The 57,671-nt window shown below is 57.4% G+C and carries 47 protein-coding genes and 1 pseudogene (1 of these 48 running past the window's edge); 16 read left to right on the top strand and 32 right to left on the bottom strand.

The window, feature by feature from the left end:
• Nucleotides 1-414: 414 nt before the first annotated feature.
• The 7 genes from F451_RS0109330 to F451_RS0109360 all read right to left on the bottom strand — a co-directional run bounded on the left by F451_RS0109330 (nt 415) and on the right by F451_RS0109360 (nt 5,477).
• Nucleotides 415-1,218: an ABC transporter ATP-binding protein gene (locus F451_RS0109330; protein ID WP_020681099.1), complete on the bottom strand. Its 804-nt coding sequence runs from the start codon at nt 1,216-1,218 to the stop codon at nt 415-417.
• Nucleotides 1,219-1,237: 19 nt separating this feature from the next.
• A complete protein-coding gene (locus tag F451_RS0109335) occupies nt 1,238-1,966 on the bottom strand; it encodes an ABC transporter permease (protein ID WP_020681100.1) in 729 nt (242 codons plus the stop codon).
• Between the two features lie 2 nt (nt 1,967-1,968).
• A complete protein-coding gene (locus tag F451_RS28085) occupies nt 1,969-2,145 on the bottom strand; it encodes a hypothetical protein (protein WP_020681101.1) in 177 nt (58 codons plus the stop codon).
• Between the two features lies 1 nt (nt 2,146).
• Entirely contained in the window at nt 2,147-2,323 is a 177-nt protein-coding gene (locus F451_RS27700; protein WP_020681102.1) for a hypothetical protein, read from the bottom strand.
• 1 nt (nt 2,324) lies between these two features.
• Nucleotides 2,325-3,038, bottom strand: a complete 714-nt coding sequence (locus tag F451_RS0109350; RefSeq protein WP_020681103.1) for an ABC transporter permease — start codon at nt 3,036-3,038, stop codon at nt 2,325-2,327.
• 151 nt (nt 3,039-3,189) lie between these two features.
• On the bottom strand, nt 3,190-3,975 hold the full coding sequence (locus F451_RS0109355; RefSeq protein ID WP_020681104.1) for an ABC transporter substrate-binding protein: 786 nt from the start codon (nt 3,973-3,975) through the stop codon (nt 3,190-3,192).
• Nucleotides 3,976-4,454: 479 nt separating this feature from the next.
• Entirely contained in the window at nt 4,455-5,477 is a 1,023-nt protein-coding gene (locus F451_RS0109360) for a GlxA family transcriptional regulator (RefSeq protein WP_020681105.1), read from the bottom strand.
• Nucleotides 5,478-5,688: 211 nt separating this feature from the next.
• On the opposite strand from F451_RS0109360, the gene F451_RS0109365 reads away from it, so the two are divergent.
• From F451_RS0109365 to astB, 8 genes are all read left to right on the top strand, one after another.
• A complete protein-coding gene (locus tag F451_RS0109365) occupies nt 5,689-10,497 on the top strand; it encodes an NAD-glutamate dehydrogenase (RefSeq protein ID WP_020681106.1) in 4,809 nt (1,602 codons plus the stop codon).
• Nucleotides 10,498-10,615: 118 nt separating this feature from the next.
• The gene (locus F451_RS0109370; protein ID WP_020681107.1) at nt 10,616-11,842 is read left to right on the top strand and encodes an acetylornithine transaminase; all 1,227 of its coding nucleotides are present in this window, start codon (nt 10,616-10,618) and stop codon (nt 11,840-11,842) included.
• A gap of 183 nt (nt 11,843-12,025) precedes the next feature.
• The gene (locus F451_RS0109375; RefSeq protein WP_040879640.1) at nt 12,026-13,273 is read left to right on the top strand and encodes a hydrolase; all 1,248 of its coding nucleotides are present in this window, start codon (nt 12,026-12,028) and stop codon (nt 13,271-13,273) included.
• Nucleotides 13,273-13,404, top strand: coding sequence for a hypothetical protein (locus F451_RS28600; protein ID WP_020681109.1), 132 nt, complete (start codon nt 13,273-13,275; stop codon nt 13,402-13,404). Before F451_RS0109375 ends, F451_RS28600 begins: the two co-directional genes overlap by 1 nt.
• Entirely contained in the window at nt 13,404-14,447 is a 1,044-nt protein-coding gene (locus F451_RS0109385; protein ID WP_020681110.1) for an arginine N-succinyltransferase, read from the top strand. The genes F451_RS28600 and F451_RS0109385 overlap by 1 nt, the downstream gene beginning before the upstream one ends.
• 103 nt (nt 14,448-14,550) lie before the next feature.
• Entirely contained in the window at nt 14,551-15,579 is a 1,029-nt protein-coding gene (astA, locus tag F451_RS0109390) for an arginine N-succinyltransferase (protein ID WP_020681111.1), read from the top strand.
• A 2-nt stretch (nt 15,580-15,581) separates the two neighbouring features.
• Entirely contained in the window at nt 15,582-17,057 is a 1,476-nt protein-coding gene (gene astD, locus F451_RS0109395) for a succinylglutamate-semialdehyde dehydrogenase (protein ID WP_020681112.1), read from the top strand.
• Nucleotides 17,058-17,336: 279 nt separating this feature from the next.
• Nucleotides 17,337-18,674, top strand: coding sequence for an N-succinylarginine dihydrolase (astB, locus tag F451_RS0109400; protein ID WP_020681113.1), 1,338 nt, complete (start codon nt 17,337-17,339; stop codon nt 18,672-18,674).
• Between the two features lie 93 nt (nt 18,675-18,767).
• On the opposite strand, the gene F451_RS25210 is transcribed toward astB, so the two are convergent.
• From F451_RS25210 to gpmI, 4 genes are all read right to left on the bottom strand, one after another.
• Complete coding sequence (locus F451_RS25210) at nt 18,768-19,628, bottom strand: divergent polysaccharide deacetylase family protein (protein WP_020681114.1); 861 nt, start codon at nt 19,626-19,628, stop codon at nt 18,768-18,770.
• Nucleotides 19,628-20,953: a S41 family peptidase gene (locus F451_RS0109410; RefSeq protein ID WP_026291634.1), complete on the bottom strand. Its 1,326-nt coding sequence runs from the start codon at nt 20,951-20,953 to the stop codon at nt 19,628-19,630. Before F451_RS0109410 ends, F451_RS25210 begins: the two co-directional genes overlap by 1 nt.
• 71 nt (nt 20,954-21,024) lie before the next feature.
• On the bottom strand, nt 21,025-22,155 hold the full coding sequence (locus F451_RS0109415; protein ID WP_020681116.1) for a murein hydrolase activator EnvC family protein: 1,131 nt from the start codon (nt 22,153-22,155) through the stop codon (nt 21,025-21,027).
• A gap of 44 nt (nt 22,156-22,199) precedes the next feature.
• Nucleotides 22,200-23,750 (bottom strand): 2,3-bisphosphoglycerate-independent phosphoglycerate mutase, encoded by a 1,551-nt coding sequence (gene gpmI, locus F451_RS0109420; protein WP_020681117.1) that lies wholly within the window; start codon nt 23,748-23,750, stop codon nt 22,200-22,202.
• A 224-nt stretch (nt 23,751-23,974) separates the two neighbouring features.
• Here gpmI and F451_RS0109425 point away from each other — a divergent pair, with 224 nt between their 5' ends.
• The 3 genes from F451_RS0109425 (at nt 23,975) to secB (ending at nt 25,237) form a co-directional block, all read left to right on the top strand.
• Nucleotides 23,975-24,388: a rhodanese-like domain-containing protein gene (locus F451_RS0109425; protein ID WP_020681118.1), complete on the top strand. Its 414-nt coding sequence runs from the start codon at nt 23,975-23,977 to the stop codon at nt 24,386-24,388.
• A gap of 5 nt (nt 24,389-24,393) precedes the next feature.
• Nucleotides 24,394-24,645, top strand: coding sequence for a glutaredoxin 3 (gene grxC, locus F451_RS0109430; RefSeq protein ID WP_020681119.1), 252 nt, complete (start codon nt 24,394-24,396; stop codon nt 24,643-24,645).
• A gap of 100 nt (nt 24,646-24,745) precedes the next feature.
• The gene (gene secB, locus F451_RS0109435; protein WP_020681120.1) at nt 24,746-25,237 is read left to right on the top strand and encodes a protein-export chaperone SecB; all 492 of its coding nucleotides are present in this window, start codon (nt 24,746-24,748) and stop codon (nt 25,235-25,237) included.
• Nucleotides 25,238-25,460: 223 nt separating this feature from the next.
• Here the strand turns inward: secB and F451_RS0109440 are convergent, their stop codons facing one another.
• The 10 genes from F451_RS0109440 to F451_RS0109485 form a co-directional block, all read right to left on the bottom strand.
• A complete protein-coding gene (locus tag F451_RS0109440) occupies nt 25,461-27,023 on the bottom strand; it encodes a glycogen synthase (protein ID WP_020681121.1) in 1,563 nt (520 codons plus the stop codon).
• A 15-nt stretch (nt 27,024-27,038) separates the two neighbouring features.
• Nucleotides 27,039-28,673, bottom strand: coding sequence for an alpha-D-glucose phosphate-specific phosphoglucomutase (locus tag F451_RS0109445; protein WP_026291635.1), 1,635 nt, complete (start codon nt 28,671-28,673; stop codon nt 27,039-27,041).
• Nucleotides 28,674-28,697: 24 nt separating this feature from the next.
• Nucleotides 28,698-29,966 carry a glucose-1-phosphate adenylyltransferase gene (glgC, locus tag F451_RS0109450; protein WP_020681123.1) on the bottom strand — a complete coding sequence of 423 codons (1,269 nt, stop codon included), beginning with the start codon at nt 29,964-29,966 and terminating at the stop codon, nt 28,698-28,700.
• Between the two features lie 60 nt (nt 29,967-30,026).
• A complete protein-coding gene (locus F451_RS0109455) occupies nt 30,027-32,516 on the bottom strand; it encodes a glycogen/starch/alpha-glucan phosphorylase (protein WP_026291636.1) in 2,490 nt (829 codons plus the stop codon).
• A 13-nt stretch (nt 32,517-32,529) separates the two neighbouring features.
• Entirely contained in the window at nt 32,530-34,641 is a 2,112-nt protein-coding gene (glgX, locus tag F451_RS0109460) for a glycogen debranching protein GlgX (protein ID WP_240476462.1), read from the bottom strand.
• Between the two features lie 20 nt (nt 34,642-34,661).
• Nucleotides 34,662-36,893, bottom strand: coding sequence for a 1,4-alpha-glucan branching protein GlgB (glgB, locus tag F451_RS0109465; protein WP_020681126.1), 2,232 nt, complete (start codon nt 36,891-36,893; stop codon nt 34,662-34,664).
• 661 nt (nt 36,894-37,554) lie between these two features.
• Complete coding sequence (gene malQ, locus F451_RS25215; protein WP_083928394.1) at nt 37,555-39,768, bottom strand: 4-alpha-glucanotransferase; 2,214 nt, start codon at nt 39,766-39,768, stop codon at nt 37,555-37,557.
• Nucleotides 39,769-39,891: 123 nt separating this feature from the next.
• The gene (locus tag F451_RS0109475) at nt 39,892-40,191 is read right to left on the bottom strand and encodes a YkgJ family cysteine cluster protein (RefSeq protein ID WP_020681129.1); all 300 of its coding nucleotides are present in this window, start codon (nt 40,189-40,191) and stop codon (nt 39,892-39,894) included.
• A gap of 65 nt (nt 40,192-40,256) precedes the next feature.
• Entirely contained in the window at nt 40,257-40,457 is a 201-nt protein-coding gene (locus F451_RS0109480; protein WP_020681130.1) for an MbcA/ParS/Xre antitoxin family protein, read from the bottom strand.
• Between the two features lie 302 nt (nt 40,458-40,759).
• Entirely contained in the window at nt 40,760-41,074 is a 315-nt protein-coding gene (locus F451_RS0109485; RefSeq protein ID WP_020681131.1) for a hypothetical protein, read from the bottom strand.
• Nucleotides 41,075-41,228: 154 nt separating this feature from the next.
• Here F451_RS0109485 and F451_RS0109490 point away from each other — a divergent pair, with 154 nt between their 5' ends.
• The 3 genes and pseudogenes from F451_RS0109490 (at nt 41,229) to corA (ending at nt 43,043) form a co-directional block, all read left to right on the top strand.
• Nucleotides 41,229-41,672, top strand: coding sequence for a YtoQ family protein (locus F451_RS0109490; protein ID WP_020681132.1), 444 nt, complete (start codon nt 41,229-41,231; stop codon nt 41,670-41,672).
• 90 nt (nt 41,673-41,762) lie between these two features.
• Nucleotides 41,763-41,882 (top strand): annotated as a pseudogene (locus F451_RS27170) (YtoQ family protein); the annotation flags it as partial.
• Nucleotides 41,883-42,095: 213 nt separating this feature from the next.
• Complete coding sequence (gene corA / locus F451_RS0109495; protein ID WP_020681133.1) at nt 42,096-43,043, top strand: magnesium/cobalt transporter CorA; 948 nt, start codon at nt 42,096-42,098, stop codon at nt 43,041-43,043.
• Nucleotides 43,044-43,257: 214 nt separating this feature from the next.
• Here the strand turns inward: corA and F451_RS0109500 are convergent, their stop codons facing one another.
• From F451_RS0109500 to F451_RS0109520, 5 genes are all read right to left on the bottom strand, one after another.
• A complete protein-coding gene (locus tag F451_RS0109500) occupies nt 43,258-44,520 on the bottom strand; it encodes a hypothetical protein (RefSeq protein ID WP_020681134.1) in 1,263 nt (420 codons plus the stop codon).
• A gap of 415 nt (nt 44,521-44,935) precedes the next feature.
• Entirely contained in the window at nt 44,936-45,382 is a 447-nt protein-coding gene (locus F451_RS25220) for an amidohydrolase family protein (protein WP_156826428.1), read from the bottom strand.
• Nucleotides 45,383-45,488: 106 nt separating this feature from the next.
• Nucleotides 45,489-45,932 carry a hypothetical protein gene (locus F451_RS0109510; protein ID WP_020681136.1) on the bottom strand — a complete coding sequence of 148 codons (444 nt, stop codon included), beginning with the start codon at nt 45,930-45,932 and terminating at the stop codon, nt 45,489-45,491.
• Nucleotides 45,933-46,086: 154 nt separating this feature from the next.
• Entirely contained in the window at nt 46,087-46,584 is a 498-nt protein-coding gene (locus tag F451_RS0109515) for a TspO/MBR family protein (protein WP_020681137.1), read from the bottom strand.
• A 160-nt stretch (nt 46,585-46,744) separates the two neighbouring features.
• On the bottom strand, nt 46,745-47,236 hold the full coding sequence (locus tag F451_RS0109520) for a hypothetical protein (RefSeq protein WP_020681138.1): 492 nt from the start codon (nt 47,234-47,236) through the stop codon (nt 46,745-46,747).
• A 137-nt stretch (nt 47,237-47,373) separates the two neighbouring features.
• On the opposite strand from F451_RS0109520, the gene F451_RS0109525 reads away from it, so the two are divergent.
• Complete coding sequence (locus F451_RS0109525) at nt 47,374-49,203, top strand: transglycosylase SLT domain-containing protein (protein ID WP_020681139.1); 1,830 nt, start codon at nt 47,374-47,376, stop codon at nt 49,201-49,203.
• A gap of 42 nt (nt 49,204-49,245) precedes the next feature.
• On the opposite strand, the gene F451_RS0109530 is transcribed toward F451_RS0109525, so the two are convergent.
• Both F451_RS0109530 and F451_RS0109535 read right to left on the bottom strand, forming a co-directional pair.
• The gene (locus tag F451_RS0109530) at nt 49,246-49,479 is read right to left on the bottom strand and encodes a hypothetical protein (protein WP_020681140.1); all 234 of its coding nucleotides are present in this window, start codon (nt 49,477-49,479) and stop codon (nt 49,246-49,248) included.
• A 123-nt stretch (nt 49,480-49,602) separates the two neighbouring features.
• Nucleotides 49,603-50,811 carry an NHL repeat-containing protein gene (locus tag F451_RS0109535; RefSeq protein ID WP_020681141.1) on the bottom strand — a complete coding sequence of 403 codons (1,209 nt, stop codon included), beginning with the start codon at nt 50,809-50,811 and terminating at the stop codon, nt 49,603-49,605.
• Nucleotides 50,812-51,190: 379 nt separating this feature from the next.
• Between F451_RS0109535 and F451_RS25225 the strand changes: the two genes are divergently transcribed.
• On the top strand, nt 51,191-51,583 hold the full coding sequence (locus tag F451_RS25225) for an acyltransferase (RefSeq protein ID WP_020681142.1): 393 nt from the start codon (nt 51,191-51,193) through the stop codon (nt 51,581-51,583).
• Nucleotides 51,584-51,819: 236 nt separating this feature from the next.
• Here F451_RS25225 and F451_RS0109545 read toward each other — a convergent pair whose 3' ends face one another.
• The 4 genes from F451_RS0109545 to F451_RS0109560 form a co-directional block, all read right to left on the bottom strand.
• Entirely contained in the window at nt 51,820-54,003 is a 2,184-nt protein-coding gene (locus F451_RS0109545; RefSeq protein WP_020681143.1) for an OsmC domain/YcaO domain-containing protein, read from the bottom strand.
• Nucleotides 54,004-54,326: 323 nt separating this feature from the next.
• Nucleotides 54,327-54,803 carry a LabA-like NYN domain-containing protein gene (locus tag F451_RS0109550; protein ID WP_020681144.1) on the bottom strand — a complete coding sequence of 159 codons (477 nt, stop codon included), beginning with the start codon at nt 54,801-54,803 and terminating at the stop codon, nt 54,327-54,329.
• 936 nt (nt 54,804-55,739) lie between these two features.
• Nucleotides 55,740-57,050, bottom strand: a complete 1,311-nt coding sequence (locus F451_RS0109555; protein WP_020681145.1) for an amidohydrolase — start codon at nt 57,048-57,050, stop codon at nt 55,740-55,742.
• Nucleotides 57,051-57,543: 493 nt separating this feature from the next.
• Nucleotides 57,544-57,671, bottom strand: partial view of a sodium-dependent transporter gene (locus F451_RS0109560; protein ID WP_020681146.1) — the final stretch only. 1,294 nt of this gene lie beyond the right edge of the window; 128 of the gene's 1,422 nt are visible here — the last part of the coding sequence; the start codon falls outside the window, past its right edge; its stop codon occupies nt 57,544-57,546.

Here is a 57,671-nt window from a genome sequence, read left to right on the forward strand (position 1 = left end):
CATGGCAGCTCCCGACTATTCCCTTCTGACCAGGACCTGCCCGAAGCCGACATCCAGCTGATCTACAATCCGCAGTCACGCTTCAGCGATGGCGAGCGGGCCCAGATCGAGGCGCTGGCAACACTCTGATCACCAACCGATGCCCAAAACACCCGCCAGGATTGCCATGGCAGCTCCCGACTATTCCTATCTGACCAGGACCTGCCCGAAGCCGACATCCAGCTGGTCTATAATCCGCAGTCACGCTTCAGCGATGGCGAGCGGGCCCTAATCGAGGCGCTGGCCACACTCTGAGCAGTGATGGAGTGAACACGGGGGACGCTTCGCAGTGCTCCATGGCACCACAACAATGGCCGGGCGATCGCAGACTGGGCTTCAGTTCAATAACACCCCAACGACAGCCCGGCAACGCCCTCAGAAGTTGCTGCTGAGGAACTGCCGAAAGCGCTCGGACTGCTGCTCTTTGAACAGCACCTGGGGCGCGCCCTCTTCCTCGACCCGTCCCTGGTGCAGGAACATCACATGGGATGAAACCTCGCGGGCAAAGGCCATTTCATGGGTTACCACGATCATGGTGCGGCCCTCTTCGGCCAGCTTGCGCATGACCAGCAGCACTTCGCCCACCAGTTCCGGATCCAGCGCCGAGGTCGGCTCGTCGAACAGCATCACATCGGGCTCCATGGTCAGCGCGCGGGCGATGGCCGCGCGCTGCTGCTGGCCGCCGGACAGGTGCGCCGGGTAGTGCTGCATGCGCTCGTCGAGCCCGACCTTGTTGAGGTAGTAGCGGGCCCGTTCCTCGACCTCGGCCCTGGGCTGCTTCAGCACCCGCAACGGGCCAATCATGCAGTTCTCCAGCACCGTCATATGGGACCAGAGGTTGAACTGCTGAAACACCATGCCCAGATGGGCACGGATCCGCTCCACCAGCTTCTCGTCCACCGGAACCGACTCGCCCTGGCGGTTTTTCTCGATATGCACCTGCTGGCCATGCACCAGCAGGTCGCCCGAGTCCGGCACTTCCAGCAGGTTGAGGCAGCGCAGAAAAGTACTCTTGCCCGAACCGCTGGAGCCGAGAATCGCGGTCACATCCTGCTGCCGGGCCGTCAGGGAAACGCCTTTGAGAACCTCGAACTGGCCGAAGGACTTGTGGATATCGCGGGCCACCAGGGGTATCTGATCCGTCTGAGGCCGGCCATTGTGCAAAACCTGAGTAGTCATAATTGTTGTTCCGAATCGGTTAGGTCGTCTGGCCCTTGGCCACGGATGCAGGTGCTGGCGCCACCCTCACCTGTCGGTACAGGTGCGGATTAATGCGTTTTTCCAGGTAGCGCCACAGGCGCACAATCAACATCGTGATCAGCAGATACAGCAGGGCTGCCCAGAGGTAGATAGAGAAATCGAATGTCTTGGCGAAAATAGCCCGGGTCTGGCCCATCAGATCAAACAGTGTCACCACGCTGGCAATGGCGCTGCCCTTGAGCAGCAGGATGACCTCGTTACCCAGCGCCGGAAAAGCAATGCGATAGGCATGGGGCAGAATGATCAGCCGATAGCGCAACAGGGCCGACATGCCATAGGCCTTGGCGGCTTCCACTTCACCACGGGGAACGCCAAGGATACCGCCGCGCAGCAGTTCCGCCTGATAGGCCACCGTATTGAGAATGAAAGTCAGCAAAGCACAGTAGAACGGGTCCCGGAACAGCCCCCAAAGGCCCAGCGCCTGCAACTCGTGCCGATACTGGCCGGCACCGAAATAGACCAGGAACAACTGCGCCAGCATCGGCGTACCGCGAAAAAATGAGATGTAGATGCGTACCGGAACGGCCAGCCAGCGCCGCTGTGAACTGCGTGCGATTGCCATGGGCATGGCGATAATAGCGCCGAACAGTAGCGCCAGGCCGGACAGTTTCAGCGTCAGCCAGGCACCCGACAGTAGTGCCAGTCCGTATTCAGTGATGAGAGACATGCTCAGGCCCTCCTGATGCCGCGATTGGCGCGGGTTTCCAGTTTGGAGAGCACAATCTCGGACAGAATGCTCAGTATCACGGCGTTGCTGGAGATACGCACAAGAGTTTGCGAACATGCAGGCAGAGCACCCGGCAGCCACCGTTGTCCATAGTGGGACAATGTTGCAAATGCAGGCATGTCAGGCCCTCCTGATGCCGCGATTGGCACGGGTTTCCAGTTTGGAGAGCACAATCTCGGACAGAATGCTCAGTATCACGGCGTTGCTGGAGATACGCACAAGAGTTTGTGGCGCTGCAGGCAGAGCACCCGGCAGCCACCGTTGTCCATAGTGGGACAATGTTGCAAATGCAGGCATGTCAGGCCCTCCTGATGCCGCGATTGGCACGGGTTTCCAGTTTGGAGAGCACAATCTCGGACAGAATGCTCAGTATCCAGTAGGCCGCACAGGCCAGCAGAAAGAACGTAAAGGGCTTCTTGGTCGCCCCGACCGCAATGTTGGTCATGCGCAGCAGGTCGTTCAGGGCAATGATCGACACCAGCGCCGTATCCTTGATCAGGTTGACCCAGAGATTGCCAAGACCGGGCAAGGCAAAGCGCCAGATCTGCGGCAACGTGATAAAGCGGAACAGATCCAGACGGTTCAGGCCAACGGCCATACCGGCTTCGATTTGCCCGGGATGCAGTGCCTGAAAAGCGCCCCGCAGCACCTCGCCGGAAAAGGCACCGAACACAACGCTCAGGGCCACCACACCGGCGACGAAAGGACTCAGCTCAACAAAACCGGCATCCGGATCAAGCCAGCGCCAGGCCGCATTGAGCAGGATGGCAACGCCGTTGTAGACCAGGAACAGCGTCAGCAGCTCCGGGATACCCCGTGCCGCCGTGGTATAGGCGCGTCCAAAACGGCGCAGCCACGGATTCTTTGACAGGGAAGCACCGGCCACGGCAAAGCCGATGAGAAGGCCCAGTGGCAGGGTCATCACGGCCAGCTTCACGGTTACCCACAGGCCGGACAACAATTCGTCGCCCCAGCCATCGGCACCGAAGCCAAATAAAGCGAGATCAATCATAGGGACTCTCCGGGCGAGTTCGCCACGAGGGCTCAGACCAGCGCAGGGATCGGGCACCAGACCGGTGGTGCCGATACTCGGCAGTGATCCGTGGTATGCGTTGCCAGGCGTCTGAGCAGGTTCGATGCTCAGACCGCCTGGCGTACAGGGGCTACTTCATGTCGTAGATATTGATCGGAAAGTACTTGGCATTGATCGCCTGGTAGGTGCCATCGGCAACGATGGCCGCCAGGGCTTCATTGAGTTTCTGGCGCAGCTCCTGGTCTTCCTGGCGTAGCGCCATACCGGTGCCTTCACCGGCATATTTGGGATCCATGATGGGTTCACCCACCAGTTTGCAGCACTTGCCATCTTCACTGTTGGTCACCCAGTCCAGCATTGGCAGCAGGTCGCTGACCTGAAGATCCAGCCGGCCACTGACCAGGTCGAGATTCACTTCATCCTGGCTGCGGTACAGGCGTACGTCGGACTCGGGAAAGTTGGCCTGCAGGTATTCGGCCTGAGTCGAGGCACTCAGGGCACCAATGCTCAGGTCTTCCAGCGCTTCGGGGCTCAGATCAGTGATGGTACTGTCGGCGGGGCCGGCGAAGGTCAGCGCCGCCCTGTAGTACGGCTCGGTGAAAGCGACCTGCTGCTTGCGTTCTTCGGTAATGGACATCGAGGCCAGGATGACATCGTATTTACCGGACAGCAGCGCGGGAATCATGCCGTCCCAATCCTGGGCGACGAAGGTACAGTCAGCTTCCATCTTGGCGCACAAAGCCTGGCCGATCTCGATATCGAAGCCCACCAGCTCACCGCTGGCATTGAAAAAGTTAAACGGAGGATAGGCACCTTCGCTACCGATGCGCACCGACGTCCAGTCTTTGGCCCACACCGGGCTTGCCATCAGGCCGACAAGCGCCAAGGCGCCACAGAGCAATTTGGAAAACTTCATCGAATGATCCTATGTTTATTCTAATGGGAGCCGTCAGGCCGGCAGTGATCTTCACCAGGCAGCGGTACGCCGCTGATACCCGAGTAAAAACACGTTATCAGAATATCCCCCAGCACTTTTTCACCCAGTGGACATCGTTTTTAGCTGTTGCGACTGCCCTATTAAAAAGCGTGGTTTTAGTGCACAAACGCCCTAAAATGTGGCGCCAACTGCGCCTATTTTGCAGCCATTATGTAGCACCAGGAATGCCAGCCACCCCGTTTTGGGGCGCTGCTGCGACAAGCGCCACGCACCCATTTTCACAATGCACATGAAGCTAAGCTTCAGGCGAAGCTGTTGTAGATGAGGGATATGCCGACGCAGGGGTGACGGGGAAAATGAAGCGCCCGCCAGATACGGCCAGACAGCAGGCATGACGCAAGCGAATACTTGCACGAGCCGACACCCAATAAGACCAGGGGTCGCAGAATCCGGAAGCCTCAGCGCTCGAACGAGCGGCCAAAACTGGACTGCAGCTCGGGCGATCCGGCCGCGGGGCGGGCATTGCGTCTTTCCTGACGCGGCGTCAGGCCAAAATGGTTGCGGTAGGCCGTGCTGAAATAGGATGCACTGGAAAAGCCGCACATCAGGCCGACCTGCAGGATGGGCTTGTCATCCGTACGCAACAGCACTCGGGCACGGTCCAGGCGCAGCTCAAGATAGTACTGCGATGGTACCTGCTGCAGATTTTGCTTAAACAGGCGCTCCAGATGGCGCCGCGATACACCCACGTGATGGGCCAGATCATCGGTACTCAGCGGCTCTTCGATGTTGGCCTCCATCAGCGTGACCGCCTCGATAAGATTCGGCTGCTGGGTTCCCAGGCGCACTTTAAGCGGCACCCGCTGAACTTCATCGCTGAGTCGAATGCGTTCGCAGACGAACTGCTCCGAGATCGAGGAGGCCAGGTCTATGCCGTGTTCGCGCCCGATGAGGAACAGCAGCATATCCATGGAAGCGGTACCGCCGCTGCAGGTATAGCGGTCGCGATCGGTCTCGAACAGGTTGCCGGTCGCCTCGACCCGGGGAAAGGCTTCGCGCAGCGTGGCAATATCCAGCCAGTGAATGGTGGCGCGGTATCCGTCCAGCAAACCGGCGCGGGCCAGCAGATAGCTACCGGTGCCAATGCCACCGAGACTCGAGACCGAGCGGGACTGGCGTCTGAGCCAGGCGATCAGTTTTTCGTGGCCACTGTGCAGCACCGGCGTCGGACCACAGACAAAGAGTGCATCCAGCTGCTGCACCTGATCCGGCTGGCAATCCACCCGGACCTCAACCCCGCAGCTGCTGCGCACCAAATCAGTACCGCTGCCGACGAGCACAACCTCATACAGCATGTCGCCCGCCAGACTGTTGGCCGTACGCAATGCCTCCACGGCACAGGAAAACGCGGTCAGCGAGAACTCCGGCACCAGGACAAAGCCGTAACGTTGCGTGCGATTTTTGTGTTCTGCGTTCTTCAATGTCTGTGACCGGCGCCACAAGGCGGCTGCTGTAAGAATAGTTGGCGCATCTTAACCCTCAACCCGGCGAAAAGCGTCGCTATCCCGCCGGGATGGCAGCTGGGTGAAAATCAGCGTCGCCTGAGCAAAACTCCACACCTGTCAGCCCGGGAAGCGTTCCATGATAATGATTTCACTCCCCTTCCGCTGATAATAAGAAGCCGATATCACGATGGAAACGTTGCCGCTCGTCAAACCCAGCCAGCCAGCCCTGAACGTGCTCGACCTGATTGCCAGCCGGCATGACGCTCAGCAGGCCCAGCAGTTACAGACCCTGCAAAGGCTCTTTTTTCAATCGCAGCGCCGGGACACCGCGCTGGCGCCACAGGCGTTGTACGGCGCCCTGATGTCCGTATGGCAACGCCTGCAGCAACATGACCGCGGCACGATAGACGTCGCCGTCTATCACCCGGATCCCGCCCGGGACGGCTGGCACAGCGAACACAGCATTATCGAAATCCTGATGGACGACATGCCCTTTATCGTTGCCAGCAGCATCACCGAGCTGGCGCGTCTGGGTATCGGCATTCACCAGCAAGCCTATCCCGTGCTGCACCTGCGCCGCGATAGCACCGGCCACCTGGTTGAATTCTGCAGCGACGCCAGTGAGGGTGCAGGCACCGAAACCCTGGTGCGTTTCGAGATCGATCATCAGCCCGACAACAGCGCCCTCGATTCGATCCGCCACGCACTGCTGCGAGTCCTCGAGGACGTGCGCTGCACGGTAGCCGACTGGCAGCCCATGCTGGCCCGGCTCGAAGCCGCCGCCAGCGCGTGCGAACAGGCGGCGCAGCCGGATCTGGAAACAGTCGAGTTTCTGCGCTGGCTCGCCGACGAGAATTTTCTGCTGGTCGGCTTTCGCTACTACGACGTCGAGCAGGGCGAGAACGAATGCTACCAGTTGCGTTACCGCGACGGCTCGGGCCTGGGCAGCTTCCGCGATCCGGTTTCAGAATCGCAGCACCTGATCCGGCTCGACCGCTACCTGAGCGAGCTGCTGGAGTCGCCACAGCGTCTGGTGCTGACCAAGTCGACCACCCGCTCCACCGTGCAGCAGGGTGCGCATCTGGATTATGTCGGCGTCAAGAACACCGACGCCAGCGGCAAGGTCATTGGCGAGTGGCGCTTCTTTGGCCTTTATGCCAGCAAAGCCTATGACACGCCGGTGACCCAGATTCCGCTGATCCGCCAGCATGTCAGCCGCCTGCTGCAGTCCTGTGGACTGCCCACCGACACCCACAGCTACAAGGCGTTGCGCCATATCGTATTCAACTATCCGCGCGACGAGATGCTGCAGGCCAGCTATGCCCAGTTGCAGGAGACGGTCACCGGCATGCTGGATTGTGTCGAACGCCGCCGTCTCGGGCTTTTTCTGCGCCCCGACACCCATGGCCGTTTCATTACTGTGCTGCTGCTCGTGCCCCGCGACCAGTACCATACCGGCCTGCGCAAGCGGGTGCAGGACATCCTGCTGCGCGCATTCAACGGAAACAGTGCCGAATTCAGCGTGCGCCTGAGTGAACAGCCGCTGGCCCTGATCGAATTCAGTATTCATTGCGACCACGCCCGGCAGGTCGTCTGCGATGCGCAGCAACTGGAGCAGCAGATCCGCGATGCGATGGAAACCTGGTACGACAAGCTGCATCGGGCGCTGTCAGACCAGTTTAACGATTCTGAAGCCCGCCGCCTGTTCGAGCGCTTCGCGCATCGCTTTCCGGCGGCTTACCGTGACGATACCCAGCCCAAGTCCGCGGTGACCGACATACGTCAGCTGGACCGTCTGGACAGAACACTGGCCACCCAGCTGTACCAGCCCAAGCCTGGCAGCCTGCGTTTCAAGGTGCTGGGCCGGGGCCGCGATATCACCCTGTCCGACGTGCTGCCCATCCTCGAACATCTCGGCGTGCGCGTCTGCAGTGCGACCCCCTACCAGCTGGCCGCCGGCATCACCCAGGCCGACGACGAGGCCTGCTGGATCATCGACTTCCACCTCGCCTGCGACAGCGGGCTGGACCTGACACCGCAGGCCCTGCGCACCCAGTTCGAGCAGACGTTCAGCCGCACCTACTACGGCGAGCTGGAGGACGACCGCTTCCATCAACTGATCCTGGGCGCCGGTCTCGACTATCGTCAGGTCATGCTGCTGCGGGCGATCGGCAAGTACCTGCAGCAGCTCGGCGTCCCCTTCAGTCAGCACTACATCGAGCAGGCGCTGTTCCGCAATCCTCAGCTCTGCCGGCTGCTGGGCGACCTCTTTGCCGCACGCTTTTCCCCCGACGCCAGCGCCGGGCGCGAGACACGCCAGCAGAGCCTGATCGAGCACATCAACAGCGCCCTGGAAGCGGTGGAGAACCTCGACGAAGACCGCATTCTGCGCCACTACCTGGGCGTGATCAGTGCCATGCTGCGCACCAATTACTACCAGAACGACGCGATACGCCACGTCGGCGGCGCGAAAGGCTATCTGTCATTCAAGCTCAATACCCGCGCCTTACCCTTCGCCCCCGAGCCTCGGCCGGCGTTTGAGATTTTTGTCTATGCGCCCTGGGTCGAGGGCGTACACCTGCGAGCAGGCGCCATCGCCCGCGGCGGTCTGCGCTGGTCCGACCGGCGCGAGGACTTTCGCACCGAGGTGCTGGGCCTGGTGAAAGCCCAGATGGTGAAGAACTCGGTGATCGTGCCGGTCGGCGCCAAGGGCGGCTTCGTGCCCAAGCAGCTGCCCGACGGCGGCGATCGCAATGCGGTTCAGGCGGAGGTGATCCGCTGCTACGAAACCTTTATTCGCGGCCTGCTCGACATCACCGATAACCGCGTCGACGATGACATCGTCTCGCCGGCCAACGTGGTTTGCCACGATGGTCCCGATCCCTACCTGGTGGTCGCGGCCGACAAGGGTACCGCCACCTTCTCGGACATCGCCAACCGCATCAGCGCCGAATACGGTTTCTGGCTCGGCGATGCGTTCGCCTCCGGCGGCAGCAACGGCTACGACCACAAGAAGATGGGCATCACCGCCCGGGGTGCCTGGGAGTCGGTCAAACGGCTGTTCCGCGAACAGAACCGCAACTGCCAGTCGGACGATTTCAGCGTCGTGGGTATCGGCGACATGGCCGGCGATGTGTTCGGCAACGGCATGCTGCTGTCCCGCCATATCCGCCTGGTCGCGGCCTTCAACCACCAGCACATCTTCATCGACCCGACCCCCGACGCGGCCTCAAGCTGGCAGGAACGCAAGCGCCTGTTTGAGCTGCCGCGTTCAAACTGGGAAGACTATGACCTCAGTCTGGTCTCTGCCGGTGGCGGACTCTACAAGCGCAGCGCCAAGCATATCGACCTCAGCCCCGAGGCACAGGCCGCACTGGGTACCGACCAGAGCCGCTTCACCCCCAACGAGCTGATCCGGGTGATTCTCAAGGCCCCGGTGGATCTGCTCTGGAATGGCGGTATCGGCACCTATATCAAGGCCAGCGGCGAGAGCCACACCGAGGTCGGGGACCGCAGCAATGACAATCTGCGCGTCGATGCCAGCGAACTGCGGGTGAAGGTCATCGGTGAAGGCGGCAACCTGGGACTGACCCAGCGCGCGCGCATCGAGTTCGCCCGCCACGGCGGCCTGGTCAATACCGATGCCATCGACAACGCCGGCGGCGTCGATTCGTCCGATCACGAGGTCAACCTGAAGATTCTGCTAAGCCGGGAACTGGCCTGCGGCGCGCTCGACGCCGACCGCCGTAACCGTCTGCTCGAAAGCATGACGGATGAGGTCGCCGCCCTGGTGCTGCAGCACAACAGGCAGCAGAGCCAGATCCTCAGCCTGTGTGCATACCAGGCGCCGAGCCGGATCAACGATCACCGCCGCCTGATGCAACAGCTGGAAAAGGCCGGCCGACTGAACCGGGCGCTGGAGTACCTGCCGGCAGATGCGCAGCTGGAGGACCTGGCACGCAACGGCCAGGGGCTGACACGCCCCGAAATTGCGGTACTGCTGGCCTACAGCAAGCTCTGGCTGTGCGATCAGCTGATCGAGCATGGCATCGGACAGGACCCCGACCTGGCCCTCGAGCTGCCGGCCTACTTTCCGCATCACATACGTCAGCAGTATGCGCCGGAATTACAGCAACACCCCCTGCGCAACGAGCTGCTGGCCACCCACATGACCAATCAAACCTGCAACCGCATGGGCGATACCTTTGTCAGCTACCTGCAGGCCGAAACCCACTGCAGCGCCCTTGATGCGGTGCGTGCCTTCGTATCCGCCCGCCGCATCCTCGATATCGACAGCCTCTGGCAGGCGCTCGAAACGCTGGAAAACAACCTGGACGACGGCCTGTTCCGGGACGAGCTGACGCAAATCCAGGACCTGCTGGAGCGCACCACACTCTGGCTGCTCAGGCGCAATACTGGCCAGATCAACATCGCCGACTGCACCCGCGCCTACGACAGCGAGGTCACCAACCTGATAGCACACCTGCCTGAGCTGCTGACCGAAGACGCCCTCGACCAGCTGCAGCAGGCACGCGCCCGCCTGACCGAGGCCGGCGTACCGGCTGCCCTGGCAGAGCGCCTTGCCAGCCTGCCCTATCTGTATCAGGGGCTGGAAATTGTCCAGCTGGCGTATCAAAGCGGTCAGGACAGCCTGGTCACCGCCGGTATCTACTTCTCACTCGAGCAGATGCTGACCCTGCATCCCCTGCGCCGCTGCATCGCGGCATTGCCGGAGCGGGACCTGTGGCAGCGCAAGGCACGGGCCGCTCTGGCGCATGAAGTGGATGCCACCCAGATCCAGGCCTGCAGCCTGATACTGGAGACCACCGATGCCGACACGCCGGTCAACGCACGCCTGACCCAATGGCGTACGCAGGCCGCACAGCTGCTCGACAACCTGCAGCAGATCTTTAGCGAAGTCCGCTTCAACGAAACGCCCAACCTCGCCATGCTGTCCGTCGCCGTGCGCGAACTGGGCCGCCTGAAGCTGCTTTAAAACAGGAAGGAACCCCGGCCCCGGCGCACTGCGGCGCCGGGGTATAAATTTCGCCACACTGCCCTGCTGCCAATGCCAGGTGGGCAGACTGAAACCGCTTTAACACAGGAGCAACATAATGACTCAGCCTACTGTCAGCCGCGCCACCTTCGATGACGTCATGGTCCCCAACTACAACCCGCCGGCCATTATTCCGGTGCGCGGCGAAGGTTCCCGCCTGTGGGACCAGGACGGCCGGGAATATATCGATTTCGCCGGCGGTATCGCGGTCAACGTGCTGGGGCACCGCCACCCCGCACTGATGCAGGCACTGACCGATCAGGCCGGCAAGGTCTGGCACCTGAGCAACGTGTTTACCAACGAGCCGGTACTGCAGCTGGCGCAGAAGCTCACCGACAGCACCTTTGCCGACCAGGTATTCTTCTGCAACTCCGGCGCCGAAGCCAACGAAGCCGCCTTCAAGCTGGCGCGCAAGTACGCCCATGACCGTCACGGGGCCGGCAAGCACGAGATCATTGCGTTCACCCAGGCGTTTCACGGCCGCACCCTGTTCACAGTCTCGGTCGGCGGCCAGGCCAAGTACCGCGAAGGGTTTGAGCCGGTGCCGGCGGGAATCAGTCACGTACCCTTTAACGATATCGATGCGCTGCAGGCAGCCATATCCGATCGTACCTGCGCCGTAGTGATGGAGCCGATCCAGGGCGAAGGCGGCGTGATTCCCGCCGACCCTGAATTTGCCCGCGCGGTGCGCGAGCTGTGTGATGCACATGGCGCCCTGCTGATCTTCGACGAGGTGCAAACCGGCGTCGGCCGCACCGGCAACCTCTTTGCCTATGAAGAACTCGGCGTCACACCGGATATCCTCACCAGTGCCAAGGGCCTGGGGGGCGGCTTTCCGATCGGCGCCATGCTGACCCGCCGCGATATCGCCGCCAGCCTGAACGTCGGCAGCCACGGCACCACCTACGGCGGCAATCCGCTGGGCTGCGCAGTCGCCAAGGCGGTGCTGGACACGGTGGACGACCCGGCATTGCTGGCCGGCGTGCGTCACAAGCAGCAGCTGTTCGTCGAGCAGCTTGAAGCCATCAATGACCGTCACCACTGCTTCAAGGATATTCGCAGTACCGGCCTGCTGATCGGTGCCGAGCTGATCGACAGCCTGCACGGCCAGGCGCCCAAGGTACTGGCGGCGGCCCGCGAACTTGGCCTGATGCTGCTGGTCGCGGGCCCCAACGTACTGCGCATGACACCGTCGCTGATCATTCCGGACGAGGATATCGTCCAGGGGATGAGCCGGCTGGAGCAGGCCGTCGCTGCGGCCCTCAAGGTCGAACAGGCCAGCTGATGGCATTCGCCCGGCCCGGCTTCTGCCGGATCGGGCGTCTAGCGTACGCTTTGACCCCAATAGGTACTTACAGGGCCCCTCAACTAAAAAACCAGGTCGCCTGAGCAACAGTTCGCCCCTGTCAGTCAGGGCCACAATCAACAATAATGATTCTGACGCCAATACATGAAGGACAAGGTCGCCATGACATTTGAACCCCGCTACGCTCCCTGGCTTGAGTGGCTCGACAGCCAGCACGACTGCATGCTGGCCCGAACCCTTGAACTGGCCGGGATCAACTCAGGCAGCCTCAATGCCGCCGGAGTGAATCGCGTACGGGAAACGCTGCAGCAGTATTGCGGCGCTCTTGGGGGAGAAATGGAAGTCGTGCCGGTACCGCCCTATACAGAAATGACCGAGCAGGGCGAACAGCGGCAGTTTGCCCTGGGCGACGCACTGCGTATCCGCAAGCGCCCCGACGCGCCACTGCAGGTTTTCTTCTGCGGGCACATGGATACGGTGTTCGCGGCGGACCATGCGTTCCAGTCCATCCGCTGGCTCGATGAGAATACCCTGAACGGCCCCGGCGTTGCCGATCTCAAGGGTGGCCTGATGGTCATGCTCAAGGCCATCGAAGCACTGGAACGCAGCCCCTTCAGTGACCGGATTGGCTGGGAAATCCTGTTCAACCCGGACGAGGAAATCGGCTCCCTGAGCTCTGCACCACTCATTGCTGAAGCCGCCGGTCGATGCGACCTGGGCCTGATCTACGAACCCTGCATGCCGGACGGCAATCTGGCCGGCGAGCGCAAGGGCAGCGGCAACTTCAGTGTCGTGGTCAAAGGCCGTGCCGCCCATGCCGGGCGTGAACACCAGCTGGGGCGCAACGCCGTCCGCGCCCTGTGTGATTTTGTCAGCGCGCTGGACGACCTCAACGGTCAGCGCGAAGGTGTCACGATCAACCCGGGCTTCATTCATGGCGGCGGTGCCGTCAACGTGGTGCCCGACCATGCCATGTTCCGTTTCAACATCCGCCTCGAGAAAGCCGCAGACGAGGCATGGTGTCTCGAACAGCTGGACCGCCTCAGCGCCGGGATCAACAGCCGTGACGGTATCAGCCTGCAGCTGCATGGCGCCTTCGGTCGCAAGCCAAAGCAGCTGACAACCGCCAATCTCGCGCTGTTCCAGCTGGCGCGTGACTGCGGCGAACAGCTGGGCATGGCACTGGAATGGAAACCGACCGGGGGCTGCTGCGATGGAAACAACCTGGCCGCCGCCGGTGTACCCAATATCGATACCCTGGGCGTACAGGGTGGCAAGATTCACAGCAGCGACGAGTTCATGTACGTCAGCAGCTTCACCGAACGCGCAAAACTCAGCGCCATGATACTCATGAAACTGGCCGACGGCGCACTCGACGACGTCCTGCGCATAAAAGGGAAGAAACGCTGATGAGCATGGATAACGTCTATACGCTACGAGGCTGCTTCACCGAACGGGCTAAACTCAGCGCCATGATACTCATGACGCTGGCCGACGGTGCGCTCGACGACGTCCTGCGCATAAAAGGGAAGAAATACTGATGCTGATTATCCGACCTGTCGATTTCCCGGACCTTCCGGCGCTGGAACAGCTGGCACTGCTGTCCCGTGGCGGCATCACCACGCTGCCTGCGAACCGCGAACATCTCGGCCAGCTCATCGGCCAGACCCAAAGTTCGCTGCGCAAGAAAGTCAGCCTGCCGGGCAACGAATCCTATCACTTCGTACTGGAAGAGACCGACACCGGCCAAATACTGGGCATCAGCGGTATAGAAGCCTGTATCGGGCTGGACTCACCCTTTTACAGTTACCGTATCGACGAGATCGTCCACGCATCGCGCGAGCTGCAGATTCACAACCGAATTCCGTCGCTGCACCTGTGCCAGGACTACAACGGCACCAGCCGGCTCTGTACCCGTTTTCTGGTGCCTGAGGCCGATACCCCGGCCAATGCACACCTGCTGTCACGCTCACGCATGCTGTTCATGGCGGAACACCCCAAGCGCTTCGCCCGCAGAACCGTGGTCGAACTGCAGGGCATGGTCGACGAAAACGGCAAATCCCCCTTCTGGGAGTCACTGGGTCGGCATTTCTTCAGCATGGACCTGACCAAGGCCGACTACCTGACCGGTATCAAGCGCAAGACCTTTATTGCCGAGCTGATGCCGCACTATCCGGTGTATGTACCGCTGCTAAACGAAGCCGCGCGCAATGCCATAGGCCAGCCACGACCGGATATCGAACCGGTGATGGACCTGCTGGAGGACGAAGGTTTCAGCTACCAGGGCTATCTGGACATCTTTGATGCCGGCCCCACGCTGGAGGCACGTACCGACAATATTCGCTCGGTTTGGCAGAGCCAGAATCGGACCCTGCGCGTCGGCCAGGAGGCCGCGCCAACGGATGCCAGCCTGAGCTGGCTGATGCTGAGTAATAACGACACCGGCAATTTTCGCGTCCTGCTGACCCGGGGAAACCCCGAACAACCGCGCATCGACGCAGCCGCAGCCGAACAGCTGCAGCTGCGTGATGGCGATAGCGTACGCGTATTGCAACTGGACGCAGATGATCTGGCGCTGAACTAGCCCGCCTTAACTTTCAATACAGATGATGGATGCAGCCCGGACCTTCAGCCCGGACTGCACGGCAGGCTGCGGCCTGCAGAAAACATGAGAGGTGCGTAAACCTATGATGATAGTGAGACCCGTGCACCGGGACGACCGGGCCGCACTGCGCGAACTTGCGCGCAAAACAGGGCCGGGCTTCACCTCGATGCAGGATGACGACCAGCATGTGCAGGGCATGATCGATGCAGGCTGCGCAGCCTTTGCCAGCGACACCCCGGCGCCGGATGCCTACTTCCTGTTTGTCATGGAAGATACCGAAACCTCACAGGTGGTGGGTACCTGTGCCATTCAGGCTGCCGTTGGGCTGAACGACGTCTGGTACAGTTACCGCGTCGGCACCCTGGTACACGCCTCGCGCGAACTGGGCGTGTACAGCCAGCTCAATACGCTGACCATCAGCAACGACCAGACCGGCTGCAGCGAACTCTGCACGCTGTTTCTGGACCCGGAATACCGCCGCAGCCTGAATGGGCACCTGCTGTCCAAGTCCCGTTTCCTCTTCATGGCGGAATTTTCCAGCCTGTTCAGCGCGACTCTGGTAGCGGAAATGCGCGGTTACTCGGACGAAAATGGCGTCTCACCCTTTTGGGAAGGCCTGGGCCGGCAATTCTTTTCGATCGACTTCACCCAGGCCGACCAGCTGTCGACCCGCAACAAGGTGTTTATCGCCGAACTGATGCCCAAACACACCATCTACACCAACCTGCTGCCCAAAACCGCACGCGACGTTATCGGCAAAACCCATGATGCCACCGTACCGGCGCGGCGGCTGCTTGAAAGCGAAGGCATGCGCTATACCCACTTCGTGGACATCTTCGATGCCGGCCCCATGCTCGAAGCGCCGGTGCAGGACATTCGCGCGGTACGCGACAGCCGCTACTACAAGGCACGCATCGCGGATGTGCCCGAACAGGACGAGCCTTACCTGATCAGCAATACCCGGCTCGGCGATTTCCGTTGCGGCGCCAGCCGCACGGTTTCGCTGAACAACAGCATTGTGAGTCTGGACGCCCGGACCGCCGCCGCCCTGAACATCAGCAACGGTGACACCCTACGGGTCGTACCGCTGTTTTCCCAACGGAGAACCTGAACATGACCGCCAGCCTTTTTATCAATCAGCAGTGGATCACCGGTGCCGGCCAGGCCTTCAGCTCACACAACCCCGCCACCGGTGAAAGCCTCTGGCAGGGTCGCGCGGCCGGTGCCGGCCAGGTCGATGACGCCGTGCGGGCCGCCCGCGCCGCCTTTGAAGCCTGGGCCGACCTGACACTCGCCGAACGGGCCGATCTGTGCCGCCGCTTCGCCGCCCAGCTCGAAAGCAACAAGGACATGCTGGCCCATGCCATCGGCCGCGAGACCGGCAAACCCCTCTGGGAAGCCCGCACCGAAGTGGCCGCCATGATCGGCAAGATCGAGATATCGATTCGCGCCTATGACGAGCGCACCGGCAGTCGCGAAAGCGAACTGGCCGGTGCCCGGGCCGTACTGCGCCACCGTCCCCACGGTGTGGTGGCGGTGTTCGGACCCTACAACTTCCCGGGGCACCTGCCCAACGGTCATATCGTTCCGGCCCTGCTGGCCGGCAACACGGTGCTGTTCAAGCCCAGCGAGCTGACGCCGCTGGTCGCCGAACAGGTGGTGCATTGCTGGGAGGCCGCCGGCCTGCCCGCCGGCGTGCTCAACCTGCTGCAGGGCGAGAAAGATACCGGCATCGCCCTGGCCCGCCACCCCGGGCTTGATGGCCTGTTCTTTACCGGCAGCTCCCAGACCGGCGAACTGCTGCACCGTCAGTTCGCCGGCCATCCGGGCAAGATCCTGGCGCTCGAGATGGGCGGCAACAACCCGCTGCTGATCGGCGATGTCACCGATATGGCCGCCGCCGTGCATGAAACCATCCAGTCGGCCTATATCAGCGCCGGCCAGCGCTGCACCTGCGCCCGCCGCCTGCTGGTCCCCACGGGTGAAACCGGTGACCGTTTCATCAGCGCGCTGCTCAGCGCCATTCGCGGCATCCGCGTCGGCGCCTACGACGCCGAACCGCAGCCCTTCATGGGCAGCCTGATCTCGGAAGCCGCCGCTGACGGCCTGCTGGCCGCACGCCAGCGCCTGCTGGAACTGGGCGCGACGGAACTGGCCCCGCTGACTAAACTGCAACCCGGTACCGGATTGCTGTCACCGGGGCTGATCGATGTCACCGCGGTGGCACAACTGCCGGATGAAGAGTACTTCGGCCCGCTGTTGCAGCTGATTCGCTACCGCGACTTCGACCAGGCGATCGAGGTGGCCAACAACACCCGTTTTGGTCTGTCGGCCGGCCTGCTCAGCGACAGCCCCGAACAGTACCAGCGCTTCACGCGACGCATCCGTGCCGGCATCGTCAACTGGAACAAGCAGCTGACCGGCGCCAGCAGCGCGGCTCCCTTTGGCGGCATTGGCGCCAGCGGCAACCACCGCGCCAGCGCCTACTACGCGGCGGATTATTGCGCTTACCCGGTGGCCGGACTTGAGCTCGACAAGGTCCAGCTGCCGGCAACCCTCTCCCCTGGATTAGATCTGGGAAGTGAGTAGCAAACTGAACGCAGATTCGCTAAAGCATCGCTGCAGCCCCTACACCGCCGGCTACTGCGGCCCTATTCCGGTGGCCGAACTCGAACTGGACAGAGTCCAGCTGCCGGCAATGCTATCCCCGGGGTTAGATCTGGGTAGCGAATAACAGACTGACCGCAGGTTGGGTGCAGCGAAGCGCAACCCAACGCCCTTTTGCCGGCGGCACCCGACCTGCGAAGACCATGCGCCCCGCGCACAACCTGACAAATATCGGCCTGACCGAACAGGAGAAATAACAAGATGAAAGCCTACGAAGCAAACTTTGATGGTCTGGTCGGGCCGACCCACAATTACAGCGGCCTGTCGTTCGGCAATATCGCCTCGGGCGAGCACAAGGCCCAGGCCTCCAATCCGCGGCTCGCGGCCAAGCAGGGCCTGGTCAAGATGAAGACCCTGCACGACCTGGGCCTGGTACAGGGCGTGCTCGCGCCCCAGGAAAGGCCGGATATCCACACCCTGCGCCGTCTGGGCTTTTCCGGTTCCGATTCCGCGGTACTCTTTCAGGCTGCCCAGTATTCACCCCGCATTCTGGCAGCCTGCTGCTCGGCCTCCAGCATGTGGACGGCCAATGCCGCCACCGTGTCGCCCAGTGCCGACACCCATGATCACCGCGTCCATTTTACGCCGGCCAACCTCACCAACAAGTTTCACCGCTCCATTGAGCACGAAACCACCGGGCGTATTCTGGCCGCCACCTTTGCCAACGAGAAACACTTCAAACATCATTGCGCCCTGCCAGGCACGGAGCATTTCGGCGACGAGGGTGCCGCCAACCATACCCGTTTCTGCCATGAGTACGGTGAACGTGGCATCGAGTTTTTCGTGTTCGGGCGCTATGCCTTCGACGACCAAAAGCCTGCACCGCAAAAGTTTCCGGCACGCCACACCTTCGAAGCCTCCCAGGCAATCGCGCGCAAGCACCAGCTCAATAGTCAGCATGTTGTCTATGCCCAGCAAAACCCGGACGTGATCGATCAGGGTGTATTCCATAACGACGTCATCGCCGTCGGCAACCGTAACCTGCTGTTCTGCCATGAGCAGGCCTTCCTCGACCAGGCGGGCGTCAAGCAGCAACTGACCCGGGCCATGCAGGGCGATTTTCGCGTCATAGAAGTGCCCACCAGCGCGGTGTCCGTCAAGCAGGCAGTGCAATCCTACCTGTTCAACAGCCAGCTGTTGTCATTGCCCGATGGCCGCACCCTGCTGGTGATTCCGCAGGAAAGCCAGAATATTGCGCCGGTCTGGCAGTACCTGCAGGACCTGATCGCCACGGATGACAGCGGTATTGATGAGCTGAAGATATTCGACCTGAAGCAGAGCATGAGCAACGGTGGTGGCCCAGCCTGCCTGCGTCTGCGCGTGGTACTGAACGAAGCCGAACGGGCCGCGGTAAACCCCCACACTTTGATGAACGACACGCTGTTCACGAAGCTGAATACCTGGGTGGATAAGCATTATCGCGACCGGCTGGAAGAAAAGGACCTGGCCGATCCACAGCTGCTGCTGGAATCACGTACTGCACTGGACGAGCTGACCCGGATTCTCAACCTGGGCCCGGTCTACCCGTTCCAGCGCTAGCCGCTGGGTCGCAAGACTGGCTGCACACTGACAGCTTCGCGGGGGCATCCCCATGCCCCCGCTATCCCTTGCCCCCTTTATCCGATGCCCCTTTTATCCCATGCCCCAATGGCGCCGATGCATGTTCATCAGGCGCCTGTCAGCAGGATCTAGACGCGCAAAATCCGCCTGCTGATGCAAAAACGCCGATACCGTCAGGCGCTGAAAGCCGAGCTCGTCCATCAGTGGCAGAGCCTCGTGCAGGTAGTCCAGAGTCACGTCGTGGGGATGCCCGATCATCAGCGCAGAACCGTATTCACGCGCAATGCTCAGCCCACGCAGAAACTGGCGATGCACGAACGCCGGCGTCTGTTCATGATCCAGAAAGACATCACGCATCAGTGCTGGAATACCCTGCTCCTGCGCCACCTGCCACGCCAGCGTACTGGCGGTGGTACGGCTGTCGACGAACCACAATTTGCGCTCGCGCAGCACCTCCATCACCCACTCCATGGGCTGACGCCTTGAAGTCAGCAGACTCCCCATATGGTTGTTCACGCCCGCGACATGGGGGATGGCATCAAGGTCCTCGCGCAGAATACGCTGCAGTTCGGCCTTGCTCAGATCGGGAGTCAAGGCGCCGGGGCCCAGCGCCAGATGCTGGCTGTTGGCCATGGGCGCATGCAGCATGATGCCCTTGCCCAGCGCCCGCGCTTCCAGCGCCAGGTCACGGCCATGGGCGGAATGGGGCAGGAAGGCACAATTGATGGGGCCCGGCAGTGCCAGGGTACGCCGGCCGGCCACAAGGCTGTGGCCGACATCGTCGATGACCAGCAGCAGACGCGGCTGCTCTGTACTATCTATCCCCGCCCCGCGCGCCAGCCCGGGCCAGGCCAGCCCGGGCCAGGCCAGCCCGGGCCAGATAGCCGTACCGGACAGTGCCGCGAGACTGACGAGCAAGGCGCGCCGGCGCATCAGCCCTGCTTGAGCGGGGGCTGCAGAATCACCAGCGCCTTGAGTAGATTCAGCGCTTCAAACAGCTGGAAATCCCGCTCCACCAGCTTGGCATCGCCATTGTTCTTGGCGACTGCGGCGCCATTGCCGTTTTCCAGATGGCCGCTCAGGTCACTTTCCTTGACCCGGTCGCCATTCTCCAGATTGCGTATCTCTGCTTCATCAACCCGAATGTCCGGCACAATGCCCTGGGCCTGAATAGAGCGCCCATTGGGAGTGAAGTAACGCGCCGTGGTCAGCTTGACCGCGCGTTCTGACGTCAACGGCAGGATGGTCTGCACCGACCCCTTGCCGAAACTGTCGGTGCCCAGCACCAAACCCCGCTTGTGATCCTGCAAGGCACCGGCGACGATCTCCGAGGCAGAGGCAGAGCCTGCGTTAATAATCACCACCAGCGGGACTTTCGGGGCCAGCGTTCTGGCACTCGCGTTAAAACGCAGTGCGGCATTGGCCAGGCGGCCTTCGGTATACACGACTAGCCCCTCGTCAATAAAGGCGTCAGCGACTTCCACTGCCGCCTGCAATACCCCGCCAGGGTTGTTGCGCAAATCCAGCACCATGCCGCGCAGCGGTCCCTGGCTTTCTAGCGACTTGATCGCCTTGCCCAGCTCAGTGCCGGTATTAACCTGGAATTGTGATACCCGCAGGTAACCGAAGCCCGGTTCCAGCAGGCGGTGCTTGACGCTCGCCACCTTGATTCGATCACGTATCAGTTTGATCTCGAAAGGCTTTTCAACGCCTTCGCGGACAATGGTCAGGACGATGGGCTCATTCGGCTTGCCACGCATCAGCGCCACCGCTTCGTTCAGCGACAGCCCCTGCACCGGCGTTTCGTCGAGCTTGACGATCAGGTCGCCCGCTTTGACGCCGCCCCGCTGGGCCGGCGTATCATCGATGGGCGCGATGACGCGAATAAAGCCATCCTGCAGGCCCACTTCAAGTCCGAGGCCGCCGAACTCGCCGCTGGTGTACTCCTGCAGGTCCTGGTAGGCATCGGGCTCAAGATAGGCCGAATGCGGATCGAGCCCGGCAATCATGCCGCGAATGGCATCTTCCAGCAGCTTTGCATCATCCACCGGCTCGACATAGGCGGTCTTGATACGCTCAAAAACCTCGGCAAACAGGCGCAGTTCTTCCAGCGGCAAGGCTTGCACCTCGGCCAGCATGTGTTCGCTGTCCTGCTCCGGCGCCTCATCCGCGAAGACCGGCGCTGCAAGAACGACAGAAAGCATCAGCGCGCCGAACATCCTGTTCAGCCTCTCTGGTGCACGAGTCAACAACTTCATAACAGCATCCTTTATTCAGTCACACCGGAATTGGAACACCTGGCTCGCACCGACAAGCGGCCCCCTAAAGGCTAGCGTCCCGCCAGCCAGCGGGCGGGGTCCGTTGGTTTGCCGTTAAAGCGTACCGCAAAATAGAGACTTGGCTCAGTATAGCCGCCACTGTTACCCACGGTCGCCACCGCATCGCCGGCATCGACCCAGGCGCCCGGCTCCTTCAGGAGCCGCTGGTTGTGGCCATAGAGGCTCATGTAACCGCCGCCATGATCGATAATCAGTAACAACCCATAGCCCCGCAGCCAGTCCGAGAATACCACCCGGCCGCGATGTACGGCACGTACTTCACGCCCGGTCTGGGCCGCGATCAGCATTCCATCATAGCTGACGCCACTGTCGGTATTGCCAAAGGCCCGCACCAGGCGCCCGTCCACCGGCCAGGACAGTTTGCCCTTGAGCTGCGGCAGGGAGCGGGCCTCACGCGCCATCTTGGCTTCCTTGAGCGCTTTTTCAATCTTCACCAATACCGACTCGAGCTGCCGGCGATCGGCATCCAGACTTTTGAGCCGGCCCTGTTTGGAGTCGATCGATTTGGCCAGCATCGCCAGTGTCGCCTTGCGCTCTGCACGTGCTGCATCCAGACGTTGCTGCCGGGCTTTAAGCTCGTTGCGACGCACCAGCAGCTCCGACTGGGTCTCATCCAGCGCCAGTTCGGTGCTTTCGAGCCCTGCCAGCTGCTGCTGATAGAGCGTCAGCTGCGCCACCAGTTCGCCGTTGATCAGATCAAAGTAATGCAGCATGCGGTCAATTTGCGCAGGATCGCGCTGGTTGAACAGCACCTGCAACCGGGGCTGATTGCCCAGGCGGTATTGTTTGCGCAGCTGGCGCTGCAGCTGATCGGTGCTTGCCGCCAGCGAGGCCCGAAGGGCATCGCGGCGCTGTTCAAGATCGCCGGCACGGCTGCCCAGTTGCGCCAGTTTCTGTTCCAGGTCGGCCAGTTGATTGCCAAGCTGACCGATCTCGGCTTCGCTGTCGCGCAGCGCCTGCTGCAGTGACTTGCGCTCGCCCTGCTGGGTCCGAATGGAACTTTGCAGGGCACCGATGTCTTTCTGCAGGCGCTGGATCTGCGCCTCGGTGGCCTGCTTGTCCGCTGCCATCAGCAGGTTGCCCTGCAGGATCAGCAACAACACCATTAGTATGCGCATCATGGGATGGGATTCCTGGGACCGCCGTCTCGGTGGCCCCGAGAGGATCAGCCCCCTGTCACCAGGGACTTGCCGGTCATTTCCTGCGGCTGTTCCAGACCCATCAGGGCCAGCAGCGTAGGCGCCAGGTCACAGAGCGCGCCATTATCCAGCCGTACCTGGTCGGCGCGGGGGCCGTCGTATACCAGCGCCACCGGCCAGTTGGTGTGTGCCGTATGAGGCTGGCCGGTCTTGGGGTTGACCATGAGTTCGACATTGCCGTGATCGGCGGTAATCAGGGTTTCGCCACCGACTTCACGCATGGCCGCCAGGATCTGTCGAATGCTCTCATCGATCACTTCGCAGGCCTTGATGGCGGCATCGAACTTGCCGGTATGGCCCACCATGTCGCCATTGGCCAGGTTGCAGACGATCAAGTCGTACTTGCCACTGCGAACGGCTGCGCACAGTTTCTCGGTGACCTCAGGCGCACTCATTTCCGGTTTCAGATCGTAGGTGGCCACATCGGGGGACGGCACCAGGATACGGTCTTCGCCCGGGTAAACCTCTTCGCGGCCGCCGTTAAAGAAGAAGGTGACGTGGGCATATTTCTCGGTTTCGGAAATACGCAGCTGTGTTTTGCCAAGACCCGACAGGTATTCGCCCAGGTCATTGCTGATGGTGGCCGGCGGGTAGGCACAGGCACAATCGATGGACGCAGCGTATTCAGTCATCATCACGTACTCGGCCAAGGCCGGGTGTGCGCTACGCTCAAAGCCATCGAAGTCCTGATCCACGAAGGCACGGGTGATTTCACGCGAACGGTCCGGGCGGAAGTTGGCGCAGATCAGGGCATCACCTTCACCGACAACCCCAAGCGCTTCGCCAGCGGCATCGGTCAGCACCGTTGCCTGGACAAATTCATCATTCTCGCCACGCTCGTAGGCAGCCGCGAGGGCAGCCTGGGCGGAATCAAAGCGCTGCGGTGCCTGGCCGAGCGTCATCGCATCATAGGCAACCTGTACGCGATCCCAGCGGTTATCCCGGTCCATCGCATAGTAACGTCCAACCAGTGTTGCAATCGCACCCACACCGATCTCGGCCAGCTTTGCTTCGACCCGGGCAATCGACGGCTCTGCCGAGCGCGGCGGCATATCGCGGCCATCCAGCACGGCATGCAGATACACCGACTTGGCGCCGCGCGCAGCGGCCATTTCCATCAGTGCGATCATGTGTTCTTCATGACTGTGCACACCACCGGGTGACAACAACCCCAGCACATGCACCGCCTTGCCCGCCGCAATCGCCTTGTCCATAGCGGCGCAGAGCACCGGATTTTCAAAGAAATCACCGTCGCTGATAGCTTTCGAGATGCGGGTGAAATTCTGGTACACGGTACGGCCGGCGCCAATATTCATGTGACCCACTTCGGAATTGCCCATCTGACCATCGGGCAGACCCACCGCCAGACCCGAGGTTTCAATGCGGGAATTGGGATTGTTCGCCAGCAGCTGATCCCAGGTTGGGGTCTGTGCGGCTTCGATCGCGGAAGATGCTGTGTGCTCGATGCCGAAGCCGTCGAGAATGATCAGTGCTTTGGGGGTACGAGTGGCAGTCATGGCAATTCTGATGTCCGAATCGGGTTTGCGAAGCCGCCATTTTACTGCGTATCAACCCCTATTGCGACTGCACAGGAAACAGCAAACGACCATTCGCAGCGAACATCACCCTTCCCCTTATGCCGCCGCAGCCAGCATTGTATACTTAGCCGCTAATTTTCAACGCAATTGCACATATCAGGCTCACGCATTTGCGAAACCAGGCGTAGTTAACGGAATTCACGATGGAAAACCTGTTCGAATTTGTTGCCAATCATCCCTACCTGATCGCTGCCTGGGTACTGTCCCTGGCCATGCTGCTCTGGAACGAAAGCCGCAAGTCCGGCACCTCTGTGACGCCTACCCAGGCGGTCACGCTGATCAACAAGCAGGACGCTGTTGTCATCGACATCCGTGCCAAGAAAGAATGGGCCACAGGGCACATCACTGATGCGATCAACCTGCCCATCGCCGACCTGGACACCCGTATGGCGGAGCTGAACAAGTACAAGTCGCGGCCGATCATCGTCGTGTGTAACCTGGGCCAGACCGCAAGCAGTGCTACCAAGAAGCTGACCGCGGCTGGCTTTGAGCATGTGACCCGCCTCAGCGGCGGCATGACCGAATGGAAAGGCCAGAACCTGCCGGTAATCAAGTGAGCACCATGAACGATATTTTGATCTACACAACCGCCTGGTGCCCATTCTGCATTCGCGCCAAGATGTTGCTGGATAGAAAGGGCGCGACGTACACTGAAATCAAGGTTGACGAGGAGCCGGCCAAACGCGTCGAGATGATGCAACGCAGCAATCGGCGCACGGTGCCGCAGATTTTCTTTGGCGACAGCCATATTGGCGGCTGCGACGAACTCTATTCCCTGGAGCGCCAGAGCAAGCTCGACGCGCTGCTGGCCTGAACAGCCCGGGCGGCGCACAGCCCTTCGCCGCTCAAGCATTACAATACACTGACTCTGTTTTGATGGCAGTGAACTCACTTAGACCCAAGGAGCACACAGCATGGCTGAAGAAAACGCACAGAACGGCGCACAGCAAGCAACAGGACCGCAGTTTTCGGTACAGCGGATCTACCTGAAAGACGTATCGCTGGAAGCCCCTGGCACACCGGCTGTCTTCACCTCCGCCTGGAAGCCTGAAATCAATCTGGATCTGAACACCCGGACACGTACCCTGGGTGAGAACCACTACGAAGTGATCCTGACCCTGACCGTGACGGCTAAAAACGATGGCAACAACGCCTTCCTGATCGAGATCCAGCAGGCCGGCATTTTCCAGATTGCAGGTCTGGCCGAGGCCGAACTCAATCACACCCTGGGTGCCTTCTGCCCCAACATCCTGTTTCCGTATGCTCGCGAATCTGTCGACAGCCTGGCCACTAAAGCCAGCTTCCCGGCCCTGATGCTGGCACCGGTTAACTTCGATGCATTGTACGCACAGCAGCTGCAGCAGAAAGCCGCCCAGGCTGCCGAAGGTGAAACCCAGGCCCATTAACATGGCCTGATGACTCGCAGGCTGCGCTGACGGTAACGCGGGGGCATCGCCCTAAGCAGCGACCGTACATGTGTCCTGGCACAGCAATGTGGCGTATCAAAACGAAGAGGGGGCTGTTCACGAACAGCCCCCTCTTGCGTTCTATCACCTCTTCCCCTCGAAAGCGCCTGCTCTGGTTGGTCTGGTGGCCGTTACGCTTCCTTACCAGGCACCAGGCAGAGCCTCAGGGGCGGTACAGCTGGTGCTCATAGGCTTGAGCCGCATCCGACCATAAAAACCGGGCTTGCGCGGCAGCGCTGCGAACTTCCTTCCATTTGGCCGGCTGGTTTTTCTCCAGTTCGATAACCTCCTCCAGTCGAGTAATCAGGTTTTCGGCCTGCTGCTGCAGGCTATCGCCATTGAACGAAAAGCCGTCGATACCATTCTGTACCGTATCGCGCAGCCCCCCTACCTCGTGAACAATGCACGGCTGCCCGGCACGCATCGCCAGCATCTGACTGATACCGCAGGGCTCGAATGAGCTGGGCATCAGAAAGAGGTCACCGCTACTGTAGAGATATTGGCCCAGCGATTCGGAGTAACCTTTTAAAAACAAAAAGTTACTTTTCCTGGACGCCACTCTGGTGAGAAAGTTTTCCAGCTCGGCATCGCCACTACCCAGCAGAATTAGGCGTCCCCGGTCAGCCAGCCGATCCAGCAGCACGTCCAAAACGGACTGGCCCGAGGGCAGGATTTGTCGCAGCAACAAGACCTTTTGATCGGTAATGCGCCCCACGGACGTCAGCAACAAGCCGGACTGGCGCTTGCGACTGCTGAGCCACTGCGTCAGGCGATGATAGGCGATCAGATGAGTACTTTCTGCCTGAGGCTTGGCGCCAATCCAGACTAGCAGCTCGTTCAGACACAGCTCCAGCAACCCGGGACTCGCCAAAGGCGCGGGCACTGGCACATCGTACTCGGCGCCATTGAGTATGCCTGCCAGGCGCTGCTCGGCCTCGGCCCGCTGCAGATCGCCCTCCAGGCCCTCACCCCCGAAAAAACCGCGCTCAGGGTCACTGGGCCGGACAATTTCCTTCACATAGGTGGGTGATACGGCATGTACCTTGTCGCAGAGGTTGATGCCCAGGCGCATCGGATTGACACAGTCACGGTAGCGGGGATCACAAATCTCCTCGGCGTGAAAATGTATTCCCGGATACCAGGCAGTCAGAGAAGAGCTGTCATTGGCAAACGGGCGGATGCCCTGAAGCGCAATGTTGTGAATACTGAAGACCGTGCGTATCCCGGCCAGCACACCGTATTCAGGATGAAAACGCCGCAGGAATGCCACCATCGCGGCATGCCAGTCATGCAGATGGATCACATCGAGCGTGCCAAAAATGCCATCCTTGATCGCCTGGGCCGCGGCCAGTGAGAACAATGCAAATTTAGTGGCGTCCGTTGCGAAGGGCCGATTGGACGGATCATCACAGTAAATTTTCCCGGCACCGCCGGCCCCGAAGAGCGGGTGTTCCAGTACCCACTGGGTCACGCCCGCAACCGGCGATTTGGCCGCAACCTGGAAAACGCCCACCATTTCCTCCTGGCCGGCAAAGTGGACTTTCACCGCACCGATAACACGCGCACCGGGCTGCCGAGAAAAAAACTGATAGCCGGGGATAAGCACGTTAACCTGATGATCAAACTCGGCCAGGGCAGCGGGAATGTCTCGAACCACATCCCCGATGCCACCCACCTTGCCTTTGTCCAGGGCATCGTTTTCCGCTGCCACCATCAATATGTTCATACCGATATCCGCCTGTCAGGTAATGACATCTGGAGCCTTGCGACCCGTACTCGCTTGAATACCCGCAATCTGATCCGCGGCCTCTATCAGACCCGCCAGGGCCTTTTGCGGATCCTGCCCGATCAAGGCCGGATCTTGCTGGTAACAGTCAAAATACACCCGCAGTGTTGCACCCGAGGTACCCGTACCTGACAAACGCATCACAACCCGGCCACCATTCTCGAAAAACAGCCGAACCCCCTGACCTGCGCTTTCACTGCCATCGACGGGATCCCGGTAATGGAAATTGTCCGCGGACTCGACTTTCAGACCCGCAAACGCCTGCCCGGGCAGATCGGCCAGGCTATCTCCAAGGCGCTGCATCATCTGTTGTGCAGAGACGCTGTCGACACCTTCATAATCATGACGGGAGAAATAGTCCCGGCCATATTGCTGCCAGTGTTCGAGCACAATTGCACGTGCCGGCTGTGAACGTTCAGCGATGACATTCAGCCAGAACAGTACCGCCCAGAGCCCGTCCTTTTCGCGGACGTGGTCTGAACCGGTACCAAAGCTCTCCTCGCCACAGAGGGTTATTTTCCCCGCATCCATCAGGTTGCCGAAAAACTTCCACCCCGTCGGAGTTTCGAAACAGGGAATATCCAGCGCTTTGGCGACACGATCAACGGCCCGGCTGGTCGGCATCGACCTGGCGACCCCAGCGAGCCCCTGCCTGTACCCGGGCACCCGCTGAGCGTTAGCCGCCAGTACCGCCAGACTGTCGCAGGGGTTGATATAAAAACCGCTGCCCAGGACCATGTTCCGGTCTCCGTCACCGTCCGATGCCGCACCAAAGTCCATGTCATCGTCGCCGTTCATCCTGGCCACAAGTTCATGTGCATGAACCATGTTGGGATCCGGATGACCTCCGCCAAAATCCTCCAGCGGCTCGGCGTTAATCACGGTACCGGGCTTCGCCCCCAACCTGTTTTCAAGGATTTCCCTGGCGTACGGGCCCGTAATGGCATGCATTGCGTCAAAGCACATGTTGAAACGCGGATTGGACACCAGCTCAGACATTTTCGGGAAATCAAATATCGACTCCATCAATTGCGCGTAGTCGCTGACCGGATCGATAACCTGCACCCGTGTACCGGCCACCTGGGTCTCCGCGATCGTGTCCAGATCGACAGCCTCAGACTCAGTGGTCAAATAATGGTCTATTACCTTGCTCGCCTGATAAATAGCCTCGGTAACCGTTTCGGTCGCCGGGCCACCATTTTCCCCGTTGAACTTCAGACCGAAGTCTTCATCTGGTCCACCGGGGTTGTGGCTGGCCGACAGGATAATACCGCCACATGTCTTGTATTTTCGAATAACGCAGGACGCCGCCGGCGTGGACAGCAGCCCGCCCTGACCAATAACAAGCCGGCCAAAACCGCTGGCAACCGCCATGCGAACAATCACCTGAATCGCCTGACGGTTGTAATACCGACCATCCCCACCGATGACCAGCGCCTTGCCCCTGCAGTCTCCGATGGTATTGAAAATTGCCTGAACAAAATTCTCCAGGTAGCCCGGTTGCTGGAACTCCCGCACTTTCTTTCGCAGCCCCGAAGTACCAGGCTTCTGCCCGTCTATGGGCCTTGTCTCAACTCTAACTACACTCATGGCTGTTGGCTCCTGAGCCTGAATTTAGGCAAAACCTTCCACTTGACCCAACATCCCGCGGGTCACTAAAACAACACCCTTGTCTGTTACCCTGAATCCTTTTTCACGATCCTGGTCGTGATCATATCCGATGACCATGCCGTCAGGAATTTTACAGCCCCTGTCGATGATTGCCTTACGTATTTTACAGTGATTGCCAACTTCAACGCCTGGCAGCACCACCGACTCGTCAATCTCGGAATAGGAATGTATATGGACCTGGTTGAAAAGGACTGATTTTCGAATAACCGAACCCGATATTATACTTCCGCCTGCAACCATCGAATCCAGTGCCATCCCACGGCGGTCCTCAAAGTCAAACACAAACTTCGCCGGAGGCATCTGCTCCTGGTAGGTCCAGAGGGGCCAGTCGCGATCATAGATATTGAGCGGCGGCACCGTCTCAATGATTTCCATGTTCGATTGCCAAAAGGCATCCAGTGTACCGACATCACGCCAGTATGCGCGACCACCGGTCAATAGATCACGGAATGGGAATGCAATAACTTTGTGATCGTTGATAATTTTCGGGATTATGTCATTGCCAAAATCATGCGACGAATCAGGATCCGCTGCGTCCTTCATCAACTGATCAAACAGAAAGTCAGTATTGAAAACATAGTTCCCCATTGACGCCAATGTCAGCTCGTCTTGCCCAGGAATCGGAGAAGGATGGGCAGGTTTTTCTTCAAAACCGATAACCCGGTTATTTTCATCCACTTTCATTACACCAAACGCATTAGCCGCCTCTTCGACCGGCACTTCCAGGCAGGAGACGGTCATTTTTGCGCCACTTTCAACATGTTCGGCCAGCATGAGACCGTAATCCATTTTATAGATATGGTCGCCTGACAGCACCAGTACATACTTGGGCTTTACGGATCGGATAATATCCAGGTTCTGATAAATGGCATCCGCCGTACCCTGGTACCAATCTTGCGAGAAACGTTGCGAGGCTGGCAGAATCTCGACAAATTCGCCAAGCTCATTCTTGAAGTGGCTCCAGCCCCGCACCAGATGCCTGACCAGGGAATGCGCCTTGTACTGGGTCAGTACACCCACACGGCGTATGCCTGAATTCACACAGTTTGACAATGGGAAGTCAATGATTCTGTATTTTCCACCAAAATAGAGTGCCGGTTTGGCCCGCCAGTCAGTGAGTTCATAGAGCCTTGAACCACGACCACCTGCCAAAACCAGCGCAAGTGTGTCGCGGGTTATACGGCTAACATAACGCGGATTATCTTCAGCCATTCTTAATTCCTCTGTATTTCTATTGTTCTTATTCAACAGACATGTCTCTGTAACACTCGCTTACGTCTCGCTCCTATTCCATATTTGCTGGTTATATTCTCTGATCGTCCTATCGCTAGAAAAACGACCACTGGAGGCAGTGTTGAGAATACTCTGCACCGTCCAGCTGTCTCTATCCTGGTAAGCCAACGCAACTTTCTTCTGTGCTTCAACGTAACTGCGGAAATCTGCTGCAGTCATCCATGCATCATCCCGGCTGCGAATCGACGCACTCACCGCATTAAATACACCAGGCTCAAACTGATTGAAATGCCCGGATTCGACGAGATGCATGACGCGTGAAAAGTCCTTGTCAGCATTAATTATCGCGTCTGGATCGTAGCCATTTCGCGTTTCCTGTACCTGCTCTGCACTGAGGCCAAAGAGAAAGAAATTATCCTCGCCCACCGCTTCCAGAATTTCGATATTCGCACCATCCAGCGTGCCAATAGTCAGGGCTCCGTTCATCATGAATTTCATGTTCCCGGTGCCAGAGGCCTCTTTACCTGCAGTGGATACCTGCTCGGAAAGCTCCGTCGCCGGACAAATAACCTCCATGAAAGTCACTTTATAGTCGGGCAAAAATGCCATCTTCAACCAGTTTTTGCAGCGCGGATCTTTATTTACAATAGCGGCTACATTGTTGATCAGTTTGATAATGGTTTTCGCCATTGCGTACCCCGGCGCGGCCTTGCCGCCAATCAGCACGCAGCGCGGCTGCATCCCTTCAGTATCGCCTCGAGTAATGCGGTCATAAAGATGGATAACGTGAAGTACATTCAGCAGCTGACGCTTGTACTCATGAATACGTTTGACCTGCACGTCAAACAGCATCTCGGGATTAAACTGGATGCCACATTGACTCTCAACCAATTCTGAAAGTTTCACCTTGCACTGATGTTTAACATCCATCCAGCGGGAACGAAACTCCGGATCCTGCGCAAAGGGCTTAAGCTTTTCCAGATGATCAAGATCTGCTGTCCACTCATTACCGATAGCGTCAGTAATCAATGCCTTCAGACTCGGATTGCAATGGGCTAACCAGCGCCTTGGCGTCACACCGTTGGTCTTGTTGTTGAATTTTTCCGGCCACAGCTCATAAAAATCATGAAACAGACCCGCCTTCAACAGCTTCGTATGCAGCGCAGCGACACCGTTTACCGAGAAACAGCCTACAATTGCCAAGTAAGCCATCCTCACTTTAGGATTATCACCTTCCTCAATAATCGACATTCTGCGTTGCCGATCAACATCACCGGGATAAAGTTGCGCTACCTGAACCAAAAACCGAGCATTGATTTCATAAATGATATCGAGAATCCGCGGCAACAATTCCTTAAACAGAGACACCGGCCACATTTCGAGCGCTTCCGGCAGCAACGTATGGTTGGTATATGCCATTGTTTTTTGCGTGATATTCCAGGCATCATCCCACTCAAGAAGATAGTCATCCATAAGCAGACGCATTAATTCCGCGACAGCGACAGTCGGGTGAGTATCATTGAGCTGAAAACAGTTTTTCTCAGCAAAATGAGTAAAATCTTTCCCGTTACCGTTACGCTTTACCCAGCGGTGCAAGACATCCTGCAAACTGGCAGAAGAAAGGAAATACTGCTGGCGCAAACGCAATTCCTTGCCGTTCTCGCTTGCATCGTTAGGGTACAAAACCATGGTGATCTGTTCAGCAAGGTTTTTGGCAGCAACCGCATCGGTATAGCTGCCTGCATTGAACTCGTCCAGGTTAAACTCATCCGTCGCTTCCGATTTCCAAAGGCGTAACGTGTTAACCGTGCCATTCTGGTAACCCGGTACGGGAACATCGTAGGGAACGGCCAATACATCACTGGAAGAAACCCACCGCGCCCGCTGATGCCCATCCTGATCCTGGTAGTATTCAGTATGGCCAAAGAATTTTACGCAGCACGCATTTTCCGGGCTTTCAATTTCCCACGGGTTACCATTGCGCAGCCAATGATCCGGATATTCAACCTGATACCCATTCTTGATCTTCTGGTGAAACATCCCATACTCATAGCGAATACCGTAGCCAGTAACCGGAAGCTGCAAACTTGCGCAACTGTCCAGGAAGCACGCAGCGAGCCGGCCCAGGCCACCATTCCCAAGACCCGCGTCCAGTTCTTCTTCATTGATGTCTTCAAGCTCACAGGCATACTGCTGCAAGACTGTGCGCATCTGAGTTTCAAGATCCAGGTTCAGTACGGCGTTGTTTAACGCACGTCCCATCAAAAATTCCAGTGAAAGATAAGCGACACGCTTGGGGTTATCTTCCAGGTAGCGATCGCGCGTGGCTCGCCAACGCTCGACCAGCCGGTCCCGGACTGTCTGAGCGACGGCATTGTACAGGTAGTGATGCGACTCGCCGGGCTCATCTCGGCCAAGGGTCAGCCCGAAATACCTGTTCAGATCATCGCTGACACTGGATTCATCCATTCCCAAATTAATTGGCTTTGGAGTAGTCATTAATACTTTCTTGCTAGGGCGTTTGCTCATTTTAAAACACCTATTAATCATCACTAACTTGTTCAGATAAATATATACAAACGGATTGTCCTGGCCGGGAAATCAGACCACCAGCCCTAACACTATTCGAAAGATCACTTACCGCCGTCCCCGCACTGCAAGCGGTATCGATTAGCAGCTTCCAATTGTTGGAATCCGGCATGACCGGCAAGGTAAAATCGCCCAACAGTTTACCATTGTTGAATATGACCAGTATTTTCTCAGAACACTCTTCACCTTCATTTATAAAACCGGACAGGAAATAGCCAAGCAGATGATTCTCATGATCGTGCCATTTCTCATCAGGCATATTTTCGCCTTCAGAGCTAACCCAGGATATTTCCGGCATTTTTGGATTATTAGAAACGTGAACATAATTTTTGAATTGAAAAACCGAGTATTCCTTACACAGAGCGACCACTTTTCGAGTGAAGTCAAGAAGCTCGGCAGACGACTGCTCTAGCAGCGACCAGTCAATCCAGTTAATTTCATTATCCTGACAATAGGCGTTATTATTTCCGCCTTGAGTACGCCCAAGTTCATCGCCGCCCAGTAACATAGGTACTCCCTGCGACACCATCAGGGTAACGAGAAAGTTTTTCTGCTGTCTCAGACGTAAAGCATTAATTTTTTCATTATCTGTTGGGCCTTCCGTACCAAGATTATCACTGTAATTCTCGCCGTGACCATCGTTATTGTTTTCACCATTAACAAGATTGTGACGCTGGCGGTAGCTGACAAGGTCTTTAAGGGTAAAACCATCGTGACTGGTGATAAAGTTTATACTTGCACCTGGACGCCGGCCGGCGCCTTCAAAAATATCACTGGAGCCGTGCAGGCGTCGTGCGAATTCCGGCATGACCCCTGCATCGCCGCGCCAGAAGCGGCGTACGGTATCCCGGTAGCGGTCATTCCATTCGCTCCAACCCGCGGGAAATCCACCCAGCTGATATCCGCCAGGGCCGATATCCCAAGGTTCCGCAATGAGCTTAACGGTCGAGAGCAGCGGATCCTGGGCAATCGCCTGGAAAAAATTGTTATCCCGGCTAAAGCCATTCGCTGTACGCCCAAGAATGGGGGCCAGATCGAATCTGAAGCCATCAACATGCATTTCACCGGCCCAGTAACGCAGGCTATCCATTACCAGCTGCAGAACCCTGGGGTGGTTAATATTCAATACATTGCCACAGCCGGTATCGTTTATGTAATAGCGCTTATCCGCAGGCTGCAGCCTATAGTACGAAGCATTGTCGATCCCCCTGAAACTTAAGGTTGGTCCCAGATGGTCCCCTTCGCCCGTGTGGTTATAGACAACATCGATAATCACCTCGAGTCCGGCATCGTGAAAGCGGTCGACCATCTGGCGAAATTCTGCGGCAGCGTTACCCGAAAGGTAGCCGCTGTGTGGCGCGAAAAAATTCAGGGTGTTGTAGCCCCAGTAATTATGCAGTCCACGAGCCAGAAGAAAATGTTCATCAACAAAGCTCTGTACCGGCATCAGTTCGATGCTTGTGATACCCAGCGCCTTTAGATACTCAATAATCCGAGGCTGTGACATGCCCGCAAATGAACCGCGTAGCGATTCCGGCACATCCGGGTGCAGCATCGTAAAGCCACGCACATGGGCTTCATAGACAACCGTACGCTCCATCGGCACCTGCCAGGCACCCTCGGAGGGCGCTTCAAGTACCGCTGTACGCTCGGTCACGACAGACTTGGGCATCCACCTGGCGTTGTCCGTACTGTCGAATGAATAATCCTGCGATGGGTCATCCCGCACATAGGCGAAATGAGCATCGTTCCAGACAAACTGACCCTGCAGCTGCCGGGCGTAGGGGTCCACTAACAGCTTGTGGTGGTTGAAACGATGCCCAACGTGAGGATCATAAGGACCATATACCCGGTAGCCATAACAGCAACCTGGCACGACCTCTGGCAAGTATCCGTGCCAGACATCAAAGGTTTTCTCCGGCAGTGCATAGCGCGCCAGCTCACGGGTTCCGGACGGATCATACAGACACAGCTCGACCCGTTCGGCATGGGCAGAAAACAACGCGAAGTTGGTGCCGCGGCCATCGAACACCGCGCCCAGCGGATGGGCCTTACCTGGCAGCATACCCCGCGAATACCTGCTCATTAACGGTCGCCGTCCCACGTAAAGATCACCGTCGCAAGGGGCGGAACCGTGATAGACAGCGAGTAAGGCCGACCGTTACAGGGTTCCGGTTGAGCATCAACACCCCCACCGTTACCAACGTTACTGCCACCATACAGCTGGCTATCTGTATTCAGACACTCAGAATAATGACCCGCATGAGGCACGCCGACACAATACCCCGAGTGCACTTCAGGTGTGAGGTTGGTCACCACCAGCGCGACAGACTCGCCCCGAGTCCCCTTGCGTATCCATGCGTAAACGGATTGCAGATAGTTATCGGACTGTATCCACTCAAAACCTGCGCCATCGCAATCCAGCTCATGCAGCGCCGGAATGTCTTTGTAGACACGGTTAAGGTCCTGTACCAGCGTTTTTACGCCGTTGTGGCTACTTTGTTCCAGCAGATCCCAATCGAGGCTCTGGTCATGATTCCACTCCTTGCGCTGGGCAAACTCTCCCCCCATAAACAGCAATTTCTTGCCCGGATGCGCCCACATGAAACCAAAGTAGGCGCGAAGATTGGCGAACTTTTGCCAATCATCGCCGGGCATTTGTTCAATAAGGGACCCTTTGCCATGAACCACTTCATCGTGACTGAGCGGCAGTACAAATTTTTCACTGAACGCATAAACAAGACCAAAGGTCATCTGGTCATGGTGGTGCTGCCGGTAAACGGGATCCCGCCCCATATAGGACAGCGTATCGTTCATCCAGCCCATGTTCCATTTATAGTCAAAGCCCAGCCCCCCCTGCTCCACAGGCTGCGAGACCCCGGGCCAGGCCGTTGATTCTTCGGCGATCATTACCGCGCCGGGATAGTTACTCTTGACCCGGCTGTTAACGGATTTCAGGAAATCGATGGCTTCCAGGTTTTCCCGGCCACCATGAATATTGGGTATCCACTCACCATCCTTGCGGCTGTAATCCAGATAAAGCATGGATGCCACCGCATCCACTCGCAGGCCGTCAATATGAAACTCATCAAGCCAATACAGGGCGTTACTCAGCAGATAGCTGATAACTTCGGCGCGGCCATAGTTGTAAATCAGGGTGTTCCAGTCCGGATGAAAGCCTTTGCGCACGTCTTCGTGCTCGTAAAGACAGCTGCCATCAAACTTGCCCAGACCATGGGCATCAGTGGGAAAATGTCCGGGGACCCAGTCCACCAGCACGGCTATATTGTTCTGATGACAGCGATCAATCAGGTAACGCAGCTCATCGGGCGTGCCGAAACGGATGCTCGGCGCAAACATCCCGACCGGCTGATATCCCCATGAACCATCAAAGGGATACTCACTGATGGGCATCAGCTGAATGTGCGTAAAGCCCATTTCCACAACATAGGGAATCAGCTCGTCCGCCAGTTCCCGGTAGCTGAGATAGCGATTGCCTTCCTCTGGCTTGCGCCGCCAGGATGCTGCGTGCACTTCATAAACGGCGATGGGCTTGTCAGGCTTTTGCAGCAACTCACGCTTGGCCAGCCACTGCTGATCCTCCCAGGCATAGCTGGACTCATACACCACTCGGGAGGCGGTCTCCGGCGGGTGCTGCATGGACCTGGCATAAGGATCCGACTTCAGCGGCAACAGATTGCCTTCCCCATCAACAATTTCGTACTTGTAGTGGGCAAAGTTCGCCACCGACGGCACAAAAATTTCCCAGATACCCGATGCCGGATGTTTGCGCATCACATGGCGACGACCATCCCAGTGATTGAACTCACCGACCACAGACACGCGCTGTGCCGACGGCGCCCAAAGCACAAATAAGATCCCGTCGACACCATCAATGGTGCGCTGATGCGCCCCCATCCACTTGTAGGTACGTTCCTGGGTTCCCTCTCCATACAGGTACACATCATCATCGCTGAGCGCCGACGAGAACCGATAGGGATCTTCCACTTCCAGCTCGGCATTTGCAAAGCGCGTTTTCAACCGATAATCAAAGCGATTTTTACGTCTGGGCATAACGGACTCGAACAACCCGTCCTCGCTTATCTGCACCATCTTTGCAATGACGCGGCCGTTCTTGCAGTCGATGACCGATACATCCAGCGCACCGGGCAGAAAGGCGCGAAGCACCAGGCCTTTGCCCGACGCATTCCGATGAAGTCCAAGCACGGAAAAAATATCCGTAAATTTACCACCTATAATGGCACTAATTTGCGACTCATCAAGAGTCGACTGGTCAGCCAGAACAGTCTTACTCACTGAAAAACTCCTGATTTAGCAGTTCCGGATGCATAGAAACACTCATCGCAAATCCGCATTATATAAAGACGCGAGTCTGAATCGCTTCAGGCTGCGGATGCACCTATCAGCATGAATAGCGTCACTCTCGACACTGCGCTGAGCATCAACACCGCCAAATCGCGACCTGCAGACCTAAAAACGTCCGATAACCATAGCCCAAGAAAAATACTTAGGCATCCATTCCTGGCCGGTCAGTGGTCAAACATAGACAGCAAGTATTCGCATATCCTGCGCTGCCGGCCCCAGCAGTCGGCCACCACCGCCCCCCTCAGCACGTCGTCGGCCGACATGCCAGAATCGCAATATCTAGCATTACCGGAGCACCGACGTGCCCGCAACAAACCTGCGAGTCAATATGTAGTAAATTAACCTAAATAAAGGCATTTGTACAAAAAAACATCACCTTAAATGTAACTAAAATCACGGTCAGATGGGCCGGCACTTTCCGGCATCGACAGAGCCGTCGCGACGGGCGCCGCAATAAACAAAAAACGACTTTTAATTCAGTAAGATAGTGGCATCTCATGCAGAATGAGTCGCTGATACAGTGAACCACCTGGCCTTATTCGTTTAGGCGGGTCGATGAAGCCACCAAAGCCGAGGAGCCAGTACAGTAAGCTCAGGAGCGTCCAGCATCCTGGCAAGAGAATGCAGCGCGCCTGGCATCATTGATGCGCCGGGCCAGATTTGCGTTGTCGGCAATGTCAAAAAAGCCTTCAACAGGCTGCTCCAGCTTACGCTGCCAGTTTTTGTATTCATCACAGGTACCGGGAACATTAACGGCAGACTCCATGCCTTGCCAGTCTTCGAGCTGGGAGATCACGATAGCCGCCCGGGATGACGCGAGATAGAGATGAATCGCATCGACGAGATCCCTCGTCAGGTCCGGTATTTCGCCCGCAACCAGTGGCTTGGGTATAAAGCCTTTTTGATACAGCGCATCGAGCATAAGCTGCTTGTGCCGGGCCCTGTCCAGACACAGCTGTTCAATTGCCTCAGCCCCGACAATAACATTCAGATCGCGTCTGAGCTCGATATCTGACAGGGACCACCAACTGGCCAGTGGCGCGACATCATGTGTATTGATGGTAGCAACCGCCATTTCCGGGTAGTGCTCTGGCGGTACTATCTGGTCACCACTCCTCTCGAAGTAAAGAACACGGTAACAATACATGGCATTTGCCAGCATCACGGCCGGCAGCTCCTCGGGAACGGTGCCCAGATCTTCACCGATGACCAGACAGTGGTTACGCTGGCTTTCCAATGCCAGCAGGCCAATCAACTCATTCAGGTCATAATGGACATAAGCGCCGTCTTTGGCGGCCTTGCCCTTTGGAACCCACCATAGCCTTGACAGTGCAACACAATGATCGAATCTTACGGCGCCGGCATGGCGCATGTTGGCCCGAATGTTTTTCACAAAAAGATCATAACCACTGGCCCTTAACTCACATGGCCGGAACGGAGGAAACCCCCAGTTCTGACCTTCAGGTGCCAATTCGTCTGCTGGAGCCCCCACCGTGGCATCAAAACAAAACAATGCCTGATTAGACCAGGCCTCGGAACCCGCCGGATCGACACCCACAGCAAGGTCGAGATACAGACCGACCTCCATTGCGCAATTTTCAGCCGTGCTCTGTACAGCCTGTAACTGTTCAGTCGCACACCACTGCAAATACTGGTAATACTCAATTCTATCCCGGTGACTCTGTGCAAATTGCAGCACGGCTTCCGATTGAGGGTTGCGGAATGCCTGCGGCCATACCGGCCACCCCCACCATTCAACGCTCTGTGAAAAAAAATACTCATGCAGGGCATCGTAAGTCGCATGTAACCGGAGCGCCTCCCCCTGCTCACCGAGATAAGCACGGTATGCCCGATCACGTGAAGTACCACGGTTCAGGTGCCTTTGCTTGAATTCGTCGAAAAGCAGTTCGAAGAATATTTTCTTGCCCTGCGCTACCCTGGCGTAATCCACATGATCGGTTTCACGCATGGCGCGCAGGTCATTCTGAAACGCCGCACTGGCAAATCGTTCTCTGGCCGCCGCACAGGTTGCAAACTCGAGCACCGTCTCCGGATCTATGTAAAAGATGTTCAGAAAAGCCCGATTGGATGGACTATACGGAGAAAACGCCAATGGGTTGGCAGGAAATAATGCATGCAGAGGACTCACGCCAATGATATCCACACCACAGGGTGCAGACTCCAGTACCAGTCGTTTAAGGTCCGAGAAATCGCCTATTCCCCAGTTGCGTTCAGAGCGAACCGAGTAGAGCTGGACCGACAAGCCGAATATTTTCTTGCCACTAATGAGGGACTTAGGACGAAAACATTGCGCCGGGGCCACAATAAGCTTCATTTCAGCCCGACACTGTCCCCTCTCATCAAAGAGCTGGAGGTGATGCAAGCCTTCGAGAAAGGTCCGCTGCAGTACCGCCAGCCGAGTGGGCAATCCGGCTTCTGAGGAAGCACCATTCGAGGGCAGAGCGCTTTCAGAAACGACTAGAGCCCCGCTGAACGTCTCGCCCTGTTCCGTTGTAACCCGCCACTCCCAATGATCAGCGGTATCGGTATGCGCAATATTGACAGTAAAACTGACAGACTGATTGTTTCGAACAATACAGACGGGCGGTAAGATTTCTTTTTGCCGAGCCTGAAAATCAGTCGATGATTCGAGTGTCGCATCATGCTCAGCCAGTTCACAATGAATGGAGCCCAGCACATTCCGTTGACTCTGCTCGGAGATCGCCACATGCCTGTTGCCAAAGCCTGCATATCCGCTGCCGATACCATAAAAGCTTGTTAACTTGCTCAATTCGCTAACGGGCATTGGACTTCTCGCAATGTGCTGAATGCAGATGACTGGTCATCGAATATAGGCACAGCCTGGCGAGATTTTCACCCGTTTTATTTCATCCAGGCAACGCTCGGGCCGGGCGCACCAGCCCGTTGATCAGACATAAGCAGCAGCACGCTCAGTGAGGCATTCATCGGCCCCCATTTCAAACTCGCGGCAAATCAGCGGTCGATTCTCATAGATAGTACAGAGCATGGTGTTACGATCCACCGCCAGACACCAGCCGTCATCGCCCTGCGCCATGGTTTCCCCACCCCATTCGTCGTACTCGATAAAGCGCTCGGGTACTCCGGTATCGGTCAGCAGCATTACCTTGAGGCGGCAGCAGCGGGCCGCACAGCTGGCACAGGTCACATCACCGGTCTGATCCGGCAGCAAGGTCACATCAATGGTCATAAATCACACAACAGCGGCATTGGGCGCCAAGCATAGCGCGATCACCCAGCCGATACCACGCCCTGTCAGGGCGTGTCTCCCTGTTCCAGCTGGTGCACCAGATCCATGATCTGCTCAACACCCGGGCCTGTATCCAGCATTTCCTGCGGGGTCATGCCCTCCAGTCCCATGTGGGGGCTGTTGATCCATTTTTCTGCCGCTTCCTTGTTGCCAAAATAGCCAATGGCAGCTTCCAGCAGCCGTTGTCGCGCATTTTCCCGAATCATTGCAGTCACCCCGTTGTGTAAGTCACCATCAGGACAGTCTTTCAAGTATAGAGCCATTAGGAACTCTCCCGCGTCCCGTCAGACGCTGACGTGACCACCTGTTTTTATCAATTTCAAATCATCGCTGCGCCGCACTTCCAGAACGATGATGCTATCACCCGAATTGCACGGAATCGGGCTTGTGGCTTGATAGCAAGCCAACGGGGCCGGTATCAAGACGGACTGCTGAATCATCAGGCCCGGACAATACCAAATGCGCTCTTGCGAGCACCAGATTGCAAATGCAGCGATTGTTGCAGCAATCAGCGCGCCAGCGCCTGTTCCAGAATCAGCTCCGCCTGCCCGCTGTCCAGCATGGCGGACACCTCTTCGGTAGAAAAGGGCGGCACACTGATGAGGCTGCGGGGCGACAGCATCAGCATGTCCCCCAGCCGCTCCGCGGGCCGATCGCTGAGCAGAAAGAACGGACAGTCCAGGTGCTCCAGCAAATCGCAATTGACTCGCTGCCCGGGCTCGGCCAGCACCTGTAAATAACTGCCATCGTGACAGCGGGCGCGCAGAGAGCTCGTAGGGTCATCAAAGCCATACAGCTCAGTTACGATCAGCAAGGACTGCATCCGTTTCACCTGTCCATACCTTAAACAGCAAGACTGCCACGGCCCCGGGGCTACGACAAGCACTGACCGGTGACTTGCAGAGGCACGGTTTGTTCGGGACAATGCACAAAGCAACCCCATTTTGTATACATATTAAATTATCAAGGAGCCCCCCATGATCTGGACAGTCTACCTTTCCGGCGAGATTCACAGCGACTGGCGCGAGCGCATTGAAGCTGGCTGCCTGGCACTGGACCTGCCCGTCGCCTTTGTGGGCCCCGTCACCGACCACGATGCCTCCGATGCTGCCGGCGATCACCTGGGCAGCGAGGACAAACCGTTCTGGCGCGACAACAAGTCATCGAAAGTGAACGCCATTCGTACCAAGACACTGATCGAAAGTGCGGATGTCGCCGTCGTGCGCTTTGGCAGCCAGTACAAGCAGTGGAACGCCGCCTTTGACGCGGGCTATCTGGCCGCCCTGGGTACCCCGTACATTACGCTACACGATGCCGACATCATCCACCCGTTGAAAGAAGTGGATGCGGCCGCCATGGCCTGGGCACAGGAACCTGAACAGGTGGTAGAGATTCTGCGCTACCGCACCCAGGGCAAATAAGCTCTTAAAAAACTCCGGGCGCCGTCGGTGTTCCCCGCGGCGGCGCACTCCGGAATTAAACGCTCTCGGCCCCCCCCCCCTTTAACTAACACGCTACACGATGCTGACATCATCCACCCATTGAAAGAAGTGGACGCTGCCGCCATGGCCTGGGCACAGGAACCCGAACAGGTGGTAGAGATTCTGCGCTACGTGACCCAGGGAAAATAAGTCCCCTGGCTGCAGACAAGCCGGGGCTCGCTGCAAGGCCCGCCCCGGGCTGCTGCCGCCCCACCGACCACGTTCATGCATTCCTTGCCGCCGTCAACCCACTCCCTCAAGCCCGGCTAAAAATATCCATCTAAAAGCTGTCCGTAGCGCTACAGCCACAGCGCGGTGTAACGCTATACTCTGGCGCATCACTGACAGGGAGTACGTTGCCCCATGCTGGCTGCATATCAACTCGAACAGCACCATCTGCGCAAAACGCCACTGACCACCAAAGACAACATTCCCGATGGCACCATCTGGGTGGATGCGCTGGAGCCTGACGAGGATGAGCGCAACTGGCTGTCAGAGCACTTTGTCGGCGGCTTGCCGGGGCAGGAAAAAGTCGACGAAATCGAGGCGTCGTCACGTTTCTTTACCGATGAGGACGGCCTGCATATCAATTCCCTGTTCCCCCATAAAGTGGGCCAGGAACTGCGCAGCATTAACGTATCCCTTAATCTGCGCCTAGATCGACTGATCAGTGTACGCGGCGAAGACCTCAGCCTGTTCCGGCTGCTGCGCCAGTACCTGCGCCAGGACCGGATTCAGGCCACAGGCCCCATGGAACTGCTGCTGCATCTGTTTGCGCTCAAGGTGGATTATCTGTCCGACTCCATCGAGGACGTATACAAGATCCTGGAGCCCGCCTCCGAACAGGTTTTCGAGACCGAAAACCTGGATGAAGTGCTGCGCATGATCACCCGTCAGGAGGACAGCAACGGCAAGATCCGCCTGAGCCTGCTGGATACCCAGCGTACCCTGCGTTTTCTGCAGCGTTACCAGATAAACCAACTCAGCAAGGACAACAGGCGTCAGCTCAAGGAAATGCTGTCGGACATCGAATCCCTGCTGCCCCACACGCAGTTCCTGTTCGACAAGATCAACTTCATGCTCGATGCCACCATGAGCTTCACCAACCTGCAGCAGAGCAAGATCATCAAGATATTCTCGGTCGCCGCCGTAGTATTCCTGCCGCCGACCCTGATCGCCAGCAGCTACGGCATGAACTTCAATATCATGCCTGAACTGCAGCAGAGCTGGGGCTACCCCATGGCACTGGGCATGATGCTCGCCAGCGCCTTCGGCACCTATTACTTTTTCAAGCGCAAGGGCTGGCTGTAAAAGCGGATAACAGTAAAACGGCAAAAGGTGCCCTGCAGCCTCAGCTCACTATCGTTAATGTACTGTTGCACTCTTGGTGGTGCTTTAGAACGCGCTCATTTTTTCGCCAGTCAAGGCGTGAGGCGGAGTCATAGTGGGGCTATGGCGACAACGAACAACGCAGGATGGCGGAAAAAGGGGCCGTTATAAGCTTCATATAGGGTCCAACAGTACATTAAGTCCGGGTAGACAACAGAATCAACATGCGCAGGAACTCCAGGATCTCTTCGCGAAAGACATCGTTATGGTTTTTGATCAGCGCCTTTGATACCTGCACATTGAGATAAGGATTACGCAGCGCTGTTTTGTTCAGACTGACCAGCTCGGTTGAGCCGAACTGCAGGGTGTCGCCAGCCTGCTGTTGAGACCAGATACTGTGTATTTCGCCATAGTCGGCGGCCTGCGCATCACGGGAGGGGCGCAGCCGGTGGGTCAGCAGGGGTGTAAAATGACCGACAGCCTGGCGGTCCGCGGCCCCCTCGCTGTAGCTCAGTGGGCGGCCACACTCGTTACGCTCGATAGTCCCATGAGTCTCGAAAAAGGTGGAAAGGCTACGCCCGATCGGGAACAGGTTCCCGGTGGCGCCGTCGGCCTCCGAGGTGAGTACAACCAGCCGTGGCAGCTGGTCGGCGAAGTAGCTGCAGCGGGCCTGGGCCAAGTCGTAGAGCGGCGCATAGTTAAGCGCCTCAATGGCTGGATTCAACAACACCACCAGATCACCGAAGCCCTTGGCGGTATCAACAAAACCTTTACCATCATGGCTATCAATAAAGCGGTCGGCCAATATCTGGGCGGTCGCGCGGTAAACTGCCGCGCCACCAAAACTGTGCCCCACAACCACCAGGCGACTTTGACGACTCATTGCCTGTGCACGGCTTACGTTGCGAATCTGCTCCAGCTTCAGCAGCAGCTCTGCCATCCCGAGTTGTCCGACTTCCTGTGCCGTTTTCTTGCGCTCCCAGAATGTCACGGTATTCAACACGGGAACATCGATGGACTCCCCTCTCCAGCCGACATAAATCCCGACCACCTTGCGCGGCTGTTCCTGCATGCGGGTCTCAAGCTCGCTTAGCTGCGCAAGGCTTTGCCTGAAACTTTTAATATTGGGGTCATCCGGCCTCGCGTTGTGGTGCCAGCCGTGCACAAAAACATTCATCAGCAAGCCCTGTTCAGCCGCCATGCGTTCTAATTCGGCGAGGAGTACATCCATCTGCGCCCTGTCACGAAGCTGTCCCTGATCATCAATCTCGACAAAGCCAAGTGTATATTCATCGTCGGAGCCGACATTGTAATACTGGATGGAATTCAACTCGCACCACTGCTGCGCCCCCACCGTGCAAGCGCTGAATTCACTGCGATACAGGCTATTCGAGGTACAGGCGGACAACAGAGCCATCACCGAAAAGAGAATAAATATTCTTTTGAATTTGATATCCATTCGAACACCTCCTGCTCCTTCTGGAAGACTCTGGAATCCAAGAATACTCACACATAATAGCCCCCCGGTTACCTTTTCGCCTTTTTCATTCCTACATGATCCGCTATAAAACGATAAGTTTTTATTCCTTTAAAAACAGGAACTATTACGAACCATATAAAACATTTAGAATACCAGCCAACCTGGATATTAATGACACCTGAAAACTCAAGAATGGATCGAATTAAAAATTCATGTTCCATTGAGCACCGCGGTAGAATTAATTGCCTGAAGAGATGATTAAGACAGGACAATTTTAGCTATAAATTTTATTCTGAAATCCTGAACCTTAATAACCAAACCACTCAATATTTACTGCCCATGCAACTCGAAATTCTTACCAGACGTCCTCTCAGGAATAAGCCGCACTCTGCACTCAGAACCCAATCAGCTGTGCGGCGTTTTTCCAGAAATATTTTTCGCGTTGCTGCGAATCAGGAAACTGCTCCTGGGCAAGCGTTAGCAGAATACCGATATCCAGGCGGTGACGCACGCGCAGGAAGGGCCAGTCAGAGCCCCAGATAAGACGATCCTCACCGTAAGCCTGTTGAATCGCATGCACGTAATCCGCGATATCCGCATAGGGGAATGCCTCACGCGAGAACTTGTCGAAGCCGGAGACCTTGATCCAGGTACGACCTGTCTGGGCCAACGCGAGAACGGCCTGAAATCCGGGGCTTCCACGGCCGGCATCCAGGTCCGGCCGCCCGCAATGATCGACCAGCAAACGGGCACCGGACCCGACGAACATATCCTTCAGCACAATCAGCTGTTCGCCCTCGACCTGCAACTGGGCGATCATGTCCAGCTGCGCATGCGCCAACAGGCGCCAATTCGATTAGCACTCGAAGCGATTCAGAATACGCATCAGCTCAGGCGCCGAGGCCCAGAGCTAACCGCGGCTGGCCGCAGGTGTGGCAGGCCAGCAGCTAATGGTTTTCAACTTTCCAGGAATACGTGAACGAGTCCCTTAGCGCGTGCGCCAAATTGTACGTTGCCCGTTGTGCGTCATTCATTTGCAGAAGGTCGGGGTCAATCGCTTTGGCCAGCGCCACCATCTGCGATTCCACTTCTCTGGCTTCAACCATACTGAGCTCGCCGATGTACAGTTCGCGAAACCGCTTGCGTGACTGCGCGATTTCATCCTCTGTATGCACCTCAGGACTCGCCATAACGCCCGCCGCCTGAATGGCTTCTGTATATAAACTCTGCCTCAAGGTATAAAACGGCCTGGCCGCTTCTATCTCCCTGGCGGCGGCTTCCTTGAGGCGCGTTTGATTGAAGCTTAAAACGCTGATGACCACGCCAATGACGACACTCATCACCTGGACGGTTGTGGCGAGCAATTCAAGTTTTGATTTTGTTTCGGGCATTGTCGCTACCTTTAGCAAGGTTCCCTCGGACGTCTGACCGCTGTAGCCGCGAAAACCGTTTTATTCGGGGCGCTGTTTCACCTGCTAAAGTCTTGTTCAAACCCGGCAAAAAGCCAGCCAGAGACGACCGTTCAAATCTTGCGATGCAGGTAACTTAACCAAGAATCTGTGGATTAAGTTGCCACAGGGAATAATTCAGTACCCATGCGAAACTTACCCACAGCAGGTAAGGAACCAGCAGCACAGCCGCAAGGGGCCGTACGCGCCAGAAATAACACAGGGTGATCACGATAAGTACCCACAGCACCGATACATCAACAAGCGCCCATACGCCGCTGTGCCAGGCAAAGAAAAGCCAGCTCCAGAGGGCATTGACCCCAAGCTGCAGCAAAAAGAACCCGAGGGCTTGCCGGTTGGCGCCATATCCACCACAACGCCACACCAGCCAGGCGGCCATGCCCATCAGGGCATACAGAGCCGTCCACACGGGACCAAAAACACTCGGCGCCGGCGCCCACTCAGGCTGGGCGAGCAGGCGGTAAAAGGACTTGGCCTGTATCGAAGCCACGGCGCCAATCGCGGACGCCACGAAACTTGCAACCAGCCAGCCAAGCAAACCCAGCACCTGATTACGCTTTGACAGTGATGACACAACACCTCCAGTCGATATCTACCAGGTACGTTTGCAGGTCATTAATGCGCTGGCAATTTACGTCGTCCGCACCGGTTTAATAAAGTGGCGCAGAGCGCGCCACTATTGGCCAACGGCAAATGCGAGCCCGGTTAATAGCGCATTGCCGGGGGCATATGGCTCACTCTGCCCTGGCGTCGGCACCATGCTCTGACAGCTGGGCACCAAACCAGCGGTGTATTGCCGTTAACAGCTGCAGATCCGTTGTTTGAAAGGTTATCGCCGCTCCCGTCGGCAACGCCGTATAGGATACATTGATGTGCGCAGCACCCGCCTGAAGTTCCTTGAGCCCCGGCATAGTGGCGCCATGCAGCGTTGCCGGATCCGAATAGTCACCGTGCTGAAACCGTACAGCCTCGTGCTTGAGGTGCTGCCGAATCATCGCAACCTGGTCCGTGTCGGCTGAACCCTTGGCAATCACCCGCTGTTCGCCCCCTGACTCAGTCATCTTGAAGATGTGTACGGTGCTGGACATATCAAACGGCATGACGCTATGGGACATGTGATGGACATGCTCTTGCTGGGTTTGCGCAAAGCCGCTGGAACCGGCCAGCAGAAGCAATGCCGCAGCCACCTGAAACACACCGCAAAAGCCCTGCACTGGTAACCTCATCAATAGTCTCCTGATCGCAGTAAAAAGAAAGGTCCGGCCTGTGAGACGTATCCGAAAACGTCAACAAGGCCTACAGTAGAGCGCATTAAACGCCTGCGGAAAAGGGCAACTGAAATGGCAGGCGAGAGGGGTTGGTCATGCGACATGCGACGGTGAGGGAACTCGTGCTCAGCGCAATGCTCTGGGCCATGCCCGTTTGCCTTTTTGCCAGCGAACTGAGCGTTCCGGTCACGCTGGATTACCGCATACTGGACCAGGCGCTCAACGAACAGCTGCTGCCAGGCGCTGGGCGCTCGGTGGAACTTGTCACCGACAGCAGCCGCTGCAACGGCCTTCGCCTGTCCAGTCCCCGTATCGAGGGCTCGGACGGTGGCCAGGTACGCATTCGTACCCGCATCAGTACCCGCACCGGCATTCCCGCGGGCGATCGCTGCATGCTGCCTTTGGAATGGAACGGTGTGATCGAAACGCTGCACCAGGCCTACATCGATCGCAACCGGCCGGCAATCGACTTCAGAATCGTAGATTCCCGCATCCTCAAAACCGATCAACAAACACAGGCGGTGCCCGGCGTCATCTGGGGCTGGATCAAGGACTTCATCCAGCCGCGGTTCGACGCCGTCACGGTTGATCTCGCACCCGCCGTGACCGGTCTGGAGGATCTCATGCACCTGATGGTACAGGCGCCGGATAGCCAGGGCGACCCGAGCAGCGTGCCCGTCAGTTTGGCGCTCAGAACCGTCACCGCGACTCCCGCGGGACTGCATGCAGTGCTGAGCGTGCAGTTGCCTGACCCGCCACTCAACTGGCAGCCGGCCAGTGAACGGGTACTGACAGAAGAGGAACTGGAGCGCTGGGATAGCGCCTGGCAGGCGTGGGATGGCTTTGCCACCTGGCTGTTCAAGACAATTGCCGTCACGGCTGAGCCGGAACTCGCAAATGCGCTGGCCGATATTCTGCTGGAGGCCCGCTATGACCTGCGCGATGCGCTGGTCGACGACGACCGGGCACGTGACCCGGTGCGCAATCTGTTTCTGAATACCTGGGAACGGCTGGCTCCCCTGCTCAATGACGCCCGCCTGGATATTCCCGAAGCGCAGGCCCTGCAGTACGCCACCTTTATCAGCGCTGCAGACGCGCTGAGTGCGCTGGACCGGGTCGCTCCCCACCTCGGCATGCGGCTGGACCGAAACAGTCTGCGCAGCTTCGCCCGCCTGCTGGCGCCTGCCCTCAGCGACGACAGCCTTGAATACGGCACCGAGGTCGATCCGGCGCTGCGCACACTGCTTGGGCTGGAACCGGAACTCAGCGGGAACGCGGAGGATGCACCGCTCCCTTTTGCCTGGCTGGTGCCCGCTGCCCATGCCGAGCAGATCACCCCTGCCCTGGTGACCCGCCTGACCAATTGGGTGCCGGCAACGACGGAGATTGACGATTACCTCGGCACAATGGCGCTGCTGCTCGATCAGGTGGTCCTGGCCGAGCGGCGCAAAGGCAAGGTACCGGGCGACGTCTTCGACATCTACGCCAACCTGCTGCGCACAACGGCGTGGCAGGAAAGCTGCTGGCGACAGTACGTCCGCAAGAACGGGCAAGTCCTCACCATCCTGTCACCGGGCGGTGCCATTGGCCTGATGCAGATCAACCGCCACGTCTGGCGTGGCGTGTACAACATTGATTCACTGACCCGCGACGTTGGCTACAACGCCCGCGCCGGCAACGAAATTCTGGTGCACTATCTGGTCGACTTCGCCATCAAGCGCAAGGAGGACCAGATCGCCGGTGATCCCCGCGCCCTCGCCCGCGCCGCCTATGGCGTCTACAACGGTGGCCCGGGCCACCTGAGCCGATACCGCAAGGCCGGAACCTCGAAGCACCTCAAGGCAGTCGACGAGGCGTTCTGGAAGAAATACCAGATCATGGCCTTGCAGGGAGCCGACGCAATCAAGGCCTGCTACGGAATCTGACCGCGACGTGCATGACAACAACAGGACGCAGTACCAGGCGCATCACTGGCCAACGGTCAATCCGATCCCTTGAAAGCCGAGCGATTTCACAAAATTCCGGCCGATTTTCAAGGGCGACGATTGAACAGGCCAGGACCGACGCGGTTGCTCTGTGATCCAGGCATCCTGCGCACGGCCACCTACAGCTTCTTTGGCAATACAGATAATTTGACCGGCGCGTTTAATCCTGGCCAAGTCCGGCGGCGAAAAATCGATCGTCAGATTAAATTGCGTCATTCAAATAGCTCCCTGGTAACGCCAAAATCCATCATGTTCGCTCTCCCTCTTATTGCGGCCGGCGAAGCCTATGCACAATAAAACACGCAGACTGGAAGGGAGTACCCGTCTGCACGACGAGGTTTATTCCTGCGCGAGTTGTGGATAGACCACCGTGTTACCCTGTACGCCCCATCCATAGTCCGAGTAATAAGCTCCGCCTTCATTGATTGGAGCGCTGCTGTGTTCTACGTAGGGTCGAATATGCACCAGCCCCGAAGTGCGCAGCTGGGTGCAGTAGAGTCCCTTTTCTGTATAAAACACGCGATGCGCCCAACTGTACTGCGTAGGGAATACGAAGCTGACTTCACTCGTGATCGCCAGTGTTGCAGGGTCGAGGGTCACGTCAAAGAGCGCATTGGGCTGATTGATGCTGACCTCCTTGGTAATGTCCGACGCCAGGAGGTAGGCACGGAAATCCTGCCCCGCAACATGGGGAGCGAACGTGAGGTGCAAAAGCCCGGCGGTGGCGCCCAGCTGGCCACTCAGTCGAACGAACTCGAGATCAGCGCTCGGCTGTATGCGGCCAAAGGTGCCTGTTCCTGCATCGGAGCCACCGAGCAGTACAAACCAGATATTCCCGTCTGGCCCGGCACGCATGCCGACCACCGTCCTGCCCTGCTCAGCGGGAACACTGAGCAGCTCCGGGGTCTGGATTTCACCGCAGCAGTATGGGCCATCGCTGGGCGCACAGCGTGCGATCTTGCTGTTGTCATCGATGGACGCAAAGATCTCACCGGTCTGGGGATGCCTGATCACGAATACCGGCGACTTTGGCACCTTCCACAGCGTAAATGCACCCGGGTTTGCCTTGTTGATGCGACAGACATAATAATCACCGGTCTCATCGCTGGGGTCCTTGCACGAGCACCACAGGTCCTCGCCAAACTCAGAGACACAATGCGGCCCCTTTCCTGGCTTGGGTACATCGATCACCGCCTGGACCCGGGGGCATTGCGATGCACTCGCACCCGGCGTGATACGCAGGAGTTGCGAGTCGTTTTGCAGCGTAACCCAGATATCCCCCTCATAAGCGGTCGACAGGGTCACGCCATGGAGCCCGGAGGTGGCGTTGCCGATCTGATAACTGCAGGCATTGACCGGCCGTCCCCTGTCATCCAGGTCGAGTTGCACCAGCGTACTGTCGTCCATCTGGGACAGCACGATCATCCTGCCGCCATTAACAACGCCCAGCTCATGCGTCATTCTGGCATTGGGCAAGGGATATTCCACAATATGTTTCGGATAGGCCGCCACAGGGGCGCCCGTTTTCGGGGTGATATTGGGTTGCATTATAATATCTCGTTAATGGACAGGACAGTAACCTGGCGGGTTAATAATACAGTGCTTGCCTGACGCCAAAAGGGTGTTTATTCTCTTGCACTCACACGTTTAAGAATTACCCACAAGCAGCGACGGCATGATCAGTAAAACACGACATTTCTGGCACGGCCTTCAAACGGCATGGTCTTTTTTTTCGTATCCCATCGTACGCGGCGAAGGTAACCAGCTGGAAAACGTCCCCCGGAATTTCCGCACTCGGCTCAAAATTTAAGGCAATAACAATACCGTACGCTTCGGGAAAAATTTCACCACAAAATGGCTGGAAATTGAAATATCAGGCAACAATACGGAACTGGTAATCGGCGATAACTGCAAAGTAACCGGCACGTTGAAAGTCAAGGGTACAAACAATTCACTGCACATCGGTGACAACACCACTGCGCAGGATGCTTATATCATCGCTGAAGAAAATCATAACGTCGAAATTGGCAAAGACTGCATGATTTCATCGGATATTCTGATCCGCACAACAGACGCGCACTCGATTATCGACCTTGAAACCGGGCAACGTAAAAACCCGGCACGCAGCATTCATATCGGCCATCACGTCTGGCTGGGCATGGGCTGCGTAATTGCGCCTGGCGCGAGCATTGCCAACAACTGCATCGTCGCTACGCGCGCAGTGGTCACAAAAATCTTCGACAAGCCCCACTGCACCGTCGGCGGCGTGCCAGCCAGAGTTCTTTCTGAAAACGTCGACTGGGACCGAAAGCGGCTTTAGTCCCGTCGGCTGCTGCCATAGGCAAGGGTTGAAGTACTTGTCGCCGCTCAGGCTGCTTTTGCAGTATTTCAAAATGACGGCTGAGACAATTACATCGAAGGAACCCGCGCCGCAAGCGGGCCAGGCTGATGTGAACGCTCGCTTCGCCCGCAGCCCATGCTGCAGCGGCTTCGCGTTACCGTCCCGGCTGACGAGGCGTTTCGTCAGCCGGGTTCGCAGCACTTATCAAGAAGGCATCAAGCCAGCGTCGCGGCACGCGCTGCATGCAGCTTTTTATAACTTTCGATCAGGCGCAGGTGCTTGTCCAGGCCTTCCAGTTGCGTATTGGTCGGGGTAAGACCGTAGAAGCGCACACTGCCATCCACAGAGCCCACCACGGCATCCATGGTCTGTTCACCAAACATGCGCCGGAAGTTGGCCAGGTAGTCGCCAAGCTCCAGCTCGTCATCGAGCGTGATTTCCAGTACCGCATTCATCGCCTGGTAAAACAGCCCACGCTCAACCGTGTTGTCATTGAACTGCAGGAAGGCCTCAACCCGTTCAAGGGCTTCTTCATGCTGTTCCAGGGCAAGATTGATCAGCAGCTTAAGCTCAAGAATGCTGAGCTGACCCCAGACCGTGTTTTCATCAAACTCAATACCGATCAGTGTAATGATGTCCGAGTGATCATCGATCTGGCTTTCTTCCAGGCGCTCCACCAGGTCTGCCAACTGCGCATCATCCAGGGCATGGAGGTTCAGAATGTCTTCCCGGTAGTTCAGCGCCTTGTTGGTGTTATCCCACACCAGGTCATCCACGGCGTACACCTCGGAATAGCCCGGCACCAGAATGCGGCAGACCGGGGCGCCCAGGTTGTCATAAACGGCTGTGTACACTTCCTTGCCCATGTCGTGCAGGATGTTGAACAGGCAGGCGGCCTCTTCTTCGTTCGTACCCGAGAAGTCCCATTCGACAAACTCGTAATCCTGCTTGGCACTGAAGAAGCGCCAGGAAACTATCCCGGACGAATCAATGAAATGCTCTACAAAGTTGTTCGGCTCAGAGACAGCAAGGCTGTTAAACGTGGGCGGCGGCACGTCGTTAAGGCCCTCAAAACTGCGGCCTTGCAACAATTCCGTCAGGCTGCGCTCCAGCGCGACCTCCAGGCATGGATGCGCCCCGAAGGACGCAAAGACACCGCCGGTTCTTGGGTTCATCAGCGTGACGCACGCCACCGGGAAAAGCCCGCCCAGGGAGGCATCCTTCACCAGTACCGGAAAGCCCTGCGCTTCCAGCGCCTTGATGCCCTCGAGAATATTGGGATATTTCTCAAGCACCTGCACCGGCACATCAGGCAGCGCGATTTCTTCTTCGATGATCTGCCTTTTCACCGCCCGCTCAAAAATTTCCGACAGGCACTGCACCTGTGCTTCATACAGGGTATTGCCAGCACTCATGCCGTTGCTGAGAAACAGGTTCTCGATCAGGTTTGAGGGGAAATACACCACCTCGCTATCCGATTGGCGCACAAACGGCAGCGAGCAAATACCGCGCTCGACCTTGCCGGAGTTGGTATCGATCAGGTTTGAACCGCGCAGTTCGCCGTCCGGGTTATAGATCTCCAGACAGTAGTCATCAAGAATTTCGTTCGGCAGCTCGTCTTTCGGGCCGGGCTTGAACCATTTCTCGTCCGGGAAATGAACAAACTCGCGGTTAGCGATTTCTTCACCAAAATACTGGTCGTTATAGAAGAAGTTGCAGTTCAGCCGCTCAATGAACTCGCCCAGCGCCGAACAGAGGGCGCTTTCCTTGGTAGCTCCCTTGCCATTGGTAAAGCACATGGGCGAGGCAGCATCACGAATGTGCAGCGACCACACATGGGGCACGATATTGCGCCAGGAGGCGATCTCGATCTTCATGCCCAGATCCGCCAGGATCGCCGTCATGTTGGCAATGGTCTGCTCCAGCGGCAGGTCTTTGCCCTCAATGTAGGTGCTGGACTCGCTGTCGGGCTCGACCATGAGCAGGGCTTGCGCGTCCTGATCCAGGCTTTCAACGCTTTCTATCTGGAAATCAGGCCCGGTTTGCACCACTTTCTTGACCGTACAGCGGTCAATCGAGCGCAGAATGCCCTGGCGGTCCTTGTCGGAGATGTCTTCCGGCAACTCGACCTGGATCTTGAAAATCTGGTTATAACGGTCTTCGGGATCAACGATGTTGTTCTGCGACAAGCGGATATTGTCGGTCGGAATGTTACGCGCCAGGCAATAAACCCGCACAAAGTAAGCTGCACAGAGCGCCGATGACGCCAGAAAGTAGTCGAACGGACTCGGCGCCGACCCGTCACCCTTGTAGCGTATGGGCTGGTCGGTGATGACGGTGAAGTCGTCAAACTTGGCTTCAAGCCTGAGATTGTCGAGAAAATTGACGCTGATTTCCATTACGAGGGTACCCGGTCTGCCTAGCTTGGAGGGCCATAGCCCTAAATTGCCGCCATTATCCCGTTTTTTCCGCCGTTCGTCTTGGATAGTCGCTCACAAAGGGCATAATCGGGCCGTGATTAGCGCCAATCACGGGGCTGGCCAATCAACCTGTAGCACCTGCCTAACAGCTTTGGCCTTGAACTCATTCGTCTACTATCGTGTTGCCTTCCGGTTGTTGTTCGCGGGCATGTATCACCTCGAACTTGTTTGATCGGGGTGTGCACTAAAAGGGGGAAGTACAGCGGCGGCTTGAACGGCTTGTGAGGCGAGTACGATGGCCACTATTTTAATAGCAGCGCGGTATTTATCGGTATGAACCTATTTGCCGCATTTGACAGCGAGGAGGCTGTTAACTTAGCTACCCCATAAACCTCAACAAACTTGCCCTTGTCGATTCGCAACTTGTTTACAAGAATGTCAAAATCGCCATCACCTGAAACCAAAACAATAACATCCGCACTGTCCGAGTACTCTAAAGCATCAATGGTAATGCCAACGTCCCAGTCACCTTTTGCAGAGCCGTCGGATCTCTGTATAAAAGGCTTTAGCTTTACCTCAAAACCAATATTTCTCAATATATTCTGAAACTCTCTTTGCTTCCTGTCACCTTTATCTATCGCATAGGCTATGGCTTTTACGACTTGCCTGTTTTCAGTGGCAACCGACCAGAATTTGTTGTAATCGAAGTTTACTCCAAATGCTTGCCTGGTTGTGTAATACACATTCTGCACATCAACCAAAAGCACAACTCTCTGCATGTAAAAATCCCTTGATACGTGGGCATCCTTATACCACTACGCCACTTTTAAAAACCCTTTGAATAGAATCAATACCAAAAGGTCATTTTTTATGAAAGATGTTCTATATAGCTTTTCCATGATCGCTTCTGCTTAACATTTGTATTGTAGCCTTATCGAACGTTTTGCACGGGGCTTTTATATCTTCGTGAATTTTGTTTCACACCCGGCGCAACGCTGCATGGTGTCTACCTTTCAGCTATTCAGCCGCTGATAACTCTGTGTGGAAACATGATCACTGAGCCTCATAGCAACTTTTACGGACTTCCATAAGCCATTGTTAAATAGGTAATTTTTACAGCTTTTTCCAAAGATTATGGCCTCGATGATCACATGTCGGTGTCAGCGGGCCGTTTCTTTCTCCCGAAGCCAAGCCCGAAAAAACCACGCTACCGCCCTACCATCGAGGGAATGTCATTTATCGATACGCTGCGGGAGTGAGGTCAGGCGAAAAAGCGAACAGGGCTCGAGTACCCTGTCATATAGCCTGGCGTCCACTGCTGAGCTACCGGTCTTGCTTTGCGCCGCCGATGAAGCTGGCGAGCTTTGTTGTGCCGGCCGTATCCGCTGCGAGCGCCATTGATCCTTGGTTGGCTGCTGTCTCGCGAAAATTACGGATAATGTGGGCAAACGCGGAAATACCGAGCTTGTGCCGTGCACCGCTGAAGATTAGCACGCTCTGTGCAAGACACGAGAGACGAGAGACGAGAGACGAGAGAAATACACGGCAAATAAGCAGGGTAATAAAGCAAGCCCACCGAAAGCTCTGGAAGGTACACAAACCTGCCGTCTCACACGTTTCGGGAGCTTTCAGCTAGAACGTGGGCTCCCGAAGCAAAAGACCGCCTTGGCCATATGACCAACGGCGGTTTTTATAGCAGTGCTTTGCATCCATCATCACTGGCCGTTGAGAAAATCGAGCGCGACGGTGGTCATTGCAGTTACGCCAATCGGCAGCGCCTTCTCGTTAAGCTGGAATTTGGGCGAGTGGTTCGGGTAGATGTCTTCTGGGTTCTCCGGCGCCGCGCCGAGGAAAAAGTACATGCCCGGCACCTCCTGGGCATAGAAGGCAAAGTCTTCGGCAGGGGTCATCGGTAACGCCTCCTTCACGTCGGCAACCTTTTCCAGCGAAGGCATCATGCGCCGGGTGAGCTCCGGATCGTTATAAGTCACCGGATAGCCGGGCGTTATGTGCAGCTCGGCACTGCCGCCGCCGCTCTCAGCAATGTTATTGACGGTGCGTTCCATCATTTCATGCACGCTTTTCCGAATATCCGAATCCAGCATTCGAATGGTACCGACCATTTCCACCTCGTTGGGTATGATATTGGCGCGCAGGCCACCATTGATGGCACCGACGGAGATGACGGATGCTGACTTCGTCAGGTCGACCTGGCGTGACGTAATCGTCTGCAGTCCCAACACGATCTGGCTCGCCAGCACGATCGGGTCAACGCCGTTCCAGGGCATCCCGCCATGGGTCTGCTTGCCCGTGACCTTGATCGTGAAGGAGTCACTCGACGCCAGTGTGCCCCGCTCGCGCACCTCGATGGTACCCAGCTGCTTGGGCATGACATGCAAACCGAAGACGGCATCCGGCTTGAGCTCGGCAAAGAGCCCTTCCTTCAGCATCATCGCCGCCCCGCCCTCTTCGCCTTGTGGCGCGCCCTCCTCGGCAGGCTGGAAGATGAACATCACGGTGCCCTTTATTTCGTCCTTCATATTCGCCAGCACTTCGGCGGCGCCCATCAGGATCGCCGTATGGGCGTCGTGGCCACAAGCGTGGGCAACTCCGACCTCCTTGCCGTTGTAGGTCGTGGTGACCTTCGAAGCGAAGGACAGGTCAACGGCTTCCGTCACCGGCAATGCATCCATGTCGGCACGCAGCGCCACCACGGGCCCGTCCTTGGCACCGCGCAGGATACCGACCACGCCGGTATGCGCAATGCCGGTCCGAACCTCGATGCCGAGTGCCTTGAGGTGGTCGGAAACCAGCCCCGCGGTACGAGTTTCGCGGTTGCCCAGCTCCGGATGCTGATGGATATCGCGCCGCCACTCGATAACCTCGGGCATGACGTCGTCGATCAGCCTGCGCACCTCGGCTGAGTCGGCCGCAGACGCCGCCTGAGTGGTCGACGGCGCAATCATCGGCAAGGTCAGCGCGGCGGCCAGGAGAGAAATGCCCACACGGTTTGGGATATGTGACATCAGCAACCTCACTCTATGGTTATTGTTGAATTCTCTGCGCCTGGGCAGGTAGCTCACTGAAATGAGCCACCGGTCCTTCCTCGCAATGGAAAGCGTCTTCAGAAATACAGGCAGTGGCCTGGCGGAATTGCCTTATTCGCAAGAAGCCAGGCCGGATCAACTTTGCCCTGAACTGTCGGGGAATTCCTCGTAGAGGAACTCACGTTCCTTGCCGAGCATTTTTAAAGAGTATAGGACGCACACGAAGGCATTGAACTTCAAATCGGTCGACCCGTTAGGCGTTACGCTTGAGTGCTTGTTGCGGTGTCAGTGTCGGTGTCTGTGAAGCGATTGCATAACGTGATCAAGGCTATACAGGCACCTCAGTCAAGCGGCATTAATGGGCTGCGCCCAACTTGACCAGGCATAAAAAAGCCGCAGGGTGATGACAGCCTGCGGCTTTGTCTTGAGCGTTCAGCACCCTGGCGGGTATTCGCGCTCTGTTGCGTAAAAACTAGACCAGGTTGTAGATAAAGACGATGGCCACGGCCACCGGGGTCACGTAACGCAGTACGCCGTACCAGAGAGCGAAGCTGCGACGGCCCAGCGACAGTTCGTTTTCCAGCGCCTGGCGCGCCATGA

Source organism: Marinobacterium rhizophilum DSM 18822, from assembly GCF_000378045.1.
Lineage (GTDB): Bacteria > Pseudomonadota > Gammaproteobacteria > Pseudomonadales > Balneatricaceae > Marinobacterium_A > Marinobacterium_A rhizophilum.

Excerpts from the sequence above, each read along its gene's own strand:
- malQ (WP_083928394.1), bottom strand. The coding sequence starts at position 39,768 with ATGCCCGTTAGCGAATTGAGCAAGTTAACAAGCTTTTATGGTATCGGC.
- astD (WP_020681112.1), top strand. The coding sequence starts at position 15,582 with ATGACCGCCAGCCTTTTTATCAATCAGCAGTGGATCACCGGTGCCGGC.
- F451_RS0109475 (WP_020681129.1), bottom strand. The coding sequence starts at position 40,191 with ATGACCATTGATGTGACCTTGCTGCCGGATCAGACCGGTGATGTGACC.
- F451_RS0109385 (WP_020681110.1), top strand. The coding sequence starts at position 13,404 with ATGCTGATTATCCGACCTGTCGATTTCCCGGACCTTCCGGCGCTGGAA.
- F451_RS0109375 (WP_040879640.1), top strand. The coding sequence starts at position 12,026 with ATGACATTTGAACCCCGCTACGCTCCCTGGCTTGAGTGGCTCGACAGC.
- F451_RS0109440 (WP_020681121.1), bottom strand. The coding sequence starts at position 27,023 with ATGAACATATTGATGGTGGCAGCGGAAAACGATGCCCTGGACAAAGGC.
- F451_RS0109455 (WP_026291636.1), bottom strand. The coding sequence starts at position 32,516 with ATGAGCAAACGCCCTAGCAAGAAAGTATTAATGACTACTCCAAAGCCA.
- F451_RS28600 (WP_020681109.1), top strand. The coding sequence starts at position 13,273 with ATGAGCATGGATAACGTCTATACGCTACGAGGCTGCTTCACCGAACGG.
- F451_RS0109510 (WP_020681136.1), bottom strand. The coding sequence starts at position 45,932 with ATGCCCGAAACAAAATCAAAACTTGAATTGCTCGCCACAACCGTCCAG.
- F451_RS0109425 (WP_020681118.1), top strand. The coding sequence starts at position 23,975 with ATGGAAAACCTGTTCGAATTTGTTGCCAATCATCCCTACCTGATCGCT.
- F451_RS25210 (WP_020681114.1), bottom strand. The coding sequence starts at position 19,628 with ATGCGCCGGCGCGCCTTGCTCGTCAGTCTCGCGGCACTGTCCGGTACG.
- glgC (WP_020681123.1), bottom strand. The coding sequence starts at position 29,966 with ATGGCTGAAGATAATCCGCGTTATGTTAGCCGTATAACCCGCGACACA.
- corA (WP_020681133.1), top strand. The coding sequence starts at position 42,096 with ATGCTGGCTGCATATCAACTCGAACAGCACCATCTGCGCAAAACGCCA.
- F451_RS0109370 (WP_020681107.1), top strand. The coding sequence starts at position 10,616 with ATGACTCAGCCTACTGTCAGCCGCGCCACCTTCGATGACGTCATGGTC.
- F451_RS0109365 (WP_020681106.1), top strand. The coding sequence starts at position 5,689 with ATGGAAACGTTGCCGCTCGTCAAACCCAGCCAGCCAGCCCTGAACGTG.
- F451_RS0109410 (WP_026291634.1), bottom strand. The coding sequence starts at position 20,953 with ATGAAGTTGTTGACTCGTGCACCAGAGAGGCTGAACAGGATGTTCGGC.
- F451_RS0109555 (WP_020681145.1), bottom strand. The coding sequence starts at position 57,050 with ATGTCACATATCCCAAACCGTGTGGGCATTTCTCTCCTGGCCGCCGCG.
- astA (WP_020681111.1), top strand. The coding sequence starts at position 14,551 with ATGATGATAGTGAGACCCGTGCACCGGGACGACCGGGCCGCACTGCGC.
- F451_RS0109500 (WP_020681134.1), bottom strand. The coding sequence starts at position 44,520 with ATGGATATCAAATTCAAAAGAATATTTATTCTCTTTTCGGTGATGGCT.
- F451_RS0109550 (WP_020681144.1), bottom strand. The coding sequence starts at position 54,803 with ATGCAGAGAGTTGTGCTTTTGGTTGATGTGCAGAATGTGTATTACACA.
- F451_RS0109490 (WP_020681132.1), top strand. The coding sequence starts at position 41,229 with ATGATCTGGACAGTCTACCTTTCCGGCGAGATTCACAGCGACTGGCGC.
- F451_RS0109335 (WP_020681100.1), bottom strand. The coding sequence starts at position 1,966 with ATGTCTCTCATCACTGAATACGGACTGGCACTACTGTCGGGTGCCTGG.
- F451_RS0109480 (WP_020681130.1), bottom strand. The coding sequence starts at position 40,457 with ATGATTCGGGAAAATGCGCGACAACGGCTGCTGGAAGCTGCCATTGGC.
- F451_RS0109415 (WP_020681116.1), bottom strand. The coding sequence starts at position 22,155 with ATGATGCGCATACTAATGGTGTTGTTGCTGATCCTGCAGGGCAACCTG.
- secB (WP_020681120.1), top strand. The coding sequence starts at position 24,746 with ATGGCTGAAGAAAACGCACAGAACGGCGCACAGCAAGCAACAGGACCG.
- F451_RS28085 (WP_020681101.1), bottom strand. The coding sequence starts at position 2,145 with ATGCCTGCATTTGCAACATTGTCCCACTATGGACAACGGTGGCTGCCG.
- F451_RS0109530 (WP_020681140.1), bottom strand. The coding sequence starts at position 49,479 with ATGACGCAATTTAATCTGACGATCGATTTTTCGCCGCCGGACTTGGCC.
- astB (WP_020681113.1), top strand. The coding sequence starts at position 17,337 with ATGAAAGCCTACGAAGCAAACTTTGATGGTCTGGTCGGGCCGACCCAC.
- F451_RS0109520 (WP_020681138.1), bottom strand. The coding sequence starts at position 47,236 with ATGAGGTTACCAGTGCAGGGCTTTTGCGGTGTGTTTCAGGTGGCTGCG.
- F451_RS0109445 (WP_026291635.1), bottom strand. The coding sequence starts at position 28,673 with ATGAGTGTAGTTAGAGTTGAGACAAGGCCCATAGACGGGCAGAAGCCT.
- F451_RS0109485 (WP_020681131.1), bottom strand. The coding sequence starts at position 41,074 with ATGCAGTCCTTGCTGATCGTAACTGAGCTGTATGGCTTTGATGACCCT.
- F451_RS0109525 (WP_020681139.1), top strand. The coding sequence starts at position 47,374 with ATGCGACATGCGACGGTGAGGGAACTCGTGCTCAGCGCAATGCTCTGG.
- F451_RS0109535 (WP_020681141.1), bottom strand. The coding sequence starts at position 50,811 with ATGCAACCCAATATCACCCCGAAAACGGGCGCCCCTGTGGCGGCCTAT.
- F451_RS0109350 (WP_020681103.1), bottom strand. The coding sequence starts at position 3,038 with ATGATTGATCTCGCTTTATTTGGCTTCGGTGCCGATGGCTGGGGCGAC.
- glgX (WP_240476462.1), bottom strand. The coding sequence starts at position 34,641 with ATGCTGCCAGGTAAGGCCCATCCGCTGGGCGCGGTGTTCGATGGCCGC.
- grxC (WP_020681119.1), top strand. The coding sequence starts at position 24,394 with ATGAACGATATTTTGATCTACACAACCGCCTGGTGCCCATTCTGCATT.
- F451_RS0109355 (WP_020681104.1), bottom strand. The coding sequence starts at position 3,975 with ATGAAGTTTTCCAAATTGCTCTGTGGCGCCTTGGCGCTTGTCGGCCTG.
- gpmI (WP_020681117.1), bottom strand. The coding sequence starts at position 23,750 with ATGACTGCCACTCGTACCCCCAAAGCACTGATCATTCTCGACGGCTTC.
- F451_RS0109330 (WP_020681099.1), bottom strand. The coding sequence starts at position 1,218 with ATGACTACTCAGGTTTTGCACAATGGCCGGCCTCAGACGGATCAGATA.
- F451_RS0109545 (WP_020681143.1), bottom strand. The coding sequence starts at position 54,003 with ATGGAAATCAGCGTCAATTTTCTCGACAATCTCAGGCTTGAAGCCAAG.
- F451_RS27700 (WP_020681102.1), bottom strand. The coding sequence starts at position 2,323 with ATGCCTGCATTTGCAACATTGTCCCACTATGGACAACGGTGGCTGCCG.